A 57,671-nucleotide genomic window follows, 5' to 3' on the forward strand; every position below is an offset into this window, starting at 1 on the left:
CGTCTCCAAGACTTGGTGCAGAGCGATCCCGGGGTGGAGGCTAGCCCTAAACCAGTTCTCGATCATTTACGAAGGTAGAATGCCCGTTATGTAGCCGATAGGACATTTACACAAAATCCTTTACACCCCCCCCCCAGCCCCGGTCTGCGTACCTGAAGCTCAGGTCGACGTACTTGAAGCTCAGGTCGACGTACTTGAAGCTCAAGTCTGCGTACCTGAAGCTCAGGTCTGCGTACCTGAAGCTCAGGTCTGCGTACCTGAAGCTCAGGTCGACGTACTTGAAGCTCAAGTCTGCGTACCTGAAGCTCAAGTCTGCGTACCTGAAGCTCAGGTCGACGTACTTGAAGCTCAAGTCTGCGTACCTGAAGCTCAAGTCTGCGTACCTGAAGCTCAGGTCTGCGTACCTGAAGCTCAGGTCGACGTACTTGAAGCTCAAGTCTGCGTACCTGAAGCTCAGGTCAGTGTACTTGAAGCTCAGGTCTATGTACCTGAAGCTCAGGCCGATGTACCTGAAGCTCGGGTCCGGGGGCTTGAAGCTCTGGCGAGGGCAGGAGGAATGTAGGGTGAAGGGGAGAGGGGACCTATGTAAACAGCCTCCCCGGTATTCCCTGATGAAACGAAAGAGGAGGCCCGTGAAGGCCTCCTCTTTTGTAACCTGGTATTTCGCTGAGACGTCAGCGCCCTGCCGTGAGCCTTGCGAACTCCTTCTGGGAGCGGACGATGCAGTCTTCGATGGCCATGCCGGCGAAGTAGTTGCCGGTGACGAAGAGCTTGGTGCCGGCGATGGCCTTGTCGAGGTCGGCGGTCAGCTGGTGGTGGCCCAGGACGGGGGAGGGGAGGTTGCTCACCCGCTCGAAGGGCTGCTCGAGATCCTCGACCTTCACCTTGAGCACCTTGGCGATCCGCTTGAGTTTCGCCTCGAGGGAGAGCCGCCCGACCTTGAAGTGGAAGCTGAACCCGCGCAGGGTGGGGTGCGCCACGGTGTCGCGGGAGACGGCGGAGTAGAAGTCGTCCTCGATGGGGATGATGCCGGCCAAAAGGGGCACGCTGAGCTTACTCTTCTCGACGGCCACGCCGATCGACTCGATGGTCTCGGACTTGATCTGGGCCAAGAGGTCGGTGAGCTCGGGGGCGAAACCGCCGCACAGACGCGCTCCCTCTGACGGGGGGAGGGCCAGGACCAGCTTGTCGCAGCTAAAGCTGCGGCCGTCGGCGAGTTCGAGGGTGTAGCCGGCGTCGCCCTGGGCGATGCGCCGCACCTGGGTACCCAGCGCCAGGGTCAGCCCGGGCATGGCGGCCAGCTTGTCGGTCACACTGGAGAGGCCGGACTTGAAGGTGTAGCTCTTGATGATGTCTTTTCTGCGCGGCCTCTTGTTGAAGAGCATGTCGGCGGGGAAATCGTTGGCCCGCTGGGAAAGGACGGCGTTGAAGGCGGGGGCGAAGACCTTGCGGTAGTTGCCGCGCCCTACGATGCCGCCGTAGTAGGACTCGACGCTCTCACCCTCTTTTTTGGAGGTGAAGAGGTGCCACCCGGAAAGGGCCAGCTCGAAGAAGGAGAGCTGCGAGGGGATCGACTTGATCTCGTCACCCACCAGCATCTTGAAGCCGACCTTCTCGCGCGGCTGGATGGCGTCCAGCATCCCGTGCTGCTCCAAAAGCCCGATCAACCCGCCGTACGAGTTGTAGCAGGTGTGGGCGCCGAGCTCGAGCCAGAAACCGGCCGCCTTGTCGCTGAACTGGTGCGAGTGGAAGCAGCCACCCGCCCGCTCGCCTTTCTCGATCACGAGCGTCTTGAGACCGGCCTGAACCGCATAACTGGCGAAGCTTAACCCGCTGATTCCTGCACCTATGACAATTACCTCGAATTGCTCCATGTGGCAGCTCCTGGTCGGCTAAGTATGAGTTAACAACGGGATATATAAGCTGCGACCGCTCAGGATGTCAAGCTTACAGTGGTTGACAAGGGCCCGGCAGGTGTTTACATTCAGGGGAGCTGAACGTCACCGAACTAAAAAGGAAGTGGAGCATGGCAGAAAGGGATTACTACGAGGTACTGGGGGTCAAGAAGGGGGCTTCGGTCGAGGAGCTGAAAAAAGCCTACCGCAAGCTGGCCGTCAAGTACCATCCCGATAAGAACCCGGGTGACAAGCAGGCCGAGGAGCGCTTCAAGGAGATCAACGAGGCGTACGCGGTGCTCTCGGACCCGAAGAAGAAGGAGGAGTACGACCAGTTCGGGTCGACGAACTTCCACCAGCGTTTCTCGCAGGAGGACATCTTCCGCGGTTTCGACGTCGGCGATATGTTCAAGGGCCAGGGGTTCGGCACCGAGGACATCTTCTCGCGCCTGTTCGGCGACGCCATGCGGCGCCAGCGCGGCGCCCGGCAGGACGGCGGCCCCCGCCACGGCGGCATGGGCGGGATGGGCGGCATGGGGGTGAAGGGCGACGACTACAACATGGAGGTGAGCGTCACCTTCCGCGACTCCTACGACGGCGCCGAGAAGCGGATCGCCTACCTGCGCGACGGGGTGCGCGAGGAGCTCTCGGTGAAGATCCCGGCAGGGATCGAGGACGGCGCGAAGCTCAGGGTGGCCGGGAAGGGCGCTGCGGGCAGGATGGGGGGCGCCGCCGGCGACATCTACCTGACCGTCAAGGTGGGGGCGGATCCGAACTTCCAGCGCGAGGGGGACGACATCATGGCCCCCCTGGACGTGAAGTTCTCCGAGGCGGTCCTGGGGGGGGCGGTGGAGGTGCCGACCATGCAGGGGACCAAGCGGATCAAGATCCCGGCCGGCATCCAGTCCGGCACCAAGGTGCGCCTCAAGGGGCTCGGCTTCCACCCGATGGGGAAAAAGGAGCGCGGCGACATGTACGTGAGGATCGGCGTGCAGGTTCCGGAACACCTCACCGCCCGGCAGCGCGAGCTCGTGGAGGAGCTGGCCAAAGAGGGGTTGTAGAGGAACAGTCGAGGATTTCCCGATCAGGGCAGTCGGATGCAGGAAAGAAAAAAGGGGCGAAGACTTAAGGTCTTCGCCCCTTTTGCGTTATGCGTGGAAAGGAGAAATAATTCTGGAGAAGCCTAATCTTTAGTCGGAACTGGACCTCATACGTTCCCCCCTTTGGAAAAGGGGGGGCAGGGGGGATTCGCTTTGTGGCAGCCTTACGACCACTCACTTAGAGGCGTCTCGCAAAAACTGCGGAAGCAGATGACGGACGCTGAACGTCTGCTCTGGTCCAGGTTGCGCGGGAAACAGGTGCTCGGCTTGCAATTCTACCGGCAAAAACCGATTGGCCCTTATGTCGCGGATTTTTTCTGCCCGGGGCTGGTCATCGAGATCGATGGCAGTCAGCATCGGACAGCTGAGCATCTTGAGAGCGATGCCGCACGAGATTCTTTCCTGACGGGGCTCGGGCTGACGGTGTTGCGGTTTGACAATCGGCAGGTGCTGCTGGAGACGGAGGCTGTGCTGGAGAGGATTTTCGAGATTTGCAGGGAAAGACGAATCCCCCCTGTCCCCCCTTTTTCAACGGGGGGGACGTGAGGGGTTCTTTATGGGCTAAAGATTCAACCGTTTTGCTTGACGTTTAGATCTCGCGACAGTCGTTCCCGCCCTTACTACCTGATGTCTACTGCCACGGAGGTGCGCAGGTCTTTCAGCCACTGGGCGAAACGCTCGTCGGCCTTCTTCTTGAAGAGAAGCTCCTCGATGTCGCCCTTCACCTCGGCAAGCGGCTTGGCCTGCCCCTGGCTCTTCTCCTCAAGCTTGATGATGTGGAGCCCTGCCTGGCTCAGGACCAGGTTGCTCACCTCGCCGGGCTTCATGGCCGCCACGGTGTCGCCTATCTCGGCAAGCATGTCGGAGCGCTTGAAGGTCCCCAGATCGCCGCCGTCCTTGGCTGCCGCCGGGTCGTCGGAATACTTCTTGGCGAGCTCGACGAAATCCTTGCCGGAACGCGCCTCCTTGAGCACCTCGCCCGCACGGGCCTCGGCCTTGGCGAGCTCCGCCGCGCCACCTTTCTTGTCCACCTTGAAGAAGATGTGCCGGGCCCGGAACTGCTCGATGGCACCGTAGCGCGCCAGGTTCGCGTTGTAGTACTCCTGGACCTCCTGCTCGCCCACCTGGATCTTGGAACGTACCTCCTGGCTCATGAGGCGCAGCCGCTCCAGCTGCTCGCGCAACTGGCGCCGGTAGTCCTCGTAGCCGATCCCCTGGGCGGCCAGGGCCTGCACCAGCTGCTCCTGGTTCATGCGGTTTTGCTTCTTGACGTCCTCGATGGCCGCCTTCACCTCGTCGTCGAGGACCTTGACGTCCAGCTCGCGGGCCTTCTGGTCGATCAGCTTCTTGTCGATCAGCCGGTTCAGCGCGGCGCTTCTCAGCCCCATCTTCTCGGAGGCGGGGAGCCGCTCCTGCTCTTTTTGCAGGGTCTGGTACTCCCGGTCCAGCTCGTAGGTGGTGACCAGTTCGTCGTTGACCACGGCTGCGATGCCGTCGATGACCTGTGCGGGGGCCAGGGTGGGGGTGAGCGCCGCCAGGGCGAGGGCGATGATGCCGGTGCGGATCTTTGCCATGTCGTTCTCTCGTGCTGCGGGTAAAAGGCGGCCGGGCACAAAGGCCCGGCCGCAGCTTAGGTCGGTTGGAGCATGCGCCGGAGGTTACGGCTTGGCCGGTTTGGCGGCCGGAGCTGCCTCGGTCTTGCCGGCGGCCGGCTCGGCTTTGGCCTCGTCGCCACCCTTGGTCTTAAGACCCTTCACGGCGTCTTCCTTGACGTTGATCTTGGCGCTCTTCTTGAGGTCTTCCTTGATCTTCTTGAAGGTCTCCTGCTGCTTCTCGGGGGCGAGCGCCGCCTTGAGCTGGTCCTTCACCTCGTCGAAGGTGCGGGTCCCGGCCGGGCGCTTGCCGGTCACCTTGATGATGTGGTAGCCGAACTTGGTCTTCACGATGTCGGAGATGGCACCTTCCTTCAGCGAGAAGGCGACCTTCTCGAAGTCGGGGAGCATGGACCCCTTGCCGAACCACCCGAGGTCGCCACCCTTGGCGGCGGCGCCGTCGATCGAGTTCTTCTTGGCCAGCTCCTCGAAGTTGCCGCCGGCCTTGAGCTGCTTCTCGATATCCTTGGCCTGCGCCTCGCTCTTCACCAGGATGTGGCTCGCGTGGATCTGCTCGCCGGTCTTGAACTTGTCGAGGTTCTTGTCGTAGAAGGACTTAAGCTCGGCATCGGGGATGTTGGCGGACTGCTCGACCTTCTTCTTCAGGAACGCCTCGACGATGACGCGCTTTTTCAGGTCCTCGAGCTTCGAGGCGACCTCGGGGGACTTGTCGAGCCCTTCCTTCTGGGCCTGCTGCATGATCAGCTCGCGCACCACCATGGTGTCGAGCATCTCCTTGCGCCCTTCCGGGGTCTCGGTCATCGGCTTCAGGTAGGGCGGGAGGTTCTCCTGCTCCTTGTAGAACTCCTTGTCGGTGATGGGGGTGCCGTTTACCTCGGCGAGCACCACGCCGCTTTTGTCTTCCTTTTTCGCCTCGCTGGTCGCCTGCTGCTTGCAGCCGGCCGCGGCCACGCTGAGGGCAAGGGCCAGAAAAATGGCAGTTTTTTTGAAGTGCACAGTGACTCCTTTTTAATAATTTAAGTATCTTCCAATCCTGCTGACGCTAGCATATCAGAATAGGCATTTCAAGAGATTTCTGGCTTCGCGCAGGACGCCGTCGAAGGAGGTGTCGCCGATACGCGCGTAGAGCCGGTAGTCGGGGGTAAAGCGGTATTTTCCTTTTTCTTTCCGCAAGAGTCCGGTGATGGCGTCGGGCGAGACCGGGGTCCGCTCGTGGAAGGAGAGCACCAGGTCGTTGCCGGCCAGTTCGATCTCCTTCACCAGGAAGTTCTTGAGGAGCACCCTGAGGCGCATCACCTCGAGGAGGTAGACCGCCGCCACCGGGAGCTGCCCGAAGCGGTCGATGAGCTCGGCGCGGATGTCCTCGATCTCGGCCTCGTCGGCGGGCTGGGTCAGCTTCTTGTAGATCAAGAGGCGCTGGTTGGGGTCCCGGACGTACTCCTCGGGGATGAACGCGGGGACCTTCAGCTTGATCTCCGGCTCGACCCGCTCGGGGAGCGCCTCACCTTTAAGGGTGCGCACCGCCTCGTCCAAGAGTTCGGTGTAGAGCTCGAAGCCGACCGCCGCGATGTCGCCGGACTGGCGCGCCCCCAAAAGGTCGCCGGCGCCGCGGATCTCCATGTCGTGGGTCGCGATGCGGAACCCCGCGCCCAGCTCGGTGATGTCCTGGATGATCTTCAGGCGCTCCCGGGCGTCCGAGGAGATCGCCCCCTCGCCGGGGATCAAGAGGTAGGCGTAGGCGCGGCTCTTCGCGCGCCCCACCCGGCCGCGCAACTGGTAGAGCTGGGAGAGCCCGAAGGTGTCGGCGCGGTTCACGATGAGGGTGTTGGCGTTGGGGATGTCCAGGCCGCTTTCGATGATGGTGGTGCACAGAAGCAGGTTCGCCTCGCCGTGCATGAAGGAGAGCATCACCCTCTCGAGCTCCTTCTCGGCCATCTGGCCGTGCCCCACCACGATGCGCGCCTCGGGGACGATACGCCTTAATTCATCCGCCATGGCGCCGATGGTCTGCACCCGGTTGTGCACGAAGAAGACCTGGCCGCCGCGCCGGAGTTCCCTTAAGACCGCCTCGCGGATCAGCTCGTCCGAGGAGCGCGACACGAAGGTCTTGATGGCGAGCCTGTCCACCGGCGGGGTGTCGATGATCGAGAGGTCCCGGATCCCCATGAGCGACATGTAGAGGGTGCGCGGGATCGGGGTCGCGGTGAGGGTGAGGATGTCCACCACGGCGCGGAACTGCTTCAGGCGCTCCTTGTGGGTCACCCCGAAGCGCTGCTCCTCGTCGACGATCAAGAGCCCCAGGTCCTTGAAGACCACGTCCTTCTGCAACAGCCGGTGGGTGCCGATGATGATGTCCACCTCGCCCCTTTTCACCGCCTCGAGGATCTGCTTCTGCTCCTGCGGGGTGCGAAAGCGCGAGATCATCTCCACCCGCACCGGGTACTCCTTGACGCGGGACGAGAAGCTCTCGTAGTGCTGCTGGGCGAGGACGGTGGTGGGGACCAGGACGGCCACCTGCTTCCCGTCCAGGGCGGCCTTGAAGGCGGCGCGCATGGCGACCTCGGTCTTGCCGTAGCCTACGTCGCCGCAGACCAGCCGGTCCATGGGGCGCGTGCTCTCCATGTCGGCGATCACCTGGTCGATGGCGGCGGCCTGGTCCGGGGTCTCCTCGAAGGCAAAGGCGGCCTCGAACTCGCGGTACATCTCGTCGGCGGGGGAGTAACGGAATCCCTCCATCACCTCGCGGGCGGCGTGGACCTTCAAAAGCTCCGCGGCCATCTCCTCGATCTCGCTCTTCGCCTTGGCCTTGGCCTTTTCCCAGCCGGCGCCCCCCAGCTTGTCCAGGCGCGGCTCGATCCCCTCGGCCCCGACGTAGCGCTGCACCAGGTTGATGCGGTCCACCGGGAGGTAGAGCTTGTCGCCGCCGGCGTACTCGAGGAGCAGGAAATCGCCCTCGAGCCCGGTGAGGCTTAGGTGCTCGAGCCCCCGGTAGATGGCGACGCCGAAGTCGATGTGCACCATGTGGTCGCCGGGTTTCAGTTCGGCGAGCGAGGTTAAAAGCTGCTTCTTGCGGGCCTCGGAGAGGCCGCGGCGCTTGACGCGCTTGCCGAAGATCTCCTCCTCGGCGATGACCACGAGCTTGTCGGCCTCGAGCCTAAAGCCGCGCGAGATCTCGCCGACCAGGATCTCCACGCGCCCCGGGGGCTGCTGGGCCGCCTGGGGGAAGTGCGCCTCGGAAATCTCGATGGGGAGCCGGTAGTGGGAGAAGAGCTCGTAGAGGCGGCGGGCCTGGCCGGCCTGGTGGCAGGGGACCAGGACCCGGTTCCCGGCGGCGATCCAGTGCACCATCCGGTCTGCCAGGGGCGCCAGCACGCGCTCACCTTCGCCCCCAAGCTCGAGCTTCAGGTCGGCGTTGTCCTGGAACTCCAGCCGCAGCCGCGTGCCGGGGGCGTCGGCGAGGTCGAGCTGCGGCAGGTTCAGGCGCCGGCCGCCGGCCACCACCCCCTCCAGCTTTTCGCGGGAGAGGTAGAGCTCGGCGGGGTCGCAGGTGATGGCGTCGCGCAGTTCGGCGCGGGTGAGGGCCGCCGCGAGGTCCGCCTCGCAGCGCTCGCTCTCGGCCTCCAGGGCGGCGGGGTCCACCAGCACCCGGAGCGCGTCGGGGCCCAGGTAGTCGAAGACGGTCTCGAGACCCGGGTGGAAGAGCGGCTGCAAAAAGTCGATCCCCGGCGGGTAGATGGCGTGCTGCAGCTGCTCCAAAAGCTCGCGGCGCCGGTCCGCTCCGATCCCCAGGTGGTCGCAGCGCCTCTTGAGGCGCGGGGCGAATTCCTTCAAGACCGCCTCGGAGAGAATCACCTCGCGCGAGGGGAGCAGCACCAGCTCCTCGATCGGCTCCAGCGAGCGCTGGGTGACCGGGTCGAAGCTGCGCATGGTCTCCACCTGGTCGCCGAAGAACTCGATGCGCACCGGGCGGGGGAGGTCGGGGGGGAAGATGTCCAGGATCCCGCCGCGCACCGAGAAGCTGCCGCGGTCCTCGACGATCGGGACGTGGGCGTAGCCAAGCTGCACGAGCTTCGCGACCAGCGGCTCGCGCTCGAGCTCGGCCCCCACCACCAGGTACTGGCAGACCTCGCCCAGTACCTCCCGGGGGAGCACGCGCTGCAGGGCGCTCGCCACCGGCAGCACGAGGACCTTGACCCGGCCGTCCAGGAGGGCCAAAAGGGCGTTCAGCCGCTCGCCGACGATGTCCTGGTGCGGCGAGACCGCCTCGAAGGGGGTGATGTCCCACCCCGGGAAGGGGAAGATCTCCTCGGGGCGCGGGGCGAAGTAGCGCAGCTCCTTCACCAGCTCGTCGGCGGCGTCCTGGTCCGGGGTCAGCACGACGAGCGGCGCGGAAAATTGGGCGGCGAGCCGCGACACGAGGTAGGCCGGCGCGGACCCTTTCAGTCCGGTGACGCTCAGGTTGGCGTCGCCCGCTGCGAGCTGCCGGATTATTTCGTTGAGGTAATCGGGAGTTGACATGGTCCTATGCTGGCTGGAATGGGCCTGGCCGGGGGGCGGCGGAAGGGTAAGCGACATTGCTGCAGCATAGCAAAAACGGGGCCGATTATCCAGCTCAATGGGGGGCGGCGGCGGGGCTCTGACAAAATTATTTTTATAAAGTAACCGGTGGGCGTGCCGAATAGATTTCCATACCGTGCAATGGCCTGCGGCTTGTGCCGCTAAAGGATAAAGGTGAGTTTGATGCGCAACGACGATACCCTACACTCGGATGTCTTAAGCTACTTCACGTCGGAGTTTCGCGCTCTCGAGGAGCGCCTGAAATCGGGCGGGCTGGACGACTATCGCGAACGGGTGCTGATGAGCCAGAAGATCGGCGAGGCGGTGCATCTGCTCTCCCCTTACGTGCGTTCCGACCCGCGCGCCCGGCACCTGGTGCGCACCGCCGAGAGCCTGAAAAAGAACCTGCTCTCGGTGCGCGAGATCCTCGTGAAGCAGCTTTTGCAGCAAAAGGAACAGCAGACGCTGCTGCAGGCCATCAACGCCCGCAAGAAAACGACCCGCCCCCTGGATGGGCCCCGCTAGCGGCGCCGTCCCCGGTGCGACAAGCCTCGGGGGCGGCAGTTTCCGGCCCATTTTCCCGCTCTCTTAAGAAATCACTTTACAATTTCTGCCGGCTATATTATAAACGTCCTTCTCGTGGAGAGATGTCCGAGTGGTTGAAGGAGCACGCCTGGAAAGCGTGTGTACGTTAATAGCGTACCGAGGGTTCGAATCCCTCTCTCTCCGCCATACTTTATTTAATTCCTTGCGGATAGACCTGATAGCTGGGTCCCGCGCAACGGAAGGTTATGAACTCCGTCAGGTCCGGAAGGAAGCAGCGGCAGTAACCGCCCCCGTGTGCCGCGGGGTAGCCCAGCTATCAGCTCTTTCCGCAATCCCCCTTTAGTCGTTCCCTCCCCCCGGCACCTAGTAACCGGCATTTTGCCGCGAGGTAGTCTTCTTGTCCTATCAGGTACTTGCGAGAAAGTGGCGGCCCCAGACCTTCACCGACCTGGTGGGGCAGGAGCACGTCAGCCAGACCCTCAAAAACGCGATCGACGGCGGCCGGGTGGCGCACGCCTTTTTGTTCACCGGGGCCCGCGGCGTCGGCAAGACCAGTTCCGCACGCATCCTCGCCAAGGCGCTCAACTGCGAGGAGGGGCTCTCGGTGGAGCCGTGCAACCACTGCTCGGCCTGCCTCGAGATCACCGAGGGAAACTCGGTCGACGTCTTCGAGATCGACGGCGCCTCCAATACCGGCGTCGACGACATCCGCGAACTGCGCGACAACATCAAGTACCTCCCCTCGCGCTCCCGCTACAAGATCTTCATCATCGACGAAGTGCACATGCTCACCACCAACGCCTTCAACGCCCTGTTGAAGACGCTGGAAGAGCCCCCCGCCCACGTCAAGTTCATCTTCGCCACCACCGAACCGCACAAGGTCCCCATCACCATCCTGTCCCGCTGCCAGCGCTTCGACTTCAAGCGGATCGCGCTGCCGCGCATCGTCTCGAGGCTGCGCTACATCGTGGACCAGGAAGGGGTCTCGGTAAGCGACGAGGCGCTCACCATCGTGGCCCGCAAGGGTGACGGCAGCATGCGCGACTCGCTGACCACCCTGGACCAGGTGCTCGCCTTCTGCGGCGAGCAGGTCTCGGACGAGCAGGTGGCGGCGCTTCTGGGGGTGGTGGACCGCCGCCTGATCCTGGACGCCGCGGCCGCCGTCTTCGAGCGCGACCTGCGCGGGGTGCTGGAACTGGTGGCCCGGGTGGACAGCTTCGGTTACAACATGCGCCAGTTCTGCCAGGAGCTCATCGACCTGTTCCGTGCCGTGGCGATCATCCAGGCGGTGGGCGACGCCCACGGTCTCCTCGACCTCTCCGAGGCGGAGCTCTCGGAACTTGCCGGCCTGGCCAAGACGCAGAGCCCGGGCGAGCTGCAGCGCCACCTCACCCTGCTTTTGAAGGCGGAAGGGGAGATGGGGCAGGCGAGCTTCCCGCGGCTGGTGCTGGAGATGGCGCTCATGAAGATGGCCACCCTGCGCCCGGCGGTCCCGGTGCAGGAACTCTTGCAGCGGATCGCGGCGCTGGAAGGGGGAGCCCCCCCGGCAGCGCGCCCGGCCCAGCCGGCAGCCGCCGAGCGTCCCGCCCAGCCCCCCCGCCCGGCTGCACCCTCGGCTCCGGCCGGCCAGGGAGCTCCGTCCGTCGCGGCACCCCGGCAGAGCGCCGGCCCGGCCCCTGCGGCTCCGGCCGCCCAGGCTGCCCCTGCCGGGCCGCCCGTCGACACCGGGGACCTCTGGGGGAGCCTGGTGCGCTTCGTCAAGGGGAAAAAACCGCTGCTCGGCTCGCTCCTGGAGCAGGTCTACCCCGTGCGGGTCACCCGGGAGAACCTGGAACTCGGGTGCCTGGCCGGCTCCTACGAGCTGCGCCTGGTGCAGGACCCCGACAAGATGAACGAGCTGAAGGCGCTCGCCCGGGAACACTTCGGCGGGCAGCCGAGCCTCAAGGTGGTGGCGCTCGACGCGGTCCCCACGAACGCGGCGCCGAGTCTCTCGGAAAAAAAAAGCCTTGAAGACGCCGAACGGGCCGCAACCCTGAGGCGCGAAGCGGAAGAACACCCCCTGGTGACCGCCGCCGTCGAGATCTTCGACGGCGAGATCGCCGAAGTAACCGAAATCAAGACAAAGCCCTGACGAAAGCCGCACGGCGCTCGGCGGGACAGGTCAGATACTCACGCGGAGGATACGATGTCTAAAGGTTTGGCGCAGATCATGAAGCAGGCTCAGATGATGCAGCAGAAGATGGGTAAACTGCAGGAAGAAGCGGCGGAGAGGACCGCCGAGGCAACCGCAGGCGGCGGTGCCGTAACAGTGGTTGTCAACGGCAAGAACCAGGTGCTCTCCCTGACCATCAAGAAAGAGGCGGTCGACCCGGAGGACGTGGAGATGCTGCAGGACCTCATCCTCAGCGCGGTGAACGAGGCGCTGAAAAAAGTACACCAGGCGATGAGCGAAGAGATGAGCAAGATCACCGGCGGCCTGAACATCCCGGGCCTCTTCTAAGAAAAAACCTACAGTTAGGCGCGGGTGCCGGCCGGGGAGGACGATCGAAGGATCGGAATTTCCCGAACCGTCATCCGCGTTTTGCGTTTCCTGGCGAGAGTTTTGATTAATTAACCGAATCTCGGTCAAAAAATTTTTTGGCCAAAATAATCAGTAAAAAATTGTTTTATCCGTGGTGGGAATATGCTACATTTTTCGAACTCGCTGACCAGGTTGGTCGGTGAACTGAAGAAATTGCCGGGAGTTGGCGAGAAGAGTGCCCTGCGACTGGCGTTTCATCTTTTGAAGCACCCCGAGAACATCGACGCCCTGGCCGAGAGCCTCACCCAGGTCAGGGAGCGGGTCAGGTTCTGCTCGGTCTGCTTCGCCATCACCGAAGAGGATCCCTGCTGGATCTGCTCCGGGGAGCGCGACGGCGCCTCCCTCTGCGTGGTGGAGGAGCCCCAGGATATCCTGGCCATCGAGAAGAGCCGGGCCTTTAGGGGGCGCTACCACGTGTTGCAGGGGGCGCTCTCGCCGCTAAGCGGAGTGACCCCGGCGGAGCTGAGGATCGCCGAGCTCATGAAGCGGCTGGAGGGGGGTGAGATCCGCGAGGTGCTCATCGCCACCAACTTCAGCGTCGAGGGGGAAGCGACCGCGCTTTTCTTGACAAAGCTCATCAAGCCGTTATCCATTAGAGTCACCCGGCTGGCCCACGGCATCCCCATCGGCAGCGACCTCGAGTACGTAGATGCAGCAACGGTGCAGCGCGCCGTCGAAGGGCGCTCTGAATTGTGAACCGTAATCCACGGCGGAACCGACCCGGAAAACCGACCGCCGTTCAACCGCTTCATTAATCCTAGCCCTATTCTCACAGGAGGAAATCAATGTCCCGCAGAATGGTAACGATCGACGGTAACACTGCCGCAGCACACGTGGCGCACGCCACCAACGAGGTGATCGCCATCTACCCGATCACCCCTTCCTCCGTCATGGGGGAGATCTCGGACGAGAAGAGCGCCCGGGGCGAGAAGAACATTTGGGGCACCGTCCCCTCCGTCTCGGAGCTGCAGTCCGAGGGTGGCGCCTCCGGTGCCGTACACGGCGCGCTGCAGGCCGGTGCCCTTACCACGACCTTTACCGCGAGCCAGGGCTTGCTCCTCATGATCCCGAACATGTTCAAGATCGCCGGCGAGCTCACCTCGACGGTGTTCCACATCTCGGCCCGCGCCATCTCGGCTGCCGCGCTGAACATCTTCGGCGACCACTCCGACGTCATGGCGGCCCGCTCCACCGGCTGGGGGATGCTCTGCTCCAACAACGTGCAGGAGGTCATGGACTTCGCCCTGATCTCCCAGGCTGCGACCCTTAGGGCCCGGGTCCCCTTCATGCATTTCTTCGACGGCTTCAGGACCTCGCACGAGGTGCAGAAGGTCGAGGAGCTCACCTTCGACGACATGCGTGCCATGCTCACCGACGAGCTGGTGCAGGCGCATCGCGACCGTGCGCTCACCCCGGACCGCCCGGTGATGCGCGGCACCGCCCAGAACCCGGACGTCTACTTCCAGGGTCGCGAGACGGTGAACGCCTACTACCCGCAGGCGATGACCATCGTCCAGGAGGAGATGGACAAGTTCGCCAAGGTGACCGGTAGGAGCTACCAGCTGGTCGAGTACGTGGGTGCCCCGGACGCCGATCGCGTGGTGATCGTGATGGGGAGCGCCGCCGACACCTTCCAGGAGACCCTGGAGACCCTGAACAAGAACGGCGAGAAGGTCGGCCTCCTGAAAGTGCGCCTGTTCCGTCCCTTCCCGGCGGAGATCCTGGCCGCCGCCATCCCGGCCACGGCCAAGAAGATCGCCGTCCTGGACCGCACCAAGGAGCCGGGCTCCCTGGGCGAGCCGCTCTACCTCGATGTGCGCACCGCCGTCGGCGAGGCGATGGCCGACGGCAAGGTCTCTTTCCAGGGGTACCCGATCATCGTCGGCGGCCGCTTCGGCCTGGGCTCCAAGGAGCTCACCCCGGGCATGGCCAAGGGGGTCTACGACAACCTGAAACTCGACAAGCCGAAGAACCACTTCGTGGTCGGCATCGTCGAGGACGTGACCAACTGCTCGCTCCCCTACGACGCCAAGTTCATGAACCCCTCCCCGGGGACCTATTCGGCGATGTTCTACGGTCTCGGTTCCGACGGCACCGTGGGCGCCAACAAGAACTCCATCAAGATCATCGGCGAGCACTCGGACAACAACGTCCAGGCCTACTTCGTGTACGACTCCAAGAAGGCCGGCAGCGTGACCACCTCGCACCTAAGGTTCGGCAAGGGGGAGATCCGCTCCCCGTACCTGATCGACCAGGCGGACTTCGTGGCCTGCCACAACTTCTCCTTCCTCGAGAAGTACGACATGCTGGAGCGCGCCAAGGTGGGGGGGACCTTCCTGCTCTGCTCGCCGTTCGACAAGGACTCGGTCTGGGATTCCATGCCGGTCGAGGTGCAGAAAGAGATCATCGACAAGAAGCTCAAGTTCTACGTGATCGATGCCATCAGGCTCGCCGAGGAACTGGGTCTGGGCGCCCGCATCAACGTCATCATGCAGACCGCCTTCTTCAAGATCTCCGGCATCATGGAGCTTAAGGTAGCCATCGACGCCATCAAGGACGCCATCAAGAAGTCCTACGGCAAGTCCGGAGAGAAGGTGGTCGAGATGAACAACAAGGCCGTGGACGCGGCGCTCGCCAACATCTTCGAGGTGAAGGTCCCGGCCCAGGCCACCAGCAAGCTGAAGAAGCCGCCGGTCGTCGGTACCCACGCCCCCGCCTTCGTGCAGGAGGTGACCGCCCCGATCATCGCCGGCTACGGCGACCAGCTGCCGGTCTCCAAGATGCCGGCCGACGGCACCTTCCCGACCGCGACCTCGCAGTACGAGAAGCGCAACATCGCCGTGGACATCCCGGTCTGGGACGAGGCGCTCTGCATCCAGTGCGGCATCTGCTCGTTCGTCTGCCCGCACGCCACCATCAGGATGAAGGTGTACGAGGCCGACAGCCTCAAGGGGGCGCCGGAGACCTTCAAGTCGGCCGACGCGCGCGGGGGCGAGTTCAAGGGGATGAAGTGCACCGTGCAGGTGGCACCGGAAGACTGCACCGGCTGCGGCGCCTGCGTCTACAACTGCCCGGCCAAGTCCAAGGAAGATCCCAAGCACAAGGCGATCAACATGAAGTTCCAGGCGCCGCTCCGCGCGACCGAGGCGGCCAACTACGACTTCTTCCTGCAGATCCCGGACACCGATGCGAAACTCTACAAGCGCGACACCCTGAAGGGGAGCCAGCTGATCACCCCGCTCTTCGAGTACTCGGGCGCCTGCGCCGGCTGCGGCGAGACCCCGTACTTAAAGCTCATGTCGCAGCTCTTCGGCGACCGGGCCATGATCGCCAACGCGACCGGCTGCACCTCGATCTACGGCGGCAACCTCCCCACCACCCCCTGGTCGCAGAACCAGGATGGGCGCGGCCCGGCCTGGTCCAACTCGCTCTTCGAGGACAACGCCGAGTTCGGCTTCGGCATGCGCCTGGCCATCGACAAGTTCAACGAGGCGGCCCGCGAGCTGGTGACCCAGCTGGTCGGCTGCTCCTGCAAGTCCTGCGATCCGGTCAAGCCGGTCATGCAGGAGATCCTCGCCGCCGACCAGAAGGACCAGGCGGGGGTCGAGGCGCAGCGCGAGCGCGTGGCGAAGCTGAAAGAGGCGCTTGCCGGTTGCAATGAGCCGGCCGCCAAGAAGCTCCTCTCCATCGCCGACTACCTGGTGAAGAAGTCGGTCTGGTGCGTGGGCGGCGACGGCTGGGCCTACGACATCGGCTACGGCGGCCTGGACCACGTGATCGCCTCCGGCAAGAACGTGAACCTCCTGGTGCTCGACACCGAGGTGTACTCGAACACCGGCGGCCAGGCCTCCAAGGCGACCCCGATGGGCGCCGTGGCCCAGTTCGCGGCAGGCGGCAAGCCGCAGGCCAAGAAGGACCTGGCGATGATCGCCATGGCCTACGGCAACGTCTACGTGGCGCGCGTGGCGCTCTCCAACCCCGGCCAGGTGGTGAAGGCGTTCCTCGAGGCTGAAGCCTACGACGGACCGTCCTTGATCATCGCCTACAGCCACTGCATCGCCCACGGCATCGACATGGCGAGCGCCGTCGAGGAGGACCGCCGTGCGGTTGCCTCGGGTCACTGGCCGCTCTTGCGCTACAACCCGGAGTTGGCCGAAGCAGGGAAGAACCCGCTGCTGCTCGATTCCAAGGAGCCGACCATCACGCTCGAGGAGTACGCCTACGGCGAGAACCGCTACCGGGTGCTCAAGAAGAACAACCCGGAGGCCGCAGCTGCCCTCATGGCGCGCTCCAGCGAGCTCACCACCCGTCGCTTCGACCTCTACAAGCGGATGGCCGAGATGGAGTTCGACAAATAGCTTGACACCATGAGGACGTAAAGCCTAAGATCTTAACAGTGGCGGGGAGAAACGTCCCCGCCCGATTTTCAACCAGAAGTTAGTAAGGAGAATGCAGGAATGGCACAAGGCGTAGTGAAGTGGTTCAACGACAGCAAAGGTTTTGGTTTTATCGAACAGGACAACGGTGATGATGTCTTCGTGCATTTCTCCGCTATCCAGGGCGATGGGTTTAAGTCCCTGGCGGAAGGCGACCAGGTTTCCTTCGACGTTCAGAAGGGGCCGAAAGGTCTGCAGGCCGCAAACGTGGTGAAAATCTAACTACTGACGACAACGGCTGACAAAAGCGAAAAAGCCCCGGAGCGATCCGGGGCTTTTTTTGCGTTTTTCAGGGGAAACGATTCTAAATAGGTCCCCTCTCCCCCTGCGGGAGAGGGACAAGGTGAGGGGGAAGGTGCCATTATCACCTACAGATGGCAGCTTCACCCACACCCCCGGCCCCCTCCCGTCAAGGGAGGGGGGGAGATGGTTCCCGGTCGGATCGCGGTGGCTTACCCGCGCTACTCGATGCAGCTGCCGACCGAGCCGCTGCGGCAGACCGTCTTGTCGATCCAGAGCGCGCCGTCCATGCGGCTCCCCTCCAGGTGGGTGCCGCGCAGCCGGGCCTGGTTCAGGCTGGCACCGCGCAGGTTGGCGCCGGTCAGGTCGGCGAGCTCCAGGTCGGCCTCGGCGAGGTCGGCGCGCTCCAGGTTGGTCATGCGCAGGTTCACCCGGTTCAGCTTGGCGCCGCTTAGGTCCATCCCGGCCAGGTTCATCCCGGAGAGGTCCATGCCGGAGAGGTCCCGGGTGGTGCTCATGATGCCGCGCACCTCGTTCTCGGAGAGCCGGCGGTGGTACACCCTGGCCTGGGCCGGGTCCGTCTTCTTCTTGACCTTGTGTGTCTTGGCCTTCTTCTTTTTGGGGGCGGCCTGCTTCTTGGGTTCGGCGGGCTTTGCGGTGCCGTTCCCTTCGGCGGCGAGCGCGGCGAGTTTCGCCTCGGCAAGCGCCAGCTGGCGGGACTGCACCTCGTTGCTCGGTTCGGACCTCTCGGGCGCGGCCGCGGCCACGGTGGCGGGAGCCGGCGGCTCGGACGCGGCAATCCCGGAAACCGGGAGTGCCAGGGTGAGGGCGAGAATTATGATCTGGTAACGGCGGTTCATGCGTCGCCTCCGTGCGTTCGTGTACTTCAGGGCTTTGCTGCACTGAACCTATCGGCAGCGGCGGGAAAAACTGTAGCGATTTCCCGGGGAGTGGGCGCGAAGGCGCGGCAGGCCGAGAAAACCGGGAAAATGAGTTCGGGATGTGCTATATTCCAATGTTACGCTCCGGCTGCATTGCCGGGCGGATAATCTGGATGCGGGAGTACCATGGCAACGGACAAAATAATCATTAAGGGTGCCTGCGAGCACAACCTGAAATGCATCGACGTGGAGATTCCCCGGGACCAGCTGGTGGTGATCACCGGGATCTCGGGATCGGGAAAATCGACCCTCGCTTTCGATACCATCTACGCGGAAGGGCAGCGCCGCTACGTCGAGTCGCTCTCGGCCTACGCCCGGCAGTTCCTGGAGCAGATGGAAAAACCGGACGTCGAGTCCATCGAGGGGCTCTCGCCGGCCATCTCCATCGAACAGAAGACCACCAGCAAGAACCCCCGCTCGACGGTGGGTACCGTCACCGAAATCTACGACTACCTGCGCCTTTTGTTCGCACGGGTCGGCAAGCCCTACTGCTACAGCTGCGGCAAGCTGATCTCCTCGCAGACCGTGTCGCAGATGGTGGACCAGGTGATGACCCTGCCGCAGGGGACCAAGCTGACGCTCTTGTCCCCGATCATCCGGGGGCGCAAGGGGGAGTACAAGAAGGAGCTCGCCCAGCTTAGGAAGGAAGGGTTCGTCCGGGTCATCGTGGACGGCACCACCCACGATCTCTCCGACGAGATCGAGATGGACAAAAAGAAGAAGCACGACATCGACATCGTGGTGGACCGCCTGGTGGTGAAGCCGGGGATCGAGAAGCGCCTGGCCGATTCGCTGGAGACGGCGCTGCACCACGCCGAGGGGATCGTCAAACTGGCGGTGTCGGCGGACGAGGCGCTGGGGAACAAGGCGGAAACCCACATCTTCTCCGAGTCCATGGCCTGCATCGACTGCGGCATCTCCTACCCCGAGATGACGCCGCGCATGTTCTCCTTCAACAACCCCTACGGCGCCTGCCCGGACTGCACCGGGCTTGGGACCCGCATGTACCTGGACTCCGACCTGGTGGTCCCGGATCCCGACCTCTCCATCCGCGAGGGTGCCATCGCCCCCTGGGAGAAACGTTTCTCCGGCTGGTACCAGCAGACCCTGGAGGCGCTCGCCAAGGCCTACGGTTTCTCAACCACGGTTCCCTACCAGAAGCTTCCCGAGAAGGCGCGGGAGGTGATCATGAACGGCTCGGGCGGCCGCCTGGTCGATTTCTGGTGGGAGGACGACTCCGGCAAGCGCCACAACTACCAGAAGGCCTTCGAGGGGGTGCTGAACAACCTGGAGCGCCGCTACCGCGAGAGCGAATCCGAGCAGGTGCGCGAGGAGCTCGAGAAGTACATGAACGTGATGCCCTGCCCGACCTGCCAGGGGGCGCGACTCAAGAAGGAGGCGCTCTTCGTGAGGGTTGGGGGGCAGAACGTGCAGCAGGTGACCTCGCTCTCCATCAAGGACGCGCTCACCTTCTTCAACACCCTCTCGCTCTCCGAGAAGGAGGAGGACATCGCGCGCCGGATACTCAAGGAGATCCGCGAGCGGCTGAACTTCCTGGTGAACGTGGGGCTCGATTACCTCTCGCTGGACCGCGCCTCGGGGACGCTCTCGGGCGGCGAGGGACAGCGCATCCGGCTCGCGACCCAGATCGGCTCCTCGCTGGTCGGGGTCCTCTACATCCTGGACGAGCCCTCCATCGGCCTGCACCAGCGCGACAACGGGCGCCTCTTGCAGACCTTGCGGCACCTGCGCGACATCGGCAACACGGTCCTTGTGGTGGAGCACGACGAGGAGACCATCCAGGAGGCGGACTGGGTGATCGACATGGGCCCCGGTGCCGGGGTGCATGGCGGCGAGGTGGTGGCGCAGGGGACTCCGGCCGAGATCATGGCGAACCCGCGCTCGCTCACCGGGCGCTTCCTCTCGGGGGCGCTCTCCATCCCGATCCCGAAGAAGCGGCGCAAGGGGCAGCGCTTCCTGACCATCGAGAAGGCGACCGAGAACAACCTGAAGGACGTCTCGGTCGACATACCGCTCGGCGTCCTCACCTGCGTGACCGGCGTTTCCGGCTCGGGGAAGTCGACGCTCGTCATCGACACGCTGTACCAGACCCTGAGCCAGCATATCTACAAGAGCCGCGAGAAGGCCGGCGCAGTGAAGGCGATCAAGGGGATCGAGGTGCTGGACAAGGTGATCAACATCGACCAGTCCCCGATCGGCAGGACGCCGCGCTCCAACCCGGCCACCTACACCGGGCTCTTCACCGAGATAAGGGACATCTTCGCCCAGCTCCCCGAGTCGAAGATGCGCGGCTACAAGCCGGGGCGCTACTCCTTCAACGTGAAGGGTGGGCGCTGCGAGGCCTGCTCGGGTGACGGCATCATCAAGATCGAGATGCACTTCCTGCCGGACGTCTTCGTGCAGTGCGAGGTCTGCAAGGGGGCGCGCTACAACCGGGAGACCCTGGAGGTGCACTTCAAGGGGAAATCGATCGCCGAGGTGCTGGACATGACGGTCTCCCAGGCGCTCATGTTCCTGGAGCACATCCCGCGCATCAAGAGCAAGCTGAAGACCCTGGAGGACGTGGGGTTGGGCTACATCAGGCTCGGGCAGTCGGCGACCACCCTCTCCGGCGGCGAGGCGCAGCGCGTGAAGCTCGCCAAGGAGCTTTCCAAGAGGGCCACCGGGCGGACCATCTACATCCTGGACGAGCCGACCACCGGGCTGCACTTCGCGGACATCGCGAAGCTTCTGGAGGTGCTGCACAAGCTGGTCGAGGCGGGGAACACCATCGTGGTCATCGAGCACAACCTGGACGTGATCAAGACCGCGGACTGGATCGTCGACCTGGGGCCGGAGGGGGGCGACCGCGGCGGCGAGATCATCGCCACCGGCACCCCGGAGCAGGTGGCGCGCGTGGAGAGGTCCTACACCGGGCAGTACCTGAAGAAGATGCTGAACCCGTAACCTTCGGCAGCGAAGACAGGAGGTGCCGTCATGACAGAGAAAAACTGCAGTTGCGAACCGGGCCGGCCCGGCAGCTGCCCCAGCTGTTTCGCCGAGCAGCTCATCGATTACTGGTGCGAGACCTGCCGGCTCTCGGTGCCGGACAAACGCTGCCCGCACTGCGGGCTGAAGACCAAGAAAAAACGGCAGGAGAGTTAGAACCTGCCAGATTCACCCAGCTTTCCCGGCCCGTCACTCATGCGCAGTGGCGGGCCTTTTTGTTCGGTTTGCCGCGTACCACCCGACATCATACGGCTCCTGTTCCCCCTGCGAATCTGCGTTATAATAAACCAGCCCTAATCTAACCTTTAACAGAGGCGCGGGACATGCGGCGTAACCTGCTCGTGCAATTGACGGTGCTGGCCTTTCTGGTGCTTCTCCCCGGGTGCAGCCGGCTGCTTCCCAGCGGCAAGGCGGTCGCCGAGTCCCCCTGGACCCGCTACTCGGACGCCAAGGAGGCCTTCGACAAGATAAGCGTCGGCGAGACCACGGTGCAGGACCTGAAGGTCCTCGGCTTCGACGTCCAGAACTCCCCCAACCTCAAGGTGCTCAACTACCTGGACATTGCGGCTACCGTGCAGGGGATCCCGCACGAGGAGCTCGACCCCGGACTGCAGGCCTGCCTCATGGCGCGCGACGGCTGCCGCGCCTACGTCTTCGAGCCGAAGCGGACCTACACCAAGCGCATCGGCAACTTCTGGCTCGACGTCGCCAGCTTCCGGCGGGTTACCCAGGAGACCGGCTGGCGCTTCAAGGCACTCATCGTCTTCGTGAACCACCACGTCGCCTACAAGCTCGCCAGCGGCGAACCGCAGATCGACCAGCTGCAGGAGCAGGTAAACCCACTGGGGCCGTTCCAGTTCCCCTCCAACCTGATATTCGGCATCATTCCCTTCTAAGACACCCTGAAAAGCTCATGAAAGGATCGGTCACCGGTTGACATAACCGGGGGTTGCTGTTATTTTGCGGCCTTTGTAGAGATTTGTCATTAACAGGCTCAGCGCGACTGCGGAGCGAGGGCGAGGCACCATGGAGTGGCAAGACGGCTACATCACCGAGGTCGAATACCTGCACGGCGTCTACCGGGAGCTGGGGCCCTCGGCACTCAACTTCATCCTGCTCTTGCAAAGCCGCGAACCGGTGCCGCTCACGGAGGGGTTCAGCTACCTGGACCTCGGCTGCGGCCAGGGTGAGTCCGCGAACCTGTTCGCCGCCTGCCACCCGGAAGGGCAGTTCCACGCCGTCGACTTCAACGCCGCCCACATCGCGGGCGCGCGCAACGTGGCGCGCCAGGCCAGTATCCAGAACGTGACCTTCTGGGAGGCGAGCTTCGCCGACCTGCCGGAGCTGGACCTCCCCCAGTTCGACTTCATCGTGCTGCACGGCATCTACTCCTGGGTCGGCCCGGAGAACCGGCAGCGCATCGTCGATTTCCTGCGTACCAACCTGAAGCCCGGCGGCGTGGTCTACGTAAGCTACAACAGCCTCCCCGGCTGGAGCAGTTACGCGCCCTTGCGCCAGCTGCTCTCCAGCTACGCGGACACCCAGCCCGGGAACCTGGAGGAACGCGTCGAGCGCTCCCTGCAGTTCGCCCAAAGGCTCAGGGATGCCGGAGCTTCCTTCTTCAGCGCGAACCCCGGCGCCCGGGATTTCTTCGACTACATCTGCACCCTGCCGCGCAACTACGTGGTGCACGAGTTCTTCAACCGGGACTGGTCCCTTTTCTACCACGCCGAGGTGGTGCGCAACCTGGCCGCCGCCAAACTCAACTTCGTGGGATCGGCCAACCTCGCCGAAAACCAGGATATGCTCTGCTTCAGTGCCGAGCAGCAGAAGGTACTGGGGGCCATCTCGGACCGGGTGATGCGCGAGACCGTGAAGGACTTCACGGTGGCGCCGCTTCTGCGCCGGGACGTCTTCACCAAGGGGGGGCGCCGGATCCCTTCCGTGGAACAGTTGCGCCACGTGGGGGAGACCGTGTTCGCGCTGGTGGTTCCCCAGGGCCGGATCGAGCGCAAGGCCTCCTTCCCGATCGGCGAGGTGATGCTCGAACGTGAGCTGTACGACCCGATTCTCCTGGCCCTGGAGGAAAATCCGCAGACCACGGACCAGCTCCTCGCGCGTCCGGAGCTGGCGGCGCTCGGCAAGACCCGGGTGATCGAGGCGCTCATGGTGCTCATGGCCGCGGAGTACGTGATGACCGCGGTGGAGCCGGCCCTTTACACCGCCATGACCACGCGCAGGCTCAACAACGCCATCATCGAACGGCACCTGGAAAATCTGGAGAAAAAGACGCTCGCCTCGCCGGTTTTGCAAAGCGGGGTGAAGGTGGACTGGCTGGAGCGGCTTCTTTTGCTCTGCGAGATCCGGGGTACCGAGGATCCGGCAGCCTTCATCTGGGAACAGATGAGCGAGCGGGAGCAACTCTTAAGCCGCGACGGGGAGATGCTGACGACCGCAGAGGAGAACCTGGCCGAGCTGAACCGGGTGATCGCGGCGTTCCGGGAGGCGAAGCTCCCCCTCCTGCGGCAACTGGGAGTTTTCTAGAGGCGGGACCCCGGGCGTTGCCGTTTGGCAGCCAATGGTGGTATGGTAGCAAGCGTAGCTAAGCTCATGAGGAGAGACCATCCCGATGCCGGAGAGCCCCCATCCCTTTCAGACCCTGACCCCCAGCTTCATCATGGACGCCGTGGAGAGCCAGGGGTACCGCTGCGACTGCCGCACCTCGGCCCTGAACAGCTACGAGAACCGCGTCTACCAGGTGGGGATCGAGGACGGCCAGCCGCTGATCGCCAAGTTCTACCGCCCCGCGCGCTGGAGCGACGCCCAGATCCTCGAGGAGCACGACTTCTCCTTCGAGCTTGCCGGGCACGAGCTCCCCGTGGTGGCCCCCTGCCGCAACGAGGCGGGGGAGAGCCTGTTTCACTTCGAGGGGTTCCGCTTCGCGCTCTACCCGCGCCAGGGGGGGCACGCCCCCGAGTTCGACAACGACGAGAACCTGGTGATCCTCGGGCGCATGCTGGGGCGCATCCACCGGATCGGCGCCCTGCGCCCCTTCACGGCGCGCCCCACGCTCGACTGCCTGAGTTTCGGGCGGCGCAGCGTGCAGCTCATCAGCGCCGACTTCATCCCCGACGAGTACCGGGAGAGCTACCTTGCGGTGACCGAGCAGCTGCTGCAGGCGATCGACGAGATCTTCGCCGCCACCCCCGACGTCCGTTTCATCCGCGCCCACGGCGACTGCCACGCCGGCAACATCCTCTGGCGCGACGGTGCTCCCCACTTCGTGGACTTCGACGACGCCCGGAGTGCGCCGGCCATCCAGGATCTCTGGATGATGCTCTCCGGCGAGCGGCCGCGCCAGCAGGCCCAGCTGGTCCAGCTCATCAAGGGGTACCGCGAGTTCAACGACTTCCACAGCCGCGAGCTCTGGCTCGTGGAGGCGCTGCGCGCCCTGCGCATGCTGCACTACAGCGCCTGGCTCGCCAGCCGCTGGGAGGACCCCACCTTCCCGCGCACCTTCCCATGGTTCAACACGGTGCGCTACTGGGGGGAGCACATCCTGCAGCTGCGCGAACAGCTGGCGCTTCTGGAGGAGCCCCCCTTGGAGCTCCCGCGGGATTTGTGATCGCACCATTCCCGACTAAAAAAGGGCGCCTCTGCGGCGCCCTTTTTTGTGGGTCGTGTGATGTTAGTCTCCCCAGCCCTTGACGGGTGGGTGAAGCTGCCGGCTGCGCTGGGGTGGCACCTTCCCCCTCACCCTGTCCTTCTCCCGCAAGGGGAGAGGGGACCCGGTGTGGGACTACCCCTTTTTAGAGAAGATCCACCGCCCCGCCCCTTTAAAGACCGCCGGATCGCTCCGCTAATCCTGCGGGAACCCCGCGCAGTAGTGGCGCACCTCGTCGAGCAGTTCCCCCTTTTCCCGCTCCCCCAGAAACGAAGCCCTGAACCCGTTGTCGGCGAGCTGCCGGATCTCGGTGAAACCGAGTCCGAGTGCGCGCTGCACCGCGAGGAAGTTCTCGGTCAGGTAGCCGCCGAAATAGGCGGGATCGTCCGAGTTCACCGTGACGCAGAGCTCGCAGCGCAAGAGCTCCTTCAGGTTGTGCCGGGCCATGGTGTCGAAAACGCGCAGCTTCACGTTGGAGAGCGGGCAGACGGTGAGCGGCACCTTTTCCGCCGCGAGCCGGGCAACCAGGCGCTCGTCCTCCAGGCAGCGCACCCCGTGATCGATGCGCAGCACCTTGAGGAGGTCGAGCGCCTCCCAGATGTAGGAGGGGGGGCCCTCCTCGCCGGCATGCGCCACGGGCAAGAGCCCTTCCTGGCGGGCCCGCTCGAAGACCGCCTCGAACTTGACCGGCGGGTGCCCGCTTTCCGAAGAGTCGAGCCCCACACCGAGGAGCCACTCGCGGTAGGGGAGTGCCTCTTCCAGGGTGGCGAGGGCGCTCTCGGCGCTTAGGTGGCGCAGGAAGCAGAGGATGAGCCCGGAGCTGATCCCCAGGCGCTCGCGGGCCTCGTCCTGGGCGCGCCGCAGCCCCGAGATCACGGTTTTGAAGGGGATGCCGCGCTCGGTGTGCCCCTGGGGATCGAAAAAGAGCTCACAGTGGCGGATCTGGTCCGCGTGGGCGCGCTCGAAGTAGGCGATAGCCAGGTCGTAGAAATCCTCCTCCTCGATGAGGACCTGCATCCCCTGGTAGTAGATGTCCAGGAAAGACTGCAGGTCGCTGAACTGGTAGGCCGCGCGCACCTCGTCGAGCGAGGCGAAGGGGAGGGTGATGCGGTTGCGCTCCGCCAGCCGGAACATGAGCTCGGGCTCGAGGGTCCCCTCGATGTGCAGGTGCAGCTCGGCCTTGGGAAGGTTGCGGATGAAGCTTTCAATCGGGCGGGTCATCGGTAGGCTCCGTGGGTGCTCGCCCCGCGGAGAACAGCGGGTCGCTAGCGTTTTTTTTCAAGTTCCAGGTCGAGGTGTTTCAACTGCTGGAGGTTCTTGTTGAGGTCGTTGATGGTGCGGTTCAGCTCGCCCACCTCGCGGTTGAGCGTCTGGTTGGTGGTACGGTAGTTGCGGTTTTGGCGCCTGAGTTCGTCGGCGGCGCCGATCAGTTCCACCAGCGGGGTGGCCTGGACGCTCCAGGGACTGGCGGGGAATTCCTTCTTGAGGCGCCTGAGCAGTTGGTGCCCCTGGGGCGAAGCCGGCCGCTCGACGCTCGGCTTCAGCGTCAAGAGGGCGAGCCGGAAGAGCGCCTCGTCGGTGACCCCGGGGACCGGGGGGCCGCTTACGATCGACTCCAGGATCTTGGTGGCGCCCGCTTCGTCCCCATTTTCCAGCGCGCTCCGCGCCGAGGCGAGGCGGCGCCCCTCCGAGAAGCTGTGCAGAAAGCCGCTTCCTTTTTCACCGGAGCGTACGGTGGCGCAGCCCGCGCACAGGGCGGCGGCCAGGATCAGGATCAGGAGCCTTTTCATCATGCCTGCTTTCTTTTTCCGACGATCAGGTAGTTGCTGCCGGGGCTCTCCTTGGCCGAGTCCTTGGCCTGGGCGGAGGCCCGGGCGATGTCGACCGCGGAGGAGTACTCGTCGCCGCCGCAGATGATGACGGCGATCGAGATGGTGGTGATGGGGAAAAAGCGGTGCACGCCGTAGCGGTCACAGCCGTCGATGCCGCCGCGGGCCAGGTCCTCGGGCCCGAAGTGCCGGCGCACCTCCTGGTCGAAGCTGCGGATCACCGCCTCGCAGATCTCGGAGACCCGGTCGGTGGAGAGCACCATGACGAAGTCGTCGCCCCCCACGTGCCCGACGAAGCTTCCGGGATCGCCCAGTTCCTTCACGGTGGCGAGGATCAGGTCGCCCGTCACCCGCAAAAGCTCGCTCCCCTTGGCGTAACCGTAGTGGTCGCTAAACGGCTTGAAGTTGTCGAGGTCGGCATAGCAGAAGGCGAAGTTGCCGCCGCTTTTCAGCCGCTGGTCCAGCACCCGCTCGATGGCGATGTTGCCCGGGAGCCGGGTGAGCGGGCTCGCGTCCAGGCTGTTCTGCTCGAGCACCTTGAGGCGCGCCGCCATCCTGGTGAAGTCGCGGGCCAGGTCGCTGATCTCGTCACCGGGGGGGATCTGCGGGTCGTAGTCGAAGTCCCCCTCGGCGATCCGGTGCGTGGCGCGCTGCAGCTTGCGGATGGCCCGGAAGGTGCGGTAGGTGACAAACGGGGCCACCCCGATGGCCAGCAAGAACCCGGTGCAGGAGATGATGATGGTCCAGCGGATGGTCGATTCCTGCTGGTAGTTCGCGCTCTGCAACTCGGCCTGCAAGAGGTCCTGGCGCTTGCCGTAGAAGGCGTCCACCGCGTTCAGAAGCCGGGCCGAGAGCCCCCTAAGCTCCCCTTCCCGGTTGCTCTCTCCCGAGAAGAGCCGGGCCGCCGCGAGGCGGAAATCGGCGTAGAGCCGTTTCAGGGTCGCGGTGTCGCGCGAGGCATCCAGTTCCTGGAGGACTCTCAGGTTGACCAGGGTCTCCTTTTCGCGCTGGTGGAACAGTTCGACGAAGGTCGGGTCCTTGAGTATCTGGTACTTCCCGGCGTAGCTCTCCTGTGCCAACAGCGAGGTCCGTAGCTTGATCAGGGAACTGATGATGGGGAGGTCGTTGTTGGCGATGCCACGCGCCGTCTTGTTCAGAGCGTACAGGCTGAAGGATGAGAACGCAAGGGCGGCCATGGTAAACAGTGCCATGGCGGCATAGCCTACACTGATCTTCTGGATCAGAGAGAAGTTGGAGAACCGGAAAGCCGATTTTAGCCTGGAGAGCATTTCCATAGCGAGAATATTAGGGGAGACTGAGGGAGAAGTCAACGGATCAGTCAGTTCTTGTGCCAGTAGCTGGCAAGCTGAGCAAGTACCTGGTCGGCCTCTACTTCAGCAGTGGCCTCGCAGCAGGAGACGCAGAGGTGCGCCCAGCGCCGGTAGAGCGGCAGGCGCACCGCGAGCAGGGCCTCGAGGCTGCCGGCCTCGACCAGGCCGATGATCCCGCGCGGGGCCTGCCCGGCGATGTGTGCGCGGACCTCCGCGATCGGGGCGTCCAGGAAGACCACCGTGGAGAGCTCGGCCAGGCGCTGCATCCCGGACCCGGAGTAGATCGCGCTCCCCCCCGGGGCGATGACGCAGGAGTCGGGGAACTCCACCTCGAGCAGGGTCTCTTCCTCGATGGCGAGGAAGGCCGGCTCCCCCACCTGGTCGATGAGCTCTTGCAGCGCAACCCCGCGGCGCGCCTCGATCACCTTGTCGGTGTCGAGAAACTGCCACCCGAGCCGCTCGGCGACGATGCGCCCGACCACGCTCTTGCCCGAGCCGGGCATGCCGATCATGGTTACTCTGGACATGGAAATAGCGCTCCTGGAGGTCTTCGTAGCTCCGACGCACAAGAGGCGGGTGGCCCGAAGTTCGGAGTTGCGAGGATACTGGTAGCCACCGCGTAAGCCAAGCAAAAAGCGCGCGGTTCAGTTTTTGTCATCTTTTCTCTGGGAGGTGGGGCTGCGGGGGGCTGGGGAGGGCTGGGGAGGGGAGGCCTCGGGGTCAGTACCAGGGATAGCCTTTGCCGCGCCGCCTGATGAAGTGCTCGACGAGGAAGAAGGGGCGGATGAAGATGATCCCCTTGCGCCTGAGGTCAAACAGGTCGAGCACGAAGTGGAACAGACAGCCGGCCAGCAGCGGCCCCAGCTGCGGGAACCAGAAGAGGAGGAGCGCCAAAAGGAGGAAGAAGTCGATGGTGTGGAAGGCGCAGAGGCCGACGTAGGAGATGGTCTTCTCGATGGTCTGGAGTTCGGAGAAGTAGCGGAACATCCCCCTGACGCTGAGGCTCTTGCGGCGCTGCATGTAGAGAAAGTAGTGATCGACGTCGACCAGCACCCCCCCTGCGGCGAAGAGCGCGAGGTCCGGGGCGCTCAGTATCGGGGAGAGGGCGGCTGCGGCGAGGCCGGTGAGTGCGAGGTGCTGGGTGAGGGTCATTAAGGCTACCTGGGAAAAGGGGTGGCGCTGGGATCCGGCGCTTGCCGGGCAACTGTACCAGCTTTGCAGCCCGGGCGCCAGTGCCGGCTAGCGGCTCCCGCTGAAGAGCAGGGTCCCCTTCAAAAGGTCGCGCAGGTCGCTGTCGGCGCCGGCCGACTCCTTCTTCACGATGGCCTTGCGCTCCTTGCTGCTCAAAAAGGCGGCGAGGTGGCCGGCGGCGAGCTTGCGGCTCCCGGCAATGGAGACGGCGAGGCGGCAGAGGATCTGCGCGGGGATGCCGTTACGGTAGCCTTCCACGAGCTTCCCGATCTCGTCGCGGCGCTGCTCTTCGCTCCAGGTGCGGTAGACGTCGTCGCCTATGTTGTTGAGGTTGTCGAGCATGTATCCTCCGGGTGGTCGTGGTGGCTGCGCGGCGCTGGCGGTAGGGCGTGGGGTGTGCCGGGGCCGCGCTGGCTTGAGCTACTTCTTGTGCTGGTGGCTGAAGATGTGGTCCCGGCAGTACCCGTAGGTACCGTTGCACTGGGGGCAGTAGCGGAAATCCATCTCCGGGTGGGTCTTCTCGGTGATGCCGCAGACGCTGCAGCGGTGCACCGTCTCGCTGCGGCGCGGGGCGAAGCCGGCCGCCTTCTTCGCCAGCTGCTTCCTGCCGTAGCGGGCGTTTACCGCGATGTCGCGGGCGAAGAAGATCAGGAAGTTGGCCAGGGCGGAGAGGACCATGACCCGGGTCGCCCAGTCGCCGATCACCAGTTGCAGGGCGTAGCCGAGCCAGGTCAAAAGGGCAAGCCACTTGATCTTCACCGGGATGACGAAGAAGAGCAGGATCTGGAACTCGGGGAAGAGCGCCGCGAAGGCCAGGAAGACCGATCCGGCGAGGAAGCCGTTACTGATGGGGTAGGCCGGGACCAGGAAGGAGGCGGCGATCGTGATGAGGCACCCCAAAAGGAGGTAGACGTTGTAGCGGAAGGCGCCCCAGTGCTCCTCCAGCGCCGAGCCGAGCATGTAGAAGAAGTACCAGGCGATGAGGGTGAAGATCAGGCTCTGCCGGGGCGGATCGAAGGGGAGCGTGAAGATGCGCCACCACTCACCCTGCAAGAGCGCCTGCGCCGAGAAGTAGGTCGCGCTGCGCTCCAGCTTCCCGGCCTGGTACATGACGTAGAACAGCGACTGGCCCGCGATGAGGTACAGGGTCAGGTTGGGGATGGCGTAACGTCCGAATTTGCGTTCCAGGGAGTCCAGCAGGTTCATGGCTCGTCTAGGTCCTCTGTCCCGCGGCGCTCGACCGGTGAGGCGGCGCCGGCGGGCGGCTCCGCAGGAGGGACGCTCGTCGCGCGCGCGGCACGAATCGGGAGGCGGTCTTGAGCTAAGAGAGCCTCGCTCTCGTGCTCGGTGAAGGTCTTCGCGTCTCAGCGAGGTACGCCTAACTCTCAGCGTTGACCAGGGGGAAGTGCTTGTTCTGATAGCTTCAGTTTGGCGGTCGCGTCAGGTAAGCCTGTATAGCAGTTTCTAAGAAAGGTGACAATTTAAATTCCTCCAAAAAAACCGGGAGGCTGGCGCCAGAGAGTGACAGGGCGCAACCTTCCCCCGTCGTGACAGAGAGGGAGCTTTTCTTACGCGGCCTACGCCGTATCTTTCATGAGCATTAGACCCCATTCCGGGGGCGCGGCGCCTTCGAAGGCTCGTCAAAAAGTCGCTCCATACGTTGAATACTATTGATTCTTGCGCCCTGCTCCCCTAGAATGGGCCAATTCTAGAACCATCCCCGCAAGGATCTCATGAAGCAAGTTCTCCTCATCTCCGACACCCCGAGAGTGCAGCAGGTCTTCGAGTCGCTCGAAGCGCAGGGGATTCTGCAGCTTACGACTGCCGTCACCCTGAACCAGGCCGACCTGGAGATCGCCGCGGCCCCCCCGCAGGTGGCGTTCGTACAGGGGCGGATCTCCGGGCTTTCGCGCGACATCGTCGTGCGGCACCTGAAGAAGGTACTCCCCAAGGACGCCTCGATCGTCCTTTTGGCCGGGACGCTGGAGGAGATGGAGCAGGCTTTTCAGCACCAGGAGCCCTACCTGGACCTGGCACTGGAGGACGAGGCCCTTGCGGTGCTGGCGCGCCAGGTGCTGGAGGGGAGTTATCAGCTGCAGCGCCCGGTGGCTCCGTCCCCGCCTGCCGCGCCGGAACCCCTTGAAGCCGAACCTGCCGTAGCGGGACCCGCGGAAGCGGTGCCGGGGCCCGAGGCTCAACTGCCCGAAACCATCCAGCCGCCCCCCGAAGCAGTGCAGGCCGAGCCGGAGACGCCCCGCGCGACGGCTGCCGAGGCCCAGGCGGCCGCCGAGGTTCCCCCTGCGGAGCAGACCCCCGCAACGGAACCGGAGCCGCTGCTGCAAACGCAGTTCGTCCCCCAGTTCGAGCCGTTCACCGAGTCCCAACCGGTGCAGCTTTCCGGGCAATCAGCCGAGAAGTCGGCGCAGCTCGCCTCCTTTGCCGCGCTGATGGATGAGGCGCAAAAGGGAACGGGAGCCCCGGAGGGGGGGCTGAACATCGAGGAGCGCATCGTACTGGGCGCGCACCACAAGAAGGCTGCGGATGCCGCCACGGCGGAGGCGAAACACCCGCGGCGCGAGCCCGGTACCGGGGAATTCCTGGCTGGCGAGCCGCTCGCCGATGCCCTGCGCCGCGCCAAGAAGAAGAAACGCCCGCTCTGGATCCCGGTTGCCCTGGTGCTGGCGCTCATCTGCGTGCCGCTGTTCTCCTACCTGGCCGGCAAGAAGGTGGCCCCGACCGAGTCGGCGCTCGCGCCGCTCAGCTCGGATCGTCCCGGCAAGGAAAAGAAGAAATCGGTCCCCGCGCCTGCGCCGGCCCCCAAGGTTGCCGAAGCGCCCGCCGTCAAACCCGAGCCTGCTCCGGCCCCGGCTCCCAAGCCGCAGCCCGCAGCTCCGGCTCCTGCTGTGAAGACGCCGCTCGCCCCGGAGCTGAAGCCTCAACCCGCTGCGGCGCCTCCCGCTGCTCCGGCTGCTGCGGGGCAGAAGGCGCTGCCGACCCTCTTGGGCCAGACCAAACTGGATCCCGAGTACGCCAAGAGCCATCCCGGCTGGCAGCGCTATCAGGGGACCAGCGCGGAATACAAGGTCTTTAAGGAAGGGGAGCGCTACAAGGCGCTCCAGGTGCTGACCCTGCACGGCGAAACGCTTCCGGAGCAGCTTTTGACCCGCGCCCTCAGGGAGTTCGGCGGAACCGAGAAATACCGTCTGGGGACGGCCGGCGCGAAAGGGAAGTACCTGGTGCAGCAGGGTGACGCCGGCGGTGGAGTCGCGATCACCGTGTACCGGAATAAGAGCGATCGCAGCCTGAAGGCGTTCGTGATCTATTACCGTTAGCCCCCGGCATCAGAGCAGCACCGATTGAGGTATGGAATGACCAATGCACAACATGGCGGGGCCTTTTTGCTGGTGGCGCTTCTGTCGCTTCCCTGTCACCTTTACGCCGCAGCCTCCCCCTTCGACATAGACGTAAAAGAGCTGGACCGCACGGCGCCCAAGGCGGCAGCCCCGGCGGCGCAGCCCAAGGCGGCTTCCCCCTACGATATCGACCTCAAGGAGCTGGACCGCTCCGGCACCCCCCCTGCGAAGCAGGAGAAGAAGGCCAAGAAGAAGGAGGCTCCGGTGCGTAGCGCCAAGCCCTCCCGGGGACGCCACGCCGTCAGCGGCGAGGGGGAGTACGGCCGCTACACGGTCAAGCCGGGCGACCACATCTTCAAGATCCTGGTGGTGCGTTTCGGGCTCTCCGACGAGGCTGCCGAGAAGCTGATCCCGGAGATCATCCGGATCAACGACGTTCCCGACATCAAGAAGCTCAGGGTGGGGAGCACCCTCTTGATCCCGACCGGTGCGCACCAGGCGCGCTCGCCCCGCACGTACCGGCACAGCGAGCCGGTGGCGACTTCGGCTGGCGCGCCGGCTCCCCTGCCGGCGCCCGCCACGCAGCCGAGCCCCCCCGCGGTCGCGGCACCCCCGGCCTCTGCTGCACCCGCGGCGCCGCGCGAACTGCCGCCTCCCCCCGCTCCGGTGGCCAAGGCCCCGGCCCCTGCACCGCCGCTGCCGCTGCCGCAGCCGGCCGTGTCCCAGCCGGCGCCCGCCGCGCAGCCGGCTCCGCCGCTCGCCAACACCTGGATCTGCTCGGTGCGTGACCGCGACCCGGCCCGCATCGTGGACAGCGTGCTGAACGCGCTGGCCCTGCGCTGGAGCAAAAACCGCATCATCCAGTCCGCCGAGGGCGCCGCCAACGCGTACAGCATCAGGGTGGACCGCTATTTCGAGAAAAACGGCGCGCGCTACATCGTGAGCATCGGCGAGGAAGATCCTTACAGCTACACGCTGCTCAGGCTGTTGGAGGGTTCGGGCTTCCGGGTGCTGATGATCGGCAAGGGGGACGACTTCCTGACCATCGGGGAGAAGCTTCTGCGCCTGGTCGGACTGACGCCGGACTTCGGGAAGCACCTGGTCCAGGCGGGCAAACTGGAAACGGGCTTCCTGGTGCAACAGGACGATCCGGAAGGAAGGCGGGTGCTTTTAACGAGCGAGCCCGCCGACCCCAAGGTGAAGTGGACCCTCCCCGCCGGCTGCGGCTACCGCTAGCCCGAAGCGCCCAATCAACAGAAAAAAAGACCGCAGTTCCCGGATCGGGCTGCGGTCTTTTTTTTCACCTGAAAGTATTCAGACTCTACGGCGTCGGCGGGCGGCTCTCCTCGCCCTGCTGCCCCTCAGGCGCGGGCTCGAAGGACATGACCGGCTGGCCGCCGTTGAGTGCGGGGAGTGCGCTCTGCAGCGCCTCGGAAAGGTCGGGCTGCTGCGGTGCGCTCTGGGATTCCGCTGTACCGGGTGTAGCTGCGCCGGCCGGGACCTGCACCACGAACTGCTCCTTCCCCTGCTGCGCACCGGCCACCCAGTCGTCGACCTTGTTCTTGATGAGGGCCTCGAGCCGGTCCTTCATCGGGGTGTAGGAGGCCTCTTCGGGGACCGGTTTCACCTTCTGCAACTGGTCGAACACCATCCGCGCGTAGTGGTCGCGCTTGTCCGGGGTCTGGCTGTTGTAACAGCCGATGGCCTTCCAGTTGTAGCCGTACTTCTCGATGCACATGGAGAGGATCCAGGCGCCGGTCTTCGTGTTGACACAGGCGTCGCCCAGCGAGTTCCAGCGCTCCTTCCCCAGAGTGGGCGCCCAGCTCGAGTTGATCTGCATCAGGCCGAAGTCGAAGGTGCCGTTGGTGTTGCGGTGCACGGCGCGGGGGTTGAAATTCGATTCCACCTTGGCGATGGCGCGCAGGATCTGCGGGTTGATGCCGTACTGCGCTCCGGCCTCCTCGAAACAGAAGGCACGCGCCTTGCCGGAAAAGGCAAGGAGCAGCGCGGCGATCAGGCAGATCGTTCTGCGAATACCCATGGTTTACCTCGAAAGGATCCCTTCCCCAAAGATGCTGCACCGTGGGGAAAGGGCTAATGATATCTGGTGCGCTCCCGATATAGTGAGGTACGGCTGGCCGTGTGGCTGGCAGGGGCGCGGGAAATTGCTGAAAGGGTGGTGCGGGCGGAGCCAGAGCTGTGCCGGCAACTTGGGAATGATACCCGTTTCGATTTTTCCTGTCACCCCTTTTTCGACCGCGCCCCCAGGGGACCCCGACCGGCAGCCTGCCCGACAGGCGGAACTGGCACAGGCACGCGGCCGGTTTGACAACGAGAAGGCGCGGCGATAGCATGTCTCGTCTGAGACTGTGTCGCAAACCATCCTGGTTGAGAGGGACACAACGCAGATGCTCTCTGAGAGGATTTCATCTGTCATAGCTTCCGGCACAGAGCAGCGCTGCTTCACGGTGCCGGGGCTGAAACTCTGGTCGGTATGCTGCCTGGGCGCGCTGATCCTTTGTGCTGCCGTGGTCGTTCGGGCGGAAGGCCGCCTGCGAGCGGGCGCGGCGGGCGTCATGGGGCGCCAGGCCGGGGCGGGGGAGACTATCTCGGTCCACGCGCCGGTCCCCGAGCAGCGCCCCGGCCCCGGCGCCGGGCAGTACCAGCGCATCGAGGAGAAGCGCGGGGAGATCTGCACCGAGTACGGTTGCCGCAACTTCAACAACGATACGCTGCGCGCGGGGCTGACCATCTCGACCCGGGAGCTGACCCGCTACCTCCAGGGGTACGGCTATCTCCCCTCCGAACTGGAGGCGCTCACCCAGTGGCAGAAAAAGGCGCTCGACGAGGCCTATCGCTACGCGGTGCAGAACCGGCAGAGCCAGCAGGACCTGAACCGTGCCGGGGCCGCCATCAAGGCGGAATACCAGGCCAAGTACCGGGCCTTCCTCAGCTCCCGCGGCTTCGCCATCCTGCCGGGGAACACGCTCACCGCCGATCTCCCGGGGATTGCGCGGCGCAACGTGAGGGAGCTGCGCCCCATGGCCCAGGCGCTGGGGAGCATCGCCGAGAAAAACGGCTACGACTCCTCCGAGACAATCGGCGCCGCCCTGTCGCTGGTGCAGACGGCGTTTCGCTACGAGACGGTCCCCATGGTGGTGAACGGCCGGCAGACCGGCGGGATCTATCCGCCCCTGGAGACGGTCGCCAAGGGGAAGGGGGACTGCGACACCAAGAGTGCCCTCCTGGCAGCTCTCCTCATGAACTGGAACAAGGTGAAGCTGGTGGGGATCGGGGTGCCGGACCACTACCTGATGGGGGTCCTCGGGAACCCCGGCAAGGGGGACGCCTTCGTCGAGTACCAGGGGCTGCGCTACGTGCTGATGGAGCCCTCGGGGCCGGCCTGGCTCCCCCCGGGGATGGTCGGGCCGAGCACCAGCGCCCTGCTCAACTCCGGCGCCAGCCTGGCGGTTGAGCCCTTTACCAACTGAAAACGGGAGATCCCATGTTTTTCCTGCGGCTTCTGGTGAGCTTTTTCGAACTCGGCCTGATGATCGTCCTTTCCGGGCTGATCATCTACGTCATCTACCGCGTGTTCATCAAGGCCAACCCGGAATTCGACATGGAAGAGGAGATCATCAGGGGGAACCCTGCGGTGGGGATCCTGGTCTCGGGGATCATGGTCTCCGCGGCGCTCATGCTGCGCAAGGGGGTGGGTGCCTCGGTCGGGATGTTCCGGCTCTCCATCTCCGCGCCGGCCGATGTCGCCTTCCCGCTTTGGCAGACGGCGCTGCTCACCCTGGGGCACCTGGTGATCACCCTTTTCTTCGCCATCTTCACCATCTCGTTGACCTTGAGGCTCTTCGGGAGGATGGTCAACAAGCTCAACCCCGCGCTGCGGCTCGGCGAACAGGTGCGCCAGGGGAACCTCGCGGTGGGGATCCTGCTCGCCGCGGTGGTGTTCATCGCCACCCTGTACGTCGGCGAAGGGGTGAGCGCGCTTACCAAGGCCCTGGTGCCGCAGCCCAGGATCGGCACCATCCAGATCATGGAATAACCTGACGTTGCCGTAGAAGGAGCAGCAGATGAAGATGAACCTGACCGACCTGGAGATCCGGGTTCTGGGCTCCCTGATGGAGAAGGAGCTGACCACCCCGGAGAACTACCCGCTGAGCCTCAACTCGCTCATGAGCGCCTGCAACCAGAAATCGAACCGCGACCCGGTGCTCTCGCTTACCGAATCCGAGGTGCAGAAGGTGCTGGAGGGATTGGGGGCGCGCGGCCTGGCGCGTCTCACCACCACCGGCGGGCGCGTGGCGAAGTACGTCCACTCCGCGGCCGACAAGCTCGGGCTGGGAGTAGCCGCGCGGGCGATACTGGCCGAGCTGATGCTGAGGGGGGCGCAGACCGCAGGCGAGCTCAGAAACCGCGCCGAGCGGATGGCACCCTTCGCCGATATCGAGGCGGTGGATGCGGTGCTCGGCGAGCTGATGCGCGAGACTCCACCCATGGTGGTGCGGCTGCCGCGCCAGCCGGGGCGCAAGGAGGTGCGCTACGCCCAGGTGTTCGGCGGGATGCCGGAACTCCCCGAAGAAGTGGAGGAAGCGGAGGACGTCGAGCCGGCACGCGAGCGTGCGCTCCCCTACAAGCTCCCGATGACCGGGCGGCTCCTGAAGCTGGAGAACGAGATCGCCGACCTGCGCGCCGAAACGGCTGCGCTCAGGCGGGAGGTGGAGGAGTTTTTGGCTCAGTTCGGATAGAACCGGTTCTACGTGCTAGGTTCTAGGTTCTACGTTTCTGATATTTTTGAAGACGCTGGCACCAGGTCCCCTCTCCCCTTGCGGGACAGGGTGAGGGGGAGGGTGCCACCTCAAAAGAGCTGCCGGCTTCCCCCACCCCCTAACCCCCTCCCGTCAAGGGAGGGGGGACTACTACTCGATCCTGAAAACAAAGAGAGCTCCTGGAATGACTCCGGGAGCTCTCTTCTTTTGTGCAGTATCGAAATGGTGACAGCTGTTGCGCGGCGCCGGCGAGGTCTCGCGCAAGACGCAGGGCAGCGCCTCCGTCAGCTGGTGAACATCAGCTTGCGCTCCAGGTCGGTTGAGTGGGACAGGCGCTTGGCCTCTTCCATGGTGATCTGGTCCTGCTCGTGCAGCTGGATCAGGTGCTGGTCGAGGGTCTGCATCTGGTACTGGCTGCGGCCGTTCTCCATGTGCCCCTCGATCTCGTCCAGGCGCCCCTCGCGGATGCAGCTCTGGATGGTCGTGGTGGAGCGCATGATCTCAAGCGCGGGGAGGATGAACTCGCCGGTCTTGTTCTTGATGAGCCGGATCGAGATGGTCGCGACCAGAATGTCGGCCAGCCGGTGCCTGACGATCTCCTGGGCGTCGGGCGGGAAGTGCCCCACGATCCGGTTGATGGTGGAGACGGCACCCTGGGTGTGCAGGGTGGAGAGCACCAGGTGGCCGGTCTCGGCGGCCATGAGGCACGACTCGATGGTCTCGGTGTCGCGCATCTCACCCACCATGATGATGTCCGGGTCCATGCGCAGCGAGGCCTTCAGGGCGCTGGCAAAACTGTCGGTGTCGATCCCCACCTCGCGCTGGATGATGCAGCTCTTCTGCGAGCTGAACAGGAACTCGATCGGGTCCTCGATGGTGATGCAGTTGTAGCTGAAGTTCTCGTTTATGTGGCGCAGCATCGAGGCGAGCGTGGTGGACTTGCCGTTGCCGGTCGGCCCGGTCACCAGGATGAGCCCGTTGGGGGCCTTGACGATCTCCCCCAGGACGCCGGGGAGCCTCAGCTCGTCGAACGAGCCGATGTTCGCCGGGATGACGCGCATGATGATCCCGAAGTGGCCGCGCTGCCTGAAGATGCTCACCCTGAAGCGCGCGCCGGTGGGGAGCGAGAAGGAGGTGTCGAACTCCTTCTGTTCCTGCTCCCAGCGCCGGTTGTTGTGCTCCATGATGGTGGTGGCGATGAACTCGGTGTCGGCTGAGGTCAGGTTGGGGAGCTTGGAGCGGATGATCTGCCCCTTGCCCCGGAAAAAGGGCGGGTTGTCCACCTCGAAATGCACGTCGGACACCTTCTTGTTGAAGGCTATCTCAAGAATCTGGACAAATATCTTGGAATCCATGGTTGCCCCTTCAGGTTTAGATGGTTACTTCTGTGCCACCCGCTTGCGGTAGAGCGCGTTGTCGATGACGAGGCTTGCGTGCAGGGCCAGCATCTCCAAAAGTTCCGGCTGGGGTGCCCCGCCGGCCCGGCTGCCGAAGTCCGCGTAGATGAGGGCGATGACCCTACCGAAGCTCTGCACCGGCAAAAGCAGCACCTTCTGGCTGGCCGGCGCCCCGAGCACCGGAAAGAGACTCTGGCGCAGCACGGTGTCTGCCTCGCCGTAAAAGCTCGTGCGCTGGTCCAGCGCACGCTGCAAGAGGGAGTCGCCCCCCAAGGGGAGGCGCAGCTTCAGCGAGCTCACCTGCCCGGGTCCCTCGAAGCCGATGCCGCGCTCGGCGATCAGCTCGGAGCGTACCGCGACCAGGGTGAGGGCCCGGTCGAAGAGGGCGCCGATGGCCTTCAACAGCTGGAAGGTAACCTCGGAGGGCTCGCGCTGCTCGGAGAGCCCTACCAGCATCCCCTTGAACTGCTGCAAAAGCCCCTGGCCAGGCTGGTTCCCCAGGTCCTTCAGGTACCGGCTCAGGGCGCGGGTGCACTCGATGGCGTCGTCGACGAAACTCTCGGGGTGCTCCTCGCGGCTCGCCCGGGGGAGCACGGCCCTGATCCCGGTCTGCAGCGCGAGCGCGCCGAGGCGGAAGTCGCCGGGACCGGCGAGCGCCACGATGGGAAGTTCCGGGTACATCTCCCGTTTCTGGCGCACCAGGTCGAGGAACTCCTCGCGCCCCAGCTTGCGGGTGCCGGGCTCGCCGGGATCGAGCAGCAGCAGGGGTGCCACGCCGCGCGACAGCGACTGGTCGATGATGGGGTCGAGACCGCTCAGGTCGTTGGTGGAGATCCTGAAGAGCGGGCCGCAGGCTGCGGCGACGCACTCGCGCAGCACCTTGTCCGAGGTGAAGAGGATCACCCCGGTGCCGTCGGCGGGGAGCCCCAGCCCCCCCCGCAGCGAGTCGAGGAAGCCGAAGAGCCGCTCCTGCTCGTCGGCCGGGACCCCGGCGAGGACCCCCTGCAGGCGGGAGCGCGCGGTGTCGGGCTCGACGTCCGCCAGACCGGCGAACGGGGTCGGGATGTGGCTTTCCAGCAGGTCCAACTCGTCGAGGCCGAGATCCTCCGCCGAAAGGTCAGGTCCTTGCGATTCCTCCGACACGGCGAGGGTCGGGATCTTGCCGAAGATGAGCTCGGAGGAGAGGGTGCCGTCGCGCTTTCTTTCGTCGTAGATGCGCAGGGCGTCCATCAAGACGTTCTGGGTGTTGAGCTGTATCTCTTTTTTGAGCTGTTCCGGGAAGTAGCGGTACTCGTCGGAGACGAAGATCTTGTTGACGTCGAGGGAGAAGGTGCCGCGGGTCCAGGTGAGCACCTCGACGATGGTCATCTCGATGAGGACTTCCAACCCCTGGTAGGCGTCTTCGGTGCGGATGCGCCCCGCCTCGATCATGGTCTGGATGATCGGCTTGCGGGCGGCGCCGGCCCGCTGCTGCTCGTTCAAGGCGGCGGCCAGCTCCTCGGTGCTCAGTACCCCCATGTCGATCAGGACCTGGCCGATGCGCACACTGTTATTGACGTGGTTGGCACTGACAATGTAGCCGTCGTGAAAGACCAGCTGGCTGTCGCCTTTGGGGCCGCGCAGGGTCAAGGTGCCCGATTTACCCGTGGCGTGCAGGAGCTGGATGACATCGACAATGGGGAGGTGTTCCAAATCGCCGTCGAATGACATGGGCTGAAACCTTATGGTAGTGCAGGGAAATGCAGGATAGAGAAGAGCGGGGGAATTCTAACATGCCGCAGTCGTTAAAGTAAACGCTAATCTTGGGTGGGGTGCTGTCCTACAGGGGGTGCGGCGGGGGAGCAGTGAGGTCAGCCGTGGCAGGCGGTGACCTGCTCCACCGGGGCCGCGGGACGCGCGCTGGGGGTGGCCATCTCGCCGGTGTGGCTGAGCCAGGCAAGCGCCAGGCCGAGCAGGTCGGCGACCCCTCCCATGGTGAGGTTCTTTTCGACGTAATGGGCGTTGCGCTCGATGAGAAAACCGACGAAATCCTCGCGCTCGAGCACCATGCGCTCCAGGATGCGGCCGTCTTCCTGCACGGTCTTCAGCCCTTCCTGGCCGCAGCGGTGCAGCGCGGTGGTGTCCTCGACGGTCTGCATGAGCCGCCCCAGCATGGCGTAGGTGGCGGTGCCGCGGTTCCCGCCGGAGGCGATCTCCTGGCGGAAGACGGGGAGGGCGTGCTCGAACAGGGTGGCGAAGCCAGAGAGGGCCTCGCGGCGCACCCCGCCCACCTTGTAGCGGCTGCGGGCCTTGCTGCCGTTGGTGGACTCGTACTCGCCGCGGGCGAAGAAGCGCTTGGCGAGGACGGTGATCTGCTGGCTCAAGAGTTTCTCGTCGAGGCTCGGGACCGAGGCGCTGGCGGCGAGGAACATGCCGGAGACGAAGATGTAGCCGCGGTGGCAGTTGGTCCCGGTGCAGCGCAGCATGGCGCGTTCCGCGGCGGTCCCCAGGCGCACCTGTCCGGCCAGCGGCTCGCCGGCAGTGAGGGCGTCGGCCAGGTCGCCGAGGTAACAGGAGACGATCTGCAGCGACGCCTCCATGCGGGCCACCGAGAGGTCGGGGTGCGAGCCGCTGTCGTTTAAGTCCACGAGGCCCGGCTTGGGGGTCAGGTAGAGTTCCAGAAAGGCGCCGCGCACCAGGTCCTGGGCGAGTTTCTCCAGGTGGGCGGGTGCAGGATCGCTTGTGCAGTAGGTAGTGTTAGATTGCATCGATCACCGCGTGTGCGCGTGCCTGCAGCTCGGCGCCCTGGTGACGCTGGGCCCGGATGCAGGCAACTGCTGCCTCGCTGCAGAGGAGGCAGGTTCTGGGGGAAAGCCCTAAGCCGGCGCGGTCCACGGGACGCCCGGCAGGGTCGTAGATGTCCAGGTCCAAGAGGCGGCCGGCGGGGTGTGCCGCTTCCACCTCGATGGCCTTGAGTTTCGCAGGTTCGGCCGTAAGGCTCACGCCGTACAGGGCAAAGGGGCCGAGCGCGTCGCTATCCCGGGTGAGGAGCCGGGCCGGCAGCGCGGCCAGGAGGGCCTGCTCTCCCCAGCGGAAGAGGCGCTCCGCCCGTGCCCCGGTCTTCCGGTCGCCGGGAAGATTGAGGCTCAACATGACAATGGCGGGGAACTCGCTGGGGAACCGGCGCTCGAGGAGTGCCTGGCGCCGGTCGCGTGCCGCCAGGAGGCTACTCCTTAACGCGACGTACCACATCGATGATCGACCCGTCACGGTACTCGATAAGTGCCACGATTTCATCCTCAAAGTCAAGAGGCCGCGGCGTCCCGGTGATCCTGCAGGTCTCTTTTTGCAGGTCGTGTATCTCTTTTACCGGCAACTTGCGCCGGATAAGTTCCTCTTTCAGCTCCGGATGCCGGTCGTGCACCGCGATGCCGCGCTCGGTCACCACGACGGAGATGGTCTCGCCGGGGGTGGTTATCGTGGTCACCTGGTCGCGCACGATCGGGAGCCGGCCGCGGATCGAGGGGGCCACGATGATGGAGAGCTTGGCGCCGGCGGCGGTATCCGAGTGCCCGCCGGTGTTGTGCAGCAGGTAGCCGTTACTCTCGGTGTTCACGTTCACGTTGAAGTTGCAGTCAACCTCGGTGGCGCCGAGGATCACGCAGTCCAGCCGGTTCACCACCGCGCCGCGGTTGAAGGGGTTCGCGTAGAGGTCGGCGCTGATCTCCTGGTGTGCCTGGTTCACCCCGATGGAGCGGACCGCCTCGGTATCGAAGCACTGCACGTCCATGAGTGCGGAGAAAAGACCCTCCTCGAGCATCCCCACGAAGTAGCCGGTGATGCCGCCGCAGCCGAAGCTCCCCTTGATGTTGCCGCGGCGCATTGCGCTTCTCATCTTGTCGGCCACGGCGAGCGAGATGCCGCCCGAGCCGGTCTGGAAGGAGAAGCCGTCCTTCAAAAGTCCCGAGGCCTCGATGACCTGGGAGGCGTAGGAGGCGATCTGCAGCCCGACGGGATCGGTGGTGATGCGGGTGGTGGTGGAGACGATCTTCGCCGGGTCCCCGAGTCTCTCCACCTGGACCACGAAGTCGACGAGCGTCTGCGGGATCACCACGGGAACGGCGGGGTAGGGGACCAGGTTGTCGGTGACCGCGACCACGCAGGCCGCGTGCAGGGCGTCGCTCTGGGCGTACCCCAGGCTGCCGCAGGCCGAGGGGCCGAAGTAGCCGTTTAAGTTCCCGCAGGGGTCGCAGCAGGGGGCGGCGATGAAGGAGACGTCGATCTGCACCGACCCTTCCAAAACCGCCCGGGCCCGGCCGCCGTGGGAGCGCACGATGATGGGGACCTGGAGCTCCCCTTTGCTGGCCAGTTCGCCGATAAGCCCGTTCACGCCGCACTGGAAGCCGGCGATCACGCCGCTTTTGATGTGCGGGATGATCTCGGCGTGCACCGGGTGCACCGAAGAGGAGGCGATCCAGATGCCGCGGATCCCCAGCGCCGCGATCTCGTTCACCACCGCGTTCAAGAGGTAGTCGCCGTTTCGCAGCGCGTGGTGCGTCGAGATGGTCATGCCGTCCTTAAGCCCGCTTGCCTCGATCGCCTCCCTAAGCGACCCCACCAGCTTGTTCGCGCCGGGGTTCACCCGGGTGATGGGGCGCGGGGCAGCGAGGCCGGAGGGGGTGAGGGAGAACGGGTCGCGGTAGGGGGTAAGCGCGCGTCCCGCGTAGCGTTCCGGGATCTCCCGCCCGAGGCTATTGAGCGCCATGGATGGCCTCCTCGTCGATCAGGGTGTCCACCATGCCGTGGGCGTAGGCGGTGCGCAGCACGCGTGCGGCGCGCTTCACCACCGGGGCGTCGACCATCTTCCCCTTAAGCGAGATGACGCCGGTCCCCAGGAGGCGGGCCCGCTGGATCGCCTCGATTACCTGCAGGGCGTAGTCGACCTCTTCCTTTTTCGGAGCGAAGACGTCGTGCACCACCTCGATCTGGCGCGGGTTGACCAGGCACTTCCCGGTGTAGCCGAGCCTTTTGGCGAGCTCGGTCTCGGCTTTCAGCCCCTCCATGTCGTTCACGTCGGCGAAGATGGTATCGATCGCCTGGATCCCGGCGGCCTTGGCGGCCCAGAGCACCCGGGTGCGGGCGTTGAAGAGCTCCTCGCCCCCCTTGGTCCGCTCGATCTCCATGCTGGCCGTGTAGTCCTCGGCGCCGAAGGCGAGCGCGAAGATGCGCTGCGAGCTGTTGGCGATCCCCACGGCGTTGATGATGGCGAGCGCGCTCTCCAGCGAGGGGAGCACCCGGAAGCGGCCGATCTCGAGGTCCAGTTCCTCCTCGAACTCGGTCAAAAGGGTGTCGAGCCGCTCCACGATCTCCGGGGTGTCCGCCTTGGGGAGCCGGATCCCGTCCGGGAGCGCCGGGAGCACCACCTTCAAGTCCTCGTACCCCCACTTCGAGTCGAGCGGGTTGATGCGCACCAGGAGTTCCTTGTTGCGCTCGGTGTAGTTCATGAGGAAGTGCTTCACCAGGTGGCGCGCCGCGTCCTTCTCGCTCAAGGGGACCGCGTCCTCCAGGTCGATGATCACCGCGTCGCAGTTGAAGATCGGGATGTTCTGCAGCATGGAGGGCATGTTGCCCGGCACGTAGAGAAGCGAGCGCCTCAGCATGAAGTTCCCCATCAGGCACCCCCTTCGTCGATGTAGAGGGTGGGGATCCCCCCCATCTTGGAGACGTGGCGCTCGACCCCTTCCACGGAGAGCTCGGTAAGGACGATCTCGCAGGTGGCGAAGACCTGGGCGTCGTAGAGATGCCCCCCCACCACCTCGCCGGAGGACTTGGACATCATGATGTGGAAGTGGCAGTCCAGAAGGTCGTCCTCGCCGGGTACGATGTTCCCCTGCAGCCCGAGAAGCTCGAGCGGCCCCTCGATCTCGTGGATGGTGATCCGGGGGGTGGTGATGGGGAGCTTTGCGCCGGTCTTGATCCCCCTGAGCTTCACGTTCTTCACGCTCCCCAACGCGGAGACGATCATGGCGTAGCGCACGTCGGCCAGGTGGGCGAACTGCAGAAGCCGGGTGGTCAGGTTCTCCCCCGGCGTGATCTTGATGATGAAGCGTCTCCCCTGGGAGCACTCCTTGTACCAGAGCCCTTCCATGTTCACGTTACTCCTCCGCTGCCCTAAAAAGGGCGGTCTCCAGGCGCGCCTCGATGGCGTAGTCCAGGGCGCCGCGGTCGGTGATGCGCACCTCGCCCGATTCCACGTGGTGGCGCCTGAGCACCTCGTCCACCTTGGCCCGGATCAGCTCCCCGAACTGTTTCAATACCGTGGAGTCGATGGTCACGGTGAGGGTCTCCGCCGGCTCGAGGAACACCATCAGGTCGCTGGACTGCATCGTCCCGGCCTGCACTTTGCGCGCGATCTTCATGCTGCCTCTCCTTTGGGATCCCAGACCCGCCGCCCCTCGCGCGACAACAGGAAGCTGAGGGTCGTCTCCGGCACCAGGCTCGCGAGCTGCCGCGAATCCCCCTCGGCCAAGAGGGCGCGGACCCGGGTTGCGCTGATCGGAGCGTTACCGGCATCCATCCGCTCCAGCTCGGTCACCTCGATGCCGTGCTCGGGGAGGATCCGGTGCATCGCCGCGTTGTAGCTTGCGGTGGTGGCGGAGAGCGGTTCGCTCCCCACGAAGCGCCGGGTGATGTGGAAAAAAGGTGCGATGTGCTTGGCGAAGAGCAGCAGGTCGAGCTCCATCTGCAAAGCGCCGCCCGGATCGCCGGTTTTCAGGAAGTAGGTGGGGAAGGTGACGCTGGAGACCGCGTAGCTGGAGGTGTCCAGGAGGGTCACGTTGGGGAGGTCGGCGGTACCCTCGCGCACCATCCGGTGGCGGTAGTCGAAGGAGAACAGCGAGCGTTCCTCGCGCACCACGAAGAGGTAGAGCCGCTCCACCTGGGCGGCGGCTTCCTCGACCAGGTAGCGGTGTCCCCGGGTGAAGGGGTTGCAGTTTGCGACGATGGCGCCGTTGGGGCCAGGGGTGACCAGCTGGCGGTGCCGGTTCAGGTAGCGCCCGAGCCCGTCGCCGTACTCGAGGAGCGCGCTCTTTGACGAGGCGGCCAGGAGGTGGAAGTTGAGGGCCTGGAAGCTCGCGACCTGGCTTGGCGAGGTGAAGATGAAGAAGGAGTCGAGCCCCTCCTGATAGCCGCGCCCCACCAAGACGGTGACGATGTCGTCCAGAAGGCTGCCGCCCTGCGCCTCGGGCGCCACGGCGAGCATCTTCAGGACCCGTCCGTCCCGCGCGCCCACCGCCTGCAGGCGGCCGGCCTGGAAGATGCCGACCAGGTCGTCGAAGGGGGGCTCGAAGCTCAGGCCGCTCGCGTCGATGAGGTCGCAGGCCTGGCGCAGATCGTCTGTGGAAAGCAGCGAGGTAACCATGGCCACAATGTTATCATCATTCAAGAATATGGGTAATCATGTATACGGCGAGAGAGCGGGGAAAGGAGAGGTGGAGGTTAAGGTTGAGGCTGAGAATGGCGAGGTTTTTTCGATTTGGATTAGTGAATCGTAATTAATATCGCAGGGCGCGGAGCGGTTTCTTAAAAAAGAGGCCGAGGTGTCGGGGCGTCCTCTCCCCTTCCTCGGCCTCTTTCGGTAACATCCCCCCTCCCTCGACGGGAGAGGGGACTCGCTGGACGGTCTCTCACAGAGTTTCCGGGACCCTGCTTCCTTAGAACGCGAAGTTCAAGCTGACCTGCGCCTTGGCTTCGCTGGGGTAGCTGTGGTTGTCGAATTTCGCCGACCCCAGACCGTAGGCGCCGTCGATGTCCAGGAAGAACCAGGGGATACCGACGCTGAGGCCCGCGGTGACGGCACCGTCGGAGGCGGAGTCGGCGAGGTTCGTGTAGCCGCCGGCGCGCAGTTTGAGGCAGCTGAAGGGGTGGAACTCGGCGCCGCCGCCCAGGTTCTGGCTCTTCATGCCGGGGATGATGGTCGAGTTGGAGAAGACGTCGACGTCACCGGTCAACTCGAGCCAGGAGAGCGCTTCCCAGGAGACGCCGGCGCGCACCTGGCGACCCACGGTGATCTTCTCGCCGTTTTTCGCCTTAAAGGACGGGGAGTTCAGGTTCTTGCCGACCAGGCCCACTGCGAAGGACGGTACCGGCTTCCAGAGGGTGCCGAGGTCGAAGCCGACGCTGGAGGAGTCGTGGACGTTCTTGCGCACGTCCTTTGCGAGGTCCGAGGAAGAGGTCACCTTGCCGGCCGCGTAGATGGGGGTCTGCTCCTTGTTGGTCACCATGCCGTTCATGTACTTCACGCTGGCGCCGACCCCGACCTTGCCGAACTTGCCGGCGTTGAAGGCATAGCCGTAAGAGACGGGTGCCTCGATGAGCGCGATGCCGCGCAGCGAGACCGTTTTGGATCCCAATTGGGTGTCGAACTGGTTCGTGGCGGTCCCGTTCAAGGTAACCGGAACAGGGATCGTGAGCCCGCCGGGGTCGGGGTTCGCTCCCCCCTCGAAGGTGCCGTAGGCTCCGAAACCGAAGTGCTTGATCTGCGCGCCGAAGGCTGCCTGGCCGGTCACGTGCAGGTTGTCTTTCTCGTTCGTTGCGACCAGGGCATCGAACGCAGTTGCCAGCCCGTCGGCGGTGCCCTGGTTCTGGGCGCCGGTCCAGGCGTCGTTCGCCTTGACCAGGTTGTCGAGGTCCTCGGCCAGCTTGCCGCGGGTGTTGAGGCCCACTCCCGCGGTGAGGGAGACGGTCGCCGTCTTCGGTGCGAAGGCGAGGCCGGCCGGGTTCCAGTAGGGAGCCATGGCGCCGTAGGTACGGGCGACACCCGCGCCGCCCACGCCGAGCGAGCCGGCGCCCACCGGCTGGAATTCAAGTGCATGGGCCGTAGAGCCGATACCGAGGAGGATTGCCGCTACTGCTGCCGAACGTCTGATCATGTGCCACTCCTTGCAGGTTGGGATATCAATCAGTCCAAAGACATGGTTGCGAACGCGGTGCCGGCGAGCTTCCCTGGTGGCAAAATCTAATTAATGATCAGCCTCTTCGGGGCGGCGCTGGCCGAGTATACACAAAACTGTCGGGCTATTGCAGAAAAACTTTAGGTTTTTTCAGGACATGCAGAACTCTTTAACCTGGTGCTCAGGAGCCGAATGGTGCGCCGGGCACATTAACCTTGAATTCGCGCGTCGATCTGGGATAATCTCCCCTTTGGCGCGGCGCGCCGGAAATGCGCGATTACGCTAGTCAAACGAGGGAGAACGCTCGTGGAAATCTACAGGGCACAGCAACGCAAACGTCCGCAACGTTCGGGCGTCAAGATTATCTTCGGCATACTGGGAGCAGGCGCCTTGCTCGCCCTGCTCGGCGGTCTGGGCTACTTCTTCTACCTCTTGGGAGCGCTTCCCAAGGTGGACCGCCTGGCCGACTACCGCCCCCCCATCCTCTCGCAGGTCTACGGCGAAGACGGCAGCCTGGTGGGCGAGTTCTACCTGGAGCGGCGCACCGTGGTGCCGGTGGACAAGATCCCGCGCCGGCTGATCCAGGCCTTCGTCTCGGCCGAGGACTCCAACTTCTACCAGCACAAGGGGATCGACTACCTGGGGATCCTGCGCGCCGCCGTGAAGAACGTGGTGTCGCTCAGGAAGAAGGAGGGGGCCTCCACCATCACGCAGCAGGTGGCCAAATCCATGCTGCTCACCCCCGAGAAGAAGTTCTCCCGTAAGATCAAGGAGGCGATCCTCGCCAAAAGGATGGAGGAGCGGCTCACCAAGGACGAGATCCTCTACATCTACCTGAACCAGATCTACCTGGGGGCCGGCGCCTACGGGGTGCAGCTCGCCTCCGAAACCTACTTCGGCAAGGAAGTCGACCAGCTGAACCTGGCCGAGATGGCGATGATGGCCGGGCTTCCCAAGGCGCCCAACAGCTACTCGCCGATCAAGCACCTCGACAAGGCGAAGGAGCGCCAGGGGTACGTCCTCGAGCGCATGGTGAAGGAGGGGTACATCACCCAGGCCGAGGCCGACCACGCCAAGGCGGCTCCCATCGAGATCCGCCCGCTCAAGAAGGTGAATGCCGACCAGTCGGCCTACTTCCTGGAGCAGGTGCGCCAGCAGCTCGAGCAGAAGTACGGCGAGGAGCGGCTCTACAAGGACGGACTCAAGATCTACACCACCATGAACGCCGAGATGCAGAAGGGGGCCTACGAGTCGGTGGTGAACGGACTGAAGGCGCTCGACAAGCGCCAGGGGTTCCGCGGCGCCGCCAAGTACCTGGCCGAGAACGAGGTGGAGGCATTCTGCAAGAAGGTCGAGGACGGCATCGATTACGTATCCCTGAAGCAGGGCTCCACCTACCAGGGGGTGGTGATCGCCGTGAACCCGGCCAAGCGCGAACTGACCGTCAGGGTCGGCGACCGGATCGGCTCCATCACCAAGAAGACCATGGAGTGGGCCGGCAAGCTCGAGCTGGTGAACGCCTGGGGGAAACCTGAGGCCAAACGGGCCATCGGCCTCGGCGCGGTGCTCGAGGTGCAGGTGAAGGAGCCGGATGTGAACCGCGCCGGTGCCGTCTTCAACCTGGACCAGGTCCCCGAGAGCCAGGCGGCGCTCATAGCACTCGACCCGTTGACCGGGGCGGTGCGCGCCATGGTGGGGGGGTACGACTTCAAGAAGAGCCAGTTCAACCGCGCCATGCAGGCCAAGCGCAACCCCGGCTCCGCCTTCAAGCCGATCATCTACGCGGCTGCGCTCGACAAGGGACTCACCCCCGCGACGGTCATCGAGGACACCCAGGTGGAGTACGACTCGGGGCAGGAGAAGGCCTGGAAGCCTAAGAACTACGACAATGTCTACCGCGGACCGGTTACCATGCGCGAGGCGCTCACCGAGTCGATCAACGTGGTGAGCGTGAAGATCCTGGAACAGATCGGGGTGCAGACCGCCATCGAGTACGCGAAGAAACTCGGCATCACCTCGCCTCTGGCGGCAAACCTCACCCTGGCCCTGGGCTCCTCGAGCCTCACCCCGCTGGAGCTCACCAGCGCCTACGCGGTGTTCGCCTCGGGTGGCTACCGCACCACCCCCTACTTCGTGACCAAGGTCCTGGACCGCGACGGGCGGGTCCTCGAGGAAGTGGCGCCGCCGCGCATCCCGGTCTTCACCAAGATGTCCAGCGCGGCACCGGCTGAAGAGGGTGAGGAGGGGGAAGAGGGGGCGAAGCCGATCGAGCTGAAGCTGCCCGCGCCGGCGCAGGAACCGGTTCCCGTGGGGGCCCAGGGGCTCTCCGCGGTGCCGGTAATCTCCCCGGAGACCTCCTACCTCATGACGAACCTCATGGAGAGCGTCGTCACCAGCGGCACCGGCAGCAGGGCGCGCGCCGTGGGGCGGCCGGTGGCGGGAAAGACCGGTACCACCAACGACATGAAGGACGCCTGGTTCGTGGGGTACGTGCCGCAACTGGTGGCCGGCGTCTGGGTCGGCTACGACCAGGAGCGCAGCCTCGGGGCGGGGGGCTCGGGCGGCCAGGCCGCGGCGCCGATCTGGACCGAGTTCATGCAGCGCGCCCTGGCCGGCATGCCGGTCAAGGGATTCAGCGCCCCCTCCAACGTGACCTTCGCGCTCATAGACCCGCGCACCGGGCGGCTTGCCAAGGAAGGGACCCCTGGCGCCATCCAGGAATGTTTCATAAGCGGCACCGAGCCGACCAGCTACAGTCAGGAACCGGCCCCGGCCCCGGAGGCGGCTCCGTAACGGTCCTACAACCGGGTGTTGGCGACGCAACCTCGTAATTTCTTGCAGTTAGCTCAGGGTACCGCCGTCCGCGCCCGGGGGGGACTCCGCTGGAGGCAGCTTCGCCGGGCCCCCGGCAGGCGCCAGAAAAAGCGTTAACCCCAAGAAAACCCTTGCAAATTGACGAATTATGATTATAGTTACACTTAATTTAATCCATCCAAGGAGGGTGACATGACTAAAGCTGAACTCGTCGAAGCCGTAGCAAAATCCGCGAACATCCCCAAAAGCGCCGCCGAGAAGGCTGTTGGTGCCTTCATCGACAGCGTGAGCGACGCGCTGAAGCAGGGTGACCGGGTGACGCTCGTTGGCTTCGGCAGCTTTGAGGTTTCCAGCCGTCAGGCCCGTACCGGCCGGAATCCGCAGACTGGCAAGGAGATCAACATCGCCGAAGCCAAGGTGCCCAAGTTCCGCCCCGGCAAGGCGCTTAAGGATGCGGTAGCCAGCAAGAAGTAACCGGCAGCGCCTCCGGCGCCCCGCCAGCTGTTCCGGTAGCCACCAAAAAACCCCGCACATGCGGGGTTTTTTGTTTATTGGGAACGTTCCCGGAAGCCGTACAACTGGGTCCCCTCTCCCCCTGCGGGACAGCCACCTCACTGCCGATGGCTGCTTCACCACATCCCCCCCCCCGCCCCCTCCCGTCAAGGGAGGGGGGATGTGGTTCCCAGGCTGTCGAAGGAACCTTTCTGCGGGGGGGAGGTGTGAAGGTTCCGGTGCCGGTTGCTACTCCGTAGATAAAAAGCTTGCTTTTCAGAAGCGAACTGTAGTAAAGATGGTCGACTGACGGTCAGCAGTTCCATCGGGGAGTAAGACTCCCGTCCCATCGATCCAACCCCCTCGCATTCAATCCCCATGAGTAATGCGGCAGCAGCTTTGGTTGGCGACGATGTATGTGTTTGCCGGTCAATAGTTGCGCGTCGCAATCGAATCTTAGCGGCAAAATGGTTGCCGCGGCGTTTTTGCGCGCTCCGAATAATCTTTTCACCACCCGCCCGGAGTCTGGCGGGCCGCACTCGTGTCCGGGGGATGACGGAATACGTTTGTGGTCCAGCTGTCGCCTGGCCAGAAGGAACCTCCATGCCTTTTGAAGCACTCAACCTCGCACCGCCCCTCGTTAAAGCCATCGCCGCTTGCGGCTACACCGCTCCGACCCCGATCCAGGCCGAGTCGATCCCGCTGGCACTTGCCGGCAAGGACCTGATCGGCAGCGCCCAGACCGGTACCGGCAAGACCGCCTCGTTCGTACTCCCGGCGCTGCAGCGCCTTTTGACCCCCTCGCAGAAGCCGGGGAAAGGGCCGCGCATCCTGGTGCTCACACCGACCCGCGAGCTCGCCACCCAGGTCAACGATGCGGTCAGAAACTACGGCAAGTTCATGCGGGTGCGCTGCGGATCGATCCTGGGCGGCATGCCCTACCGCGACCAGATGATGCTGCTGGCCCAGCCGGTGGACATCATCGTGGCCACCCCGGGGCGGCTCATCGACCACCTGGACCGCCGTTCGCTCAACTTCTCGCGCCTCGAGCTTCTGGTCCTGGACGAGGCTGACCGCATGCTCGACATGGGCTTCTCCGATGACGTGGACCGCATCGCCGCAGCAGCTCCGGAAGACCGCCAGACCCTGCTCTTCACCGCCACCATGGACGACGCCATGGCGAAGCTTGCCAAGAGGCTTTTGACGGACCCGGTGCGCATCGCCGTGGAACCCAAAGAGCTCGCGCAGCCGAAAATCGAGCAGCGCCTGCACGTAACCGACGACATGCGCCACAAAAACCGCCTGCTGCAGCACCTGGTGAACGACGCGAGCGTCACCAAGGCGATCATCTTCTCGGCCACCAAGCGCGACGCCGACCAGCTGGCGGCCGAACTCTACGCCCAGGGGCACGCCGCCGCCGCACTGCACGGCGACATGTCGCAGGGGGCCCGCAACCGCACCATCGTCAACATGCGCCGCGGCAAGGTGCGCCTCTTGGTGGCGACCGACGTGGCGGCCCGCGGTCTCGACGTCTCCGGGATCAGCCACGTGATCAATTTCGACCTCCCCAAGTTTGCCGAGGACTACGTGCACCGCATCGGCCGTACCGGCCGGGCCGGCGCGACGGGCGTCGCCATCTCCTTCTGCTCCACGAACGAGGTCGCCTACCTGGACCGCATCGAGCGTTACACCGGCAAGACCCTGCCGCAGAGCGTGATTCCCGGTCTCGAGCCGAGCCGCCCCCTGAGGCGTGCCGGCGGCGCCCCCGGTGCCCGCAAACCGCGTCCGGGCGCACCCGGCAAGAAGCCCTTTGCCGGCAGCAAGCGTCCCTTCGGTCCCGGAAACGGCGCGAGCCGCCGCGATGCGCAGGTGCAGGTAGAGTACCGGCGCGGCAGGGGCGGCGCCCCGAAGTAGCCGTTTTCCGGGTTGCTTTCGCCCGGTCTTTTTGATATCGTCAGCGCAGTGTTTACGGCATCCCTTGGCGCAGCGGCCAGGGGATGCCGATTTTATACCTGGGATCTTGCACGGCCGGCTGCCGGCCCGCATCCGACGGAGGTATCAGCATGAGTGGAGCTGTCGAAATAGCAAAGGGTATCCATCTGGTTGGGGTCAAGGACCCGGGGCTTACCCTGTTCGACGACCTGTTCCCGACCGCCTTCGGGACCACCTACAACGCCTTCCTGGTCCGGGGCGCCACCCATACCGCGCTCATCGACACGGTGAAGGGGAAACGCTTCGAGGAGCTGATGGACAACATCCGCTCCGTCATCGACCCGTCCCAGATCGACTACATCGTGGTGAACCACTCCGAGCCGGATCACTCGGGCTCGCTCGCCAAGCTCGTGAAGGCGTGCCCCCAGGCGACCGTGGTATCGAGCCAGGCCGCCCGCACCTTCCTGGGTAACCAGATCCACGCCCCGTTCGAATCGAAGATCGTCAAGGACCAGGACACCCTCGACCTGGGCGGGCGTACCCTGCGCTTCATCGCCGCGCCGTTTCTGCACTGGCCGGACACCATGTTCACCGTGGTGGAGGGGGAGGGTGTGCTCTTCTCCTGCGACGCTTTCGGCTCGCACTACGCGGGCGAGGGGGCCTTCGCCGACGAGATGCCCGACTTCTCCGGCGAGACCCGCTTCTACTACGACTGCATCATGCGCCCCTTCAAGGACCGGATACTGCAGGCGGTGGAGAAGCTCGACGGGATCGAGCTCACCCTGGTCTGCCCAAGCCACGGGCCGGTCTACCGTAAGGAGGTGCGCAAGCCGATCGAGCTGTACCGCAAGTGGTCGGTCCCCAAGGCGGGGGGCAAGCGCATCGCCATCTTCTATCTCTCCCCGCACGGCAACACGGAGAGCATGGCCGAAGCGGTGGCCCGCGGCGCCTCGCTCCCCGGCGTGGTGGTGACCCAGTGCCACATCAACCACGCCTCGGTGGCGGACATCCGCGACCTGATGGAGGAGTCGGATGCGCTCATCTTCGGCACCCCGACCATCAACCGCGACATCCCCAAGCCGATGTGGGACGTGCTCGCCTACCTCTCCACGGTAAGCCTCAAGGGGAACATCGGCGGGATCTTCGGGAGCTACGGCTGGAGCGGCGAGGCCTGCCGCATGGCCGAGGACCGCTTGAAGGGGATGAACTTCAAGCTGCCGCACCCCTTCGTGCGCACCCCCTTCATGCCCAAGCCCGAGGTGATGGCCGAGTGCGAGGCCCTGGGCCGCGCCATCGCCGAAGAGGTGCTCAAGAAGTAACCCAAACCTGTATCTGCCGCGGAGGCACGGAGCACACGGAGTAAGGCAAAAACCTTTGTAGGGTTGGTTATTCTCCGTGCCCTCCGTGTCTCCGTGGCAGGTTTTCCCCGGTTTTACCCCAAAACACCTCTCCTATGACGACTACCGCAGCGCACATCGTCGAAGTCGCCATCCCGCTCCCCCTCGAAGGACACTTCCACTACCTGGTCCCCGAACAGCTGGTCTCCCGCGCCGTACCCGGCACGCGCGTCCTCGTTCCCTTCGGGCGCCGCAAGCTGACCGGCTACCTCCTGGGAAGCGCCCCGGCCGCGTCCGGCGAGCTCAAGGAGGTGCTCGACGTCCTCGACGAGGCACCGCTCTTCACCCCGGACGAGCTCGAGTTCTACCGCTGGATCGCCAACTATTACCTGCACCCGCTGGGGGAGGTGATCAAGATGGCGCTCCCCGCCGGGATCAACCTGGTGAGCCGCTACCGCTGCGAGACCGCCGAGGACGGCACCCCGGTGATCCGGGAGTTCCTGGCCGGCGGCCGGAGCGTGCGGCTCGAGCGCTTCTACGCGGCACTTCCCGATCCTCCGGTGAAGCCGCGCGGCAAGGGGCTCGAGATCCTCGAGTACCTTCAGTACCTGTGCGAGTCGGACGAGAACGCCGAGGTCTCCGGCGCCGACCTCCGGGCCCGCTTCGGCACCTGCACCCCGCAGCTGAACCGTCTGGTGGAACTGCGCGCGGTGCGCACCGCCGAGCGGGAGGTCTACCGGGATCCCTTCAGCGCCCAGAGCTTCGGCAAGGACCAGGCGCTCGAGTTGAACGGGGAGCAACAGGCGGCGCACGGCAGAATCGCCGAGGCCCTGCGGGGCGGGAGCTTCGCACCGTTTCTGCTCCACGGCGTCACCGGCTCGGGGAAGACCGAGGTCTACCTGCAGTCGATCGCGGTCGCGCTGGAGCTCGGACGCACGGCGCTGGTGCTGGTCCCGGAGATCGCGCTCACCCCGCAGCTGGTCGGGCGCTTCAAGAGGCGTTTTAGCTGCGGCATCGCCGTGCTGCACTCCGGGCTCTCCGACGGCGAGCGCTACGACGAGTGGCGCCGCATCCGGCGCGGTGAGGCCCAGATCGTGATCGGCGCCCGCTCGGCCCTCTTCGCGCCGCTTGCCGGCATCGGCATCATCGTGGTGGACGAGGAGCACGAGGGGAGTTACAAGCAGTCCGAAGGGGTGCGCTACAACGCACGGGACCTCGCCCTGGTGCGCGGCAAGCAGGCCGGCGCCGCGGTGGTGCTCGGCTCGGCCACCCCGCTCATCACCAGCTTCTACGCGGCGAGCCAGGGGCGCCTGACCTATCTGAAGCTCCCCAACCGGGTGCGCGAGCTCCCCATGCCGCAGACGACCCTATTGGACGCGCGCGGCAAGAAGGGGATCACCTTCCTGCCGGAATTGGCGAACGCCATCGAGCAGAACCTGGACGCCGGGGGGCAGACCCTGCTCTTCTTGAACCGGCGCGGCTTTGCCACCTACCTGGTCTGCGAGGATTGCGGCCACGTGATGCGCTGCCCCAACTGCGAGGTGACCCTCACCTACCACCGGGGGAAGGGGCGCCACGTCTGCCACTACTGCGACTACTCGCTGCCGGCACCCTCGGCCTGCCCCACCTGCCAGGGAAAGGAGATCACCCTTTTGGGGCGGGGCACCGAGCGGGTCGAGGAGGAGGTGCAGGAGCTCTTTCCGCTGGCGCGGGTGGCCCGGATGGACCGCGATTCCACCAAGGGGAAGGGGGGGCACGCCCGGGTCCTGAAGGCGCTCGAGGCAGGGGACCTGGACATCCTGATCGGGACCCAGATGATCGCCAAGGGGCACGATTTTCCGGGGGTCACTCTGGTCGGGGTGATCTCGGCGGACGCCTCCTTGAACCTCCCGGACTTCCGCTCTTCCGAGCGCACCTTCCAGCTGGTGACCCAGGTGATGGGGCGGGCGGGGCGCGGCGACCGCCCCGGGCGCGTGCTGGTGCAGACCCTCGCCCCCGAGCACTACGCCCTGAGCCACGCGGTCGCGCACGACTACCAGGGTTTCTACGAGCAGGAGATCGCCTTTCGCGAGGAGGTCGGTTATCCCCCCTTCGCGCACCTCGCCGCTCTCACCTTTTCCGGGATCGACCAGCGCCAGACCGAGGGAAGCGCCCAGGAGGCTGCGCGCCTTTTGCGCAAGATCAAGGCCGAGTGCCGGTTGCGGGTCGAGATCCTCGGGCCGGTGACCGCGCCGCTGGGGAAGGTGCGCGGACGCTACCGCTGGCAGATCCTCATCAAGGGGCGCGAGCGCAGCGAGCTGCACCGGGTGCTCTTCCACCTGCGCGGCAGCTTCAGCCACCCCTCCACGATCCGCCTGGTGATCGACGTCGACCCGGTGGAGATGCTCTGAGTTTTGTGCAACAGCCGAAGAGAAAAGCCCCTGCCCGCAGTCGCGCGGTGCAGGGGCTTTTTTGTTGGCGCGTGCGAGGAATGAGTGAAAACCGCGGCCCCCGCTCCCTAAAATCCCCTCTGTCTCCCCTTCGCAAAGGGGAGGACGTGACGCCGGCTGCGTTGCCTGGATTCTCGGAAAGCATGCCTCGATCGGGCAACATGAACCTCTCGCTCCCACACTCCAGGGTAGGGACGAGCAACTGAAGGTGGCCTCACGTTCCCCCCCGTGCGAAAGGGGGGGCAGGGGGATGCGCCTTTCTTTGCAGGAATCCGAGACCGCTCCCCCCAAAAAAGAAAACTCCTATCGACGCGGTGTCAGCAGGAGTTTTCTTTTGTTGCGGCCGGGTCAAGGTGACCCGGCGTTCGTTACTGCCGGGTTAGTGCCCCGGGTTGATGAAGGCGTAGACCATCAGGATGAGCAGGGTGATGCCGATGAACAGCGCGGTGAATCCGAAGGTCTTCAGGCAGAAGTCGTAGGCCACGCCGCTGCTCCTGGTGGCGCGGAACTTCTCGGTGGTCCCTTCCTGCTCGTAGCGTGCCCACTGGTCGCCACGCTCCTCGATGAACTCGTGCTTGGACATCTGGCCGTTGAAGATGACGAAGTCCATCGGGAACTTCTCGGGCCGTCCGTGGGTGTTGAAGAAGTGGACGGTGAAGATGAAGCCGGTTGCCAGGAGCGCCTCGTCAGAGTGGATGATGGTGGCCACGTTGAAGGCCCAGCCCGGCAGGAAGCTGCCGAAGAACTCGGGGAACCAGAGCATCAGGCCGGAGCCGCCGATGGCGAACATACCCCAGAAGACCGCGATGAAGTCGAATTTCTCCCAGTAGGTCCAGCGCTCGAAGGTCGGCTTCTGACCCTTGAAGAAGAACCAGCGTACCATCCCTACCACGTCGGTGATGTCGCGCAGGTTCGGGCAGAGGGAGTCCGGTCCGAACAGTCTCTGGATGCAGTTACCCTTGAGGTCCTGCCTGATGAACAGGAAGTGGATGCTAAAGGCGATTGCCATCGCGAAGTACACGAAGGTGATGCCGGCGCACATGCGGTGGATCAGCGCCGCGTTAGGAGCGCCACCGTAGAGACCCATGAGCACTTTCGCCCAGCCCTGGTCGGAGAACTTCAGCGGCAGACCGGTCAGCGACAGGCCGAGGAAGCTGATGATCACCAGGAGGTGCATGAACACGTGGCGCGGCTGGAAGCGGCGGTACTGCTTGTGGCCGTCCGCTACGTGGTGCAGGACGTGACCCTCTTCGAGAGCGGCTGCCTTCTCACG

48 protein-coding genes, 1 tRNA gene and 1 other RNA gene (1 of these 50 running past the window's edge) are annotated in these 57,671 nt (G+C 64.7%); 25 read left to right on the forward strand and 25 right to left on the reverse strand.

Annotated elements, in window-relative coordinates; translation table 11 throughout:
* Positions 1–106 precede the first annotated feature (106 nt).
* Together GMST_RS06355 and GMST_RS06360 are read right to left on the reverse strand one after the other, a co-directional pair.
* Positions 107–436, reverse strand: coding sequence for a hypothetical protein (locus GMST_RS06355; RefSeq protein WP_183353802.1), 330 nt, complete (start codon positions 434–436; stop codon positions 107–109).
* 238 nt (positions 437–674) lie between these two features.
* Positions 675–1,874 (reverse strand): protoporphyrinogen/coproporphyrinogen oxidase, encoded by a 1,200-nt coding sequence (locus GMST_RS06360; RefSeq protein WP_183353803.1) that lies wholly within the window; start codon positions 1,872–1,874, stop codon positions 675–677.
* Between the two features lie 152 nt (positions 1,875–2,026).
* Between GMST_RS06360 and GMST_RS06365 the strand changes: the two genes are divergently transcribed.
* Entirely contained in the window at positions 2,027–2,956 is a 930-nt protein-coding gene (locus GMST_RS06365; RefSeq protein ID WP_183353804.1) for a DnaJ C-terminal domain-containing protein, read from the forward strand.
* A gap of 192 nt (positions 2,957–3,148) precedes the next feature.
* Positions 3,149–3,541 (forward strand): endonuclease domain-containing protein, encoded by a 393-nt coding sequence (locus GMST_RS06370; RefSeq protein ID WP_183353805.1) that lies wholly within the window; start codon positions 3,149–3,151, stop codon positions 3,539–3,541.
* A 74-nt stretch (positions 3,542–3,615) separates the two neighbouring features.
* On the opposite strand, the gene GMST_RS06375 is transcribed toward GMST_RS06370, so the two are convergent.
* The 3 genes from GMST_RS06375 to mfd all read right to left on the reverse strand — a co-directional run bounded on the left by GMST_RS06375 (position 3,616) and on the right by mfd (position 9,126).
* A complete protein-coding gene (locus GMST_RS06375; RefSeq protein WP_183353806.1) occupies positions 3,616–4,569 on the reverse strand; it encodes a peptidylprolyl isomerase in 954 nt (317 codons plus the stop codon).
* A gap of 84 nt (positions 4,570–4,653) precedes the next feature.
* The gene (locus GMST_RS06380; protein ID WP_183353807.1) at positions 4,654–5,604 is read right to left on the reverse strand and encodes a peptidylprolyl isomerase; all 951 of its coding nucleotides are present in this window, start codon (positions 5,602–5,604) and stop codon (positions 4,654–4,656) included.
* 54 nt (positions 5,605–5,658) lie between these two features.
* Complete coding sequence (gene mfd, locus GMST_RS06385) at positions 5,659–9,126, reverse strand: transcription-repair coupling factor (protein WP_183353808.1); 3,468 nt, start codon at positions 9,124–9,126, stop codon at positions 5,659–5,661.
* Between the two features lie 222 nt (positions 9,127–9,348).
* On the opposite strand from mfd, the gene GMST_RS06390 reads away from it, so the two are divergent.
* The 8 genes from GMST_RS06390 to GMST_RS06425 all read left to right on the forward strand — a co-directional run bounded on the left by GMST_RS06390 (position 9,349) and on the right by GMST_RS06425 (position 16,950).
* A complete protein-coding gene (locus GMST_RS06390; protein WP_183353809.1) occupies positions 9,349–9,690 on the forward strand; it encodes a hypothetical protein in 342 nt (113 codons plus the stop codon).
* Positions 9,691–9,806: 116 nt separating this feature from the next.
* Positions 9,807–9,897, forward strand: a tRNA-Ser gene (locus GMST_RS06395).
* 33 nt (positions 9,898–9,930) lie between these two features.
* Positions 9,931–10,029: signal recognition particle sRNA small type (ffs, locus tag GMST_RS06400), an RNA gene on the forward strand.
* A 79-nt stretch (positions 10,030–10,108) separates the two neighbouring features.
* A complete protein-coding gene (gene dnaX, locus GMST_RS06405) occupies positions 10,109–11,842 on the forward strand; it encodes a DNA polymerase III subunit gamma/tau (protein WP_183353810.1) in 1,734 nt (577 codons plus the stop codon).
* 54 nt (positions 11,843–11,896) lie between these two features.
* Positions 11,897–12,211: a YbaB/EbfC family nucleoid-associated protein gene (locus GMST_RS06410; protein ID WP_183353811.1), complete on the forward strand. Its 315-nt coding sequence runs from the start codon at positions 11,897–11,899 to the stop codon at positions 12,209–12,211.
* Between the two features lie 183 nt (positions 12,212–12,394).
* Positions 12,395–12,988 carry a recombination mediator RecR gene (gene recR, locus GMST_RS06415; RefSeq protein ID WP_183353812.1) on the forward strand — a complete coding sequence of 198 codons (594 nt, stop codon included), beginning with the start codon at positions 12,395–12,397 and terminating at the stop codon, positions 12,986–12,988.
* An 89-nt stretch (positions 12,989–13,077) separates the two neighbouring features.
* Positions 13,078–16,650, forward strand: a complete 3,573-nt coding sequence (nifJ, locus tag GMST_RS06420; RefSeq protein WP_183353813.1) for a pyruvate:ferredoxin (flavodoxin) oxidoreductase — start codon at positions 13,078–13,080, stop codon at positions 16,648–16,650.
* Positions 16,651–16,749: 99 nt separating this feature from the next.
* The gene (locus tag GMST_RS06425) at positions 16,750–16,950 is read left to right on the forward strand and encodes a cold-shock protein (protein ID WP_183353814.1); all 201 of its coding nucleotides are present in this window, start codon (positions 16,750–16,752) and stop codon (positions 16,948–16,950) included.
* Positions 16,951–17,189: 239 nt separating this feature from the next.
* On the opposite strand, the gene GMST_RS06430 is transcribed toward GMST_RS06425, so the two are convergent.
* On the reverse strand, positions 17,190–17,828 hold the full coding sequence (locus GMST_RS06430; RefSeq protein ID WP_183353815.1) for a pentapeptide repeat-containing protein: 639 nt from the start codon (positions 17,826–17,828) through the stop codon (positions 17,190–17,192).
* Positions 17,829–18,035: 207 nt separating this feature from the next.
* Between GMST_RS06430 and uvrA the strand changes: the two genes are divergently transcribed.
* The 5 genes from uvrA (at position 18,036) to GMST_RS06455 (ending at position 24,543) form a co-directional block, all read left to right on the forward strand.
* Positions 18,036–20,876: an excinuclease ABC subunit UvrA gene (gene uvrA / locus GMST_RS06435; RefSeq protein WP_183353816.1), complete on the forward strand. Its 2,841-nt coding sequence runs from the start codon at positions 18,036–18,038 to the stop codon at positions 20,874–20,876.
* Positions 20,877–20,906: 30 nt separating this feature from the next.
* Entirely contained in the window at positions 20,907–21,074 is a 168-nt protein-coding gene (locus GMST_RS06440; protein ID WP_183353817.1) for a hypothetical protein, read from the forward strand.
* Between the two features lie 167 nt (positions 21,075–21,241).
* Entirely contained in the window at positions 21,242–21,814 is a 573-nt protein-coding gene (locus GMST_RS06445; protein ID WP_183353818.1) for a hypothetical protein, read from the forward strand.
* A 130-nt stretch (positions 21,815–21,944) separates the two neighbouring features.
* A complete protein-coding gene (locus GMST_RS06450) occupies positions 21,945–23,462 on the forward strand; it encodes a class I SAM-dependent methyltransferase (RefSeq protein WP_183353819.1) in 1,518 nt (505 codons plus the stop codon).
* Positions 23,463–23,547: 85 nt separating this feature from the next.
* Positions 23,548–24,543, forward strand: a complete 996-nt coding sequence (locus GMST_RS06455; RefSeq protein ID WP_183353820.1) for a serine/threonine protein kinase — start codon at positions 23,548–23,550, stop codon at positions 24,541–24,543.
* A 234-nt stretch (positions 24,544–24,777) separates the two neighbouring features.
* Here GMST_RS06455 and GMST_RS06460 read toward each other — a convergent pair whose 3' ends face one another.
* From GMST_RS06460 to GMST_RS06490, 7 genes are all read right to left on the reverse strand, one after another.
* Positions 24,778–25,803, reverse strand: a complete 1,026-nt coding sequence (locus tag GMST_RS06460; protein WP_183353821.1) for an adenosine deaminase — start codon at positions 25,801–25,803, stop codon at positions 24,778–24,780.
* Between the two features lie 44 nt (positions 25,804–25,847).
* Positions 25,848–26,375, reverse strand: coding sequence for a hypothetical protein (locus tag GMST_RS06465; protein WP_246399250.1), 528 nt, complete (start codon positions 26,373–26,375; stop codon positions 25,848–25,850).
* Complete coding sequence (locus GMST_RS06470; RefSeq protein WP_246399251.1) at positions 26,372–27,622, reverse strand: GGDEF domain-containing protein; 1,251 nt, start codon at positions 27,620–27,622, stop codon at positions 26,372–26,374. The genes GMST_RS06465 and GMST_RS06470 overlap by 4 nt, the downstream gene beginning before the upstream one ends.
* A 128-nt stretch (positions 27,623–27,750) precedes the next feature.
* Entirely contained in the window at positions 27,751–28,269 is a 519-nt protein-coding gene (locus tag GMST_RS06475) for a shikimate kinase (RefSeq protein WP_183353822.1), read from the reverse strand.
* Between the two features lie 193 nt (positions 28,270–28,462).
* On the reverse strand, positions 28,463–28,894 hold the full coding sequence (locus GMST_RS06480; protein WP_183353823.1) for a hypothetical protein: 432 nt from the start codon (positions 28,892–28,894) through the stop codon (positions 28,463–28,465).
* Positions 28,895–28,981: 87 nt separating this feature from the next.
* The gene (locus GMST_RS06485) at positions 28,982–29,275 is read right to left on the reverse strand and encodes a hypothetical protein (protein ID WP_183353824.1); all 294 of its coding nucleotides are present in this window, start codon (positions 29,273–29,275) and stop codon (positions 28,982–28,984) included.
* Between the two features lie 78 nt (positions 29,276–29,353).
* A complete protein-coding gene (locus GMST_RS06490; RefSeq protein WP_183353825.1) occupies positions 29,354–30,139 on the reverse strand; it encodes a rhomboid family protein in 786 nt (261 codons plus the stop codon).
* 527 nt (positions 30,140–30,666) lie between these two features.
* On the opposite strand from GMST_RS06490, the gene GMST_RS06495 reads away from it, so the two are divergent.
* Positions 30,667–32,265 (forward strand): hypothetical protein, encoded by a 1,599-nt coding sequence (locus GMST_RS06495; protein ID WP_183353826.1) that lies wholly within the window; start codon positions 30,667–30,669, stop codon positions 32,263–32,265.
* Positions 32,266–32,301: 36 nt separating this feature from the next.
* On the forward strand, positions 32,302–33,522 hold the full coding sequence (locus GMST_RS06500) for a LysM peptidoglycan-binding domain-containing protein (RefSeq protein WP_183353827.1): 1,221 nt from the start codon (positions 32,302–32,304) through the stop codon (positions 33,520–33,522).
* 85 nt (positions 33,523–33,607) lie between these two features.
* Here the strand turns inward: GMST_RS06500 and GMST_RS06505 are convergent, their stop codons facing one another.
* Positions 33,608–34,327, reverse strand: coding sequence for a lytic transglycosylase domain-containing protein (locus GMST_RS06505; RefSeq protein ID WP_183353828.1), 720 nt, complete (start codon positions 34,325–34,327; stop codon positions 33,608–33,610).
* A gap of 367 nt (positions 34,328–34,694) precedes the next feature.
* Here GMST_RS06505 and GMST_RS06510 point away from each other — a divergent pair, with 367 nt between their 5' ends.
* From GMST_RS06510 to GMST_RS06520, 3 genes are read left to right on the forward strand one after another with little or no spacing between them, the layout of a single operon-like run.
* Positions 34,695–35,777, forward strand: coding sequence for a transglutaminase-like domain-containing protein (locus GMST_RS06510; protein WP_183353829.1), 1,083 nt, complete (start codon positions 34,695–34,697; stop codon positions 35,775–35,777).
* Positions 35,778–35,791: 14 nt separating this feature from the next.
* Positions 35,792–36,343: a DUF350 domain-containing protein gene (locus GMST_RS06515; RefSeq protein WP_183353830.1), complete on the forward strand. Its 552-nt coding sequence runs from the start codon at positions 35,792–35,794 to the stop codon at positions 36,341–36,343.
* Positions 36,344–36,371: 28 nt separating this feature from the next.
* Positions 36,372–37,046: a YceH family protein gene (locus tag GMST_RS06520; RefSeq protein ID WP_183353831.1), complete on the forward strand. Its 675-nt coding sequence runs from the start codon at positions 36,372–36,374 to the stop codon at positions 37,044–37,046.
* A gap of 305 nt (positions 37,047–37,351) precedes the next feature.
* On the opposite strand, the gene GMST_RS06525 is transcribed toward GMST_RS06520, so the two are convergent.
* The 10 genes from GMST_RS06525 to traF form a co-directional block, all read right to left on the reverse strand.
* Entirely contained in the window at positions 37,352–38,422 is a 1,071-nt protein-coding gene (locus GMST_RS06525) for a type IV pilus twitching motility protein PilT (RefSeq protein ID WP_183353832.1), read from the reverse strand.
* A 24-nt stretch (positions 38,423–38,446) separates the two neighbouring features.
* Positions 38,447–40,174 carry a DUF4388 domain-containing protein gene (locus tag GMST_RS06530; RefSeq protein WP_183353833.1) on the reverse strand — a complete coding sequence of 576 codons (1,728 nt, stop codon included), beginning with the start codon at positions 40,172–40,174 and terminating at the stop codon, positions 38,447–38,449.
* 140 nt (positions 40,175–40,314) lie between these two features.
* Positions 40,315–41,211, reverse strand: a complete 897-nt coding sequence (locus tag GMST_RS06535) for a triphosphoribosyl-dephospho-CoA synthase (RefSeq protein WP_183353834.1) — start codon at positions 41,209–41,211, stop codon at positions 40,315–40,317.
* A complete protein-coding gene (locus GMST_RS06540) occupies positions 41,201–41,695 on the reverse strand; it encodes a citrate lyase holo-[acyl-carrier protein] synthase (protein WP_183353835.1) in 495 nt (164 codons plus the stop codon). The genes GMST_RS06535 and GMST_RS06540 overlap by 11 nt, the downstream gene beginning before the upstream one ends.
* The gene (citF, locus tag GMST_RS06545) at positions 41,670–43,208 is read right to left on the reverse strand and encodes a citrate lyase subunit alpha (RefSeq protein ID WP_183353836.1); all 1,539 of its coding nucleotides are present in this window, start codon (positions 43,206–43,208) and stop codon (positions 41,670–41,672) included. Before citF ends, GMST_RS06540 begins: the two co-directional genes overlap by 26 nt.
* Positions 43,195–44,115, reverse strand: coding sequence for an HpcH/HpaI aldolase/citrate lyase family protein (locus GMST_RS06550; protein WP_183353837.1), 921 nt, complete (start codon positions 44,113–44,115; stop codon positions 43,195–43,197). The genes citF and GMST_RS06550 overlap by 14 nt, the downstream gene beginning before the upstream one ends.
* A complete protein-coding gene (locus GMST_RS06555; RefSeq protein WP_183353838.1) occupies positions 44,115–44,591 on the reverse strand; it encodes a PPC domain-containing DNA-binding protein in 477 nt (158 codons plus the stop codon). The genes GMST_RS06550 and GMST_RS06555 overlap by 1 nt, the downstream gene beginning before the upstream one ends.
* 7 nt (positions 44,592–44,598) lie before the next feature.
* On the reverse strand, positions 44,599–44,862 hold the full coding sequence (citD, locus tag GMST_RS06560) for a citrate lyase acyl carrier protein (protein WP_183353839.1): 264 nt from the start codon (positions 44,860–44,862) through the stop codon (positions 44,599–44,601).
* Positions 44,859–45,863 carry a [citrate (pro-3S)-lyase] ligase gene (locus GMST_RS06565; protein ID WP_183354131.1) on the reverse strand — a complete coding sequence of 335 codons (1,005 nt, stop codon included), beginning with the start codon at positions 45,861–45,863 and terminating at the stop codon, positions 44,859–44,861. The genes citD and GMST_RS06565 overlap by 4 nt, the downstream gene beginning before the upstream one ends.
* A 292-nt stretch (positions 45,864–46,155) precedes the next feature.
* Positions 46,156–47,373, reverse strand: a complete 1,218-nt coding sequence (traF, locus tag GMST_RS06570) for a conjugal transfer protein TraF (RefSeq protein ID WP_183353840.1) — start codon at positions 47,371–47,373, stop codon at positions 46,156–46,158.
* Between the two features lie 381 nt (positions 47,374–47,754).
* On the opposite strand from traF, the gene GMST_RS06575 reads away from it, so the two are divergent.
* The 5 genes from GMST_RS06575 (at position 47,755) to priA (ending at position 56,359) form a co-directional block, all read left to right on the forward strand.
* Positions 47,755–50,187, forward strand: coding sequence for a penicillin-binding protein 1A (locus GMST_RS06575; RefSeq protein ID WP_246399288.1), 2,433 nt, complete (start codon positions 47,755–47,757; stop codon positions 50,185–50,187).
* A gap of 213 nt (positions 50,188–50,400) precedes the next feature.
* A complete protein-coding gene (gene hbs, locus GMST_RS06580; protein WP_183353842.1) occupies positions 50,401–50,682 on the forward strand; it encodes a non-specific DNA-binding protein Hbs in 282 nt (93 codons plus the stop codon).
* Between the two features lie 621 nt (positions 50,683–51,303).
* A complete protein-coding gene (locus GMST_RS06585; RefSeq protein WP_183353843.1) occupies positions 51,304–52,614 on the forward strand; it encodes a DEAD/DEAH box helicase in 1,311 nt (436 codons plus the stop codon).
* A gap of 149 nt (positions 52,615–52,763) precedes the next feature.
* Positions 52,764–53,951: an FprA family A-type flavoprotein gene (locus GMST_RS06590; protein ID WP_183353844.1), complete on the forward strand. Its 1,188-nt coding sequence runs from the start codon at positions 52,764–52,766 to the stop codon at positions 53,949–53,951.
* A 134-nt stretch (positions 53,952–54,085) separates the two neighbouring features.
* On the forward strand, positions 54,086–56,359 hold the full coding sequence (gene priA / locus GMST_RS06595) for a replication restart helicase PriA (protein WP_183353845.1): 2,274 nt from the start codon (positions 54,086–54,088) through the stop codon (positions 56,357–56,359).
* A gap of 418 nt (positions 56,360–56,777) precedes the next feature.
* Here priA and GMST_RS06600 read toward each other — a convergent pair whose 3' ends face one another.
* Positions 56,778–57,671 carry the end of a cytochrome c3 family protein gene (locus GMST_RS06600; RefSeq protein ID WP_183353846.1) on the reverse strand. 957 nt of this gene lie beyond the right edge of the window, so 894 of the gene's 1,851 nt are visible here — the last part of the coding sequence; its start codon lies off the right edge, out of view; its stop codon occupies positions 56,778–56,780.

Source organism: Geomonas silvestris, assembly GCF_014193515.1.
GTDB classification, from domain to species: Bacteria; Desulfobacterota; Desulfuromonadia; order Geobacterales; family Geobacteraceae; genus Geomonas; species Geomonas silvestris.

Coding starts and splice junctions, on each gene's coding strand:
- nifJ (WP_183353813.1), top strand. CDS start 13,078: ATGTCCCGCAGAATGGTAACGATCGACGGTAACACTGCCGCAGCACAC.
- priA (WP_183353845.1), top strand. CDS start 54,086: ATGACGACTACCGCAGCGCACATCGTCGAAGTCGCCATCCCGCTCCCC.
- GMST_RS06585 (WP_183353843.1), top strand. CDS start 51,304: ATGCCTTTTGAAGCACTCAACCTCGCACCGCCCCTCGTTAAAGCCATC.
- GMST_RS06390 (WP_183353809.1), top strand. CDS start 9,349: ATGCGCAACGACGATACCCTACACTCGGATGTCTTAAGCTACTTCACG.
- GMST_RS06425 (WP_183353814.1), top strand. CDS start 16,750: ATGGCACAAGGCGTAGTGAAGTGGTTCAACGACAGCAAAGGTTTTGGT.
- hbs (WP_183353842.1), top strand. CDS start 50,401: ATGACTAAAGCTGAACTCGTCGAAGCCGTAGCAAAATCCGCGAACATC.
- citF (WP_183353836.1), bottom strand. CDS start 43,208: ATGGCGCTCAATAGCCTCGGGCGGGAGATCCCGGAACGCTACGCGGGA.
- GMST_RS06490 (WP_183353825.1), bottom strand. CDS start 30,139: ATGAACCTGCTGGACTCCCTGGAACGCAAATTCGGACGTTACGCCATC.
- GMST_RS06520 (WP_183353831.1), top strand. CDS start 36,372: ATGAAGATGAACCTGACCGACCTGGAGATCCGGGTTCTGGGCTCCCTG.
- GMST_RS06540 (WP_183353835.1), bottom strand. CDS start 41,695: ATGTGGTACGTCGCGTTAAGGAGTAGCCTCCTGGCGGCACGCGACCGG.
- GMST_RS06410 (WP_183353811.1), top strand. CDS start 11,897: ATGTCTAAAGGTTTGGCGCAGATCATGAAGCAGGCTCAGATGATGCAG.
- GMST_RS06510 (WP_183353829.1), top strand. CDS start 34,695: ATGCTCTCTGAGAGGATTTCATCTGTCATAGCTTCCGGCACAGAGCAG.
- GMST_RS06515 (WP_183353830.1), top strand. CDS start 35,792: ATGTTTTTCCTGCGGCTTCTGGTGAGCTTTTTCGAACTCGGCCTGATG.
- recR (WP_183353812.1), top strand. CDS start 12,395: ATGCTACATTTTTCGAACTCGCTGACCAGGTTGGTCGGTGAACTGAAG.
- GMST_RS06440 (WP_183353817.1), top strand. CDS start 20,907: ATGACAGAGAAAAACTGCAGTTGCGAACCGGGCCGGCCCGGCAGCTGC.
- GMST_RS06480 (WP_183353823.1), bottom strand. CDS start 28,894: ATGACCCTCACCCAGCACCTCGCACTCACCGGCCTCGCCGCAGCCGCC.
- GMST_RS06550 (WP_183353837.1), bottom strand. CDS start 44,115: ATGGGGAACTTCATGCTGAGGCGCTCGCTTCTCTACGTGCCGGGCAAC.
- GMST_RS06430 (WP_183353815.1), bottom strand. CDS start 17,828: ATGAACCGCCGTTACCAGATCATAATTCTCGCCCTCACCCTGGCACTC.
- uvrA (WP_183353816.1), top strand. CDS start 18,036: ATGGCAACGGACAAAATAATCATTAAGGGTGCCTGCGAGCACAACCTG.
- GMST_RS06485 (WP_183353824.1), bottom strand. CDS start 29,275: ATGCTCGACAACCTCAACAACATAGGCGACGACGTCTACCGCACCTGG.
- GMST_RS06530 (WP_183353833.1), bottom strand. CDS start 40,174: ATGTCATTCGACGGCGATTTGGAACACCTCCCCATTGTCGATGTCATC.
- GMST_RS06445 (WP_183353818.1), top strand. CDS start 21,242: ATGCGGCGTAACCTGCTCGTGCAATTGACGGTGCTGGCCTTTCTGGTG.
- GMST_RS06475 (WP_183353822.1), bottom strand. CDS start 28,269: ATGTCCAGAGTAACCATGATCGGCATGCCCGGCTCGGGCAAGAGCGTG.
- GMST_RS06495 (WP_183353826.1), top strand. CDS start 30,667: ATGAAGCAAGTTCTCCTCATCTCCGACACCCCGAGAGTGCAGCAGGTC.
- GMST_RS06460 (WP_183353821.1), bottom strand. CDS start 25,803: ATGACCCGCCCGATTGAAAGCTTCATCCGCAACCTTCCCAAGGCCGAG.
- GMST_RS06500 (WP_183353827.1), top strand. CDS start 32,302: ATGACCAATGCACAACATGGCGGGGCCTTTTTGCTGGTGGCGCTTCTG.
- GMST_RS06375 (WP_183353806.1), bottom strand. CDS start 4,569: ATGGCAAAGATCCGCACCGGCATCATCGCCCTCGCCCTGGCGGCGCTC.
- GMST_RS06535 (WP_183353834.1), bottom strand. CDS start 41,211: ATGCAATCTAACACTACCTACTGCACAAGCGATCCTGCACCCGCCCAC.
- traF (WP_183353840.1), bottom strand. CDS start 47,373: ATGATCAGACGTTCGGCAGCAGTAGCGGCAATCCTCCTCGGTATCGGC.
- GMST_RS06590 (WP_183353844.1), top strand. CDS start 52,764: ATGAGTGGAGCTGTCGAAATAGCAAAGGGTATCCATCTGGTTGGGGTC.
- citD (WP_183353839.1), bottom strand. CDS start 44,862: ATGAAGATCGCGCGCAAAGTGCAGGCCGGGACGATGCAGTCCAGCGAC.
- GMST_RS06470 (WP_246399251.1), bottom strand. CDS start 27,622: ATGGCACTGTTTACCATGGCCGCCCTTGCGTTCTCATCCTTCAGCCTG.
- GMST_RS06455 (WP_183353820.1), top strand. CDS start 23,548: ATGCCGGAGAGCCCCCATCCCTTTCAGACCCTGACCCCCAGCTTCATC.
- GMST_RS06450 (WP_183353819.1), top strand. CDS start 21,945: ATGGAGTGGCAAGACGGCTACATCACCGAGGTCGAATACCTGCACGGC.
- GMST_RS06465 (WP_246399250.1), bottom strand. CDS start 26,375: ATGATGAAAAGGCTCCTGATCCTGATCCTGGCCGCCGCCCTGTGCGCG.
- GMST_RS06525 (WP_183353832.1), bottom strand. CDS start 38,422: ATGGATTCCAAGATATTTGTCCAGATTCTTGAGATAGCCTTCAACAAG.
- mfd (WP_183353808.1), bottom strand. CDS start 9,126: ATGTCAACTCCCGATTACCTCAACGAAATAATCCGGCAGCTCGCAGCG.
- GMST_RS06360 (WP_183353803.1), bottom strand. CDS start 1,874: ATGGAGCAATTCGAGGTAATTGTCATAGGTGCAGGAATCAGCGGGTTA.
- GMST_RS06555 (WP_183353838.1), bottom strand. CDS start 44,591: ATGGAAGGGCTCTGGTACAAGGAGTGCTCCCAGGGGAGACGCTTCATC.
- GMST_RS06565 (WP_183354131.1), bottom strand. CDS start 45,863: ATGGTTACCTCGCTGCTTTCCACAGACGATCTGCGCCAGGCCTGCGAC.
- GMST_RS06505 (WP_183353828.1), bottom strand. CDS start 34,327: ATGGGTATTCGCAGAACGATCTGCCTGATCGCCGCGCTGCTCCTTGCC.
- GMST_RS06365 (WP_183353804.1), top strand. CDS start 2,027: ATGGCAGAAAGGGATTACTACGAGGTACTGGGGGTCAAGAAGGGGGCT.